This is a genomic window from Helicobacter macacae MIT 99-5501 (assembly GCF_000507845.1).
GTDB classification, from domain to species: domain Bacteria; phylum Campylobacterota; class Campylobacteria; order Campylobacterales; family Helicobacteraceae; genus Helicobacter_B; species Helicobacter_B macacae.
Map to the genome: position 1 here is coordinate 892,313 of NZ_KI669454.1, position 57,671 is coordinate 949,983.

Sequence of the window (57,671 nt, forward strand, 5' to 3'; positions counted from 1 at the left end):
GATTTTGACTCACGCACGCGAGTATATGGAAAAATCGCTAGAATCTTTGCGCAGAGATTTTGCTACTTTGCGAAGTGGCAGGGTGTCTGTAAGTATCCTAGATAATATCCGTATAGACTACTATGACACCCCTACCCCGCTAAATCAAGTCGGCTCTGTCATCGCCCAAGATGCTACTACCATAGTGATAACCCCTTGGGAAAAAGGGCTACTAAAAGATATAGAAAAAGCTATCCAAGAAGCAAATATCGGGGTAAATCCAAATAGTGATAGCGATAGCGTGAAGCTGTTTTTCCCCCCTATGACACAAGAGCAGCGCAAAGGCATAGCCAAAGAAGCAAAGGCTATGGGAGAGAAAGCAAAAGTCGCCATTCGCAATATCCGTCAAGACAGCAACAACCACATAAAAAAGCTTGAAAAAGATAAGCAAATCACAGAAGATGAGAGCAAAAAAGCTCAAGATAGCATACAAAAAATCACCGATGAAATGGCAAAAAAAGTCGATGAAATGGTTTCTCACAAGGAAGAAGAAGTGATGAAAGTCTAGCCTCACAGCTAGCAAAAAGAGCAAAATCTCAAAAAGAGTAAAATCTAAGGATAAATCTATGTCGCTTAATGTCGCTCAAATCTACAAAGACGCAAAAGCCTTGCTAGAGGGGCATTTCCTCCTTAGCAGTGGCAATCACTCCACACACTACTTACAATCCGCCCGCGTGCTAGAAAATCCACAGCAAGCCCAAGTGCTAGCACGCGCACTTGCCACACAGATACAAGAAGCAAATATCATCGTTGATAGTGTGTGCTCTCCTGCACTTGGTGGGATTTTGGCTGGCTATGAGCTAGCACGCGCACTTGGCGTGCGATTTATTTTCACCGAACGAGTAGATGGCGAAATGCAGCTTCGCAGAGGATTTGAAGTGGGGGCAGGCGAGAGATTTCTTATCTGTGAGGATATTATTACCACAGGGGGTTCTGCACTAGAGTCTGCGCGGTGTATTGAGTTTTTGGGTGGCAAAGTAGTGGCGTATGCGGGGCTAGCAAATCGTGGATATTGCACTCGTGTAGGCTCAAATCTATCCAAAAAGCCCGAGTGTCGCCTGCCTGATAATATCCCTCTTTTCGCGCTAGAGGATTTTGTGTTTGATATGTATGAGCCAAGTTCTTGCCCAATGTGCGTGCAAAATCTAAGCAAAGCTATCAAGCCGGGTTCGCGTGGCAACTAATCAAGCAAAAATAAGCAAAATCTAAAAATGCTAACTCGCCCAAATCGCGCAAAAAAATCCACAAAAAAACTTGCAAGCAAATCCCAAATAGAATCCAAAAACTCCACAAGCCCTACAAGCACTCCCAAAATCTCCACTCAAAAAAAGCTAGCCAAAAATCGCCATTCAAGCCCACTATCTAGGCTCACTTCAAAATCTAGCCAAGCAAAAATGCAAAGCAAAATAGATTTTAGCAGTGAAGCAAAATCTAACACAGATTCTTTTTACTCGTTGTCATTGATTGCTTCTCATCTTTTTCTTGCCCGCAGGCTAAAAGCCTTTATCACTGATATATTTATGCTTTATACACCGATATTATACATAGCCACTTATGTCGTGCTAGGTAGCGCGCAGGAGTTTAGGCAAAATCAGCTTGTGATTTTTATCTGCTTTGCCATTTATGCGTGCATTTATTCGCTTTTTATCGCCATTAGCGGGCAAACTCCCGGTCTTAAATATGCCAATCTAAAACTCATCTACATTCCAAAATCTACTTCAAAAACTATCGCAAAATCCACCTTAGACAACTTCAAAGACTTCACAAAAGATTCTCAAAAAGTCGGCTTTTTTCGTGCATTTGTGCGGATTGTTTTGTGGGCATTTGGCGTGGCATTTGTTTTTGGGATTTTTACTCCGCTTTTTTCGCGCAAAAAGGAGTTTTTTTATGACACGCTTACAAGTGTGTATATCATAGATTCTGCCAAAATCCAAAGCAAATCCCTAGCCACTTAACGATTCTCTAAGTTAGATTATCGTATTATGTGTGCCTTGCTTTGTTAGATTTTGTGGCTAGATTTTGCAAGTTTAAGCTACCCAAAATACATAAATTATCATAAGGAGAATGCGATGCGTCCAGCCTTTTCACAAATCGGCTTTATTCTAGCTGCGCTTGGTAGCTCTATCGGGCTGGGACATATTTGGCGATTTCCGTATATGGCAGGGGAGAATGGTGGTGGCGCATTTGTATTACTATTTTTGGTGCTAGCTTTGTGTGTGGGGGTTAGCCTACTTATCGCTGAAATGCTTATAGGCAATCGTGGAAAAGGCGATATGCCCGAGTGCTTTGCCACTCTTAGTAAAAATCCAAAAACCTTGTGGCGATATACAGGGATTGCCCTGCTTGGTGGGGTGTTGATTTTGTCATTTTATTGTGTGATTTTGGGGTGGATTTTGTATTATCTTATTTTTGTGAGTTTTAGCCTGCCTAGCAGTATGCAAGCCTCGCAAGGAATCTTTTCCACTCTTATGAGCGAGGGTGTGGAAGCACAGATTTTGTGCTTTTTTGCGACACTTTTTTGCACGGCTTTTATTGTCTCTTTTGGGATAAAAAAGGGTATTGAGCGATTAAATGTCATTTTGATGCCTTTGCTATTTATCATTTTTATTGCTTTGCTTGTTTATGCAAGTTTTCAGCCGAGTTTTTTGCGTGCTGTGCATTTTTTATTTGATTTTAAGTATGAGGATATTACTCCTAGCGTGCTTATTAGCGCATTAGCTCAAATGTTTTTCTCTCTCTCACTTGGGGTTGGGACGATTATGACTTATTCAGCGATGAGTGAGGATAAGCAAAATCTCCTAAAAAGCGCGGTTTGGGTGGTTATCCCGGGGCTTATTATTTCGCTTATCGCGGGGCTTATGATATTTACTTTTTACTTTGGCTATGATGGCGAGCTAGGGCAGGGTTCTGGCGAGAGTGTAAATCTAGTATTTATCTCACTGCCACTTATTTTTTCAGAATTTGGCAATGTAGGCGTGATTTTGAGTGTGGCGTTTTTGAGCGCGTTATTATTTGCTGGTATCACTTCTACTGTGTCATTGCTAGAGCCTAGCGTATATTTTCTCATAAATCGTTTTAAAGTCCATAGAATAATCGCTACTTTTGGGATTAGCGCGGTGGTGTTTTGCATAGGGCTTGTGGCGTTGTATTCGATGAGTGCGCGTGGAGAACATCTCATTTTTGGTGGGAAAAGTGTATTTTTGTGGTTAGATTTTGTAAGCTCTAGCGTGATAATGCCTATTAGCGTGCTTTTTGCTACTTTTTTTGTGGGATTTGTGCTAGCCAAAGCTAAGGTGGATAAAGGAGCTAAGAGGGTAAAAGGAGGACAGCTTAGAGAATACACACGCGATTTTTTAAGCGATAGAGCATTTGGGCTATGGCTTTTTGCACTGCGCTATATCGCTCCTGTGATTATTGTGGGGATTTTGGCTTACAAAGTCATCACAGAATTATAGGAGTGTGAAATGGAGAATTTTGAAGAGAAAATCCAAAAGACAAAAGAGATTTTAAGCAAGCTAAACGCAGAGGACTTGAGCTTAAAAGAAAGCCTAGAGCTATACAAAGTTGGTATGCAAGAGCTAAAGCTAGCCCAAGAAATGCTAGAAAAAGCGCAAATGGAATATGAGGAGATAAAGCAAAATGAGCAAGACAAACAAGAGAAATGATATGGGCAAAACAAGCAAAATAAGTAATACAAGTAAGGCATAAAGTTTGGAGCATTTAAGTGGAGATGATTTTAAGCAAAAGTATTTTTAGCAACGATGCGCCATAGACACACATCATATAATGCGACATAATACAGCACAATATCACACAGCACATAATAGGGGTAAATTATGAAAATTACAATTTTTCAGCAAGACACGCTTGGGCTAAATGATTCTCGCTTCGCGCTTTTTTGCTACAAGCTAGAAAAAGACACACTCGTGCTACTGCCCGAATACACGCTAAATCCGTTTTTTATGGAGCTAAAATCTAAGACAAAAAAACAAATCCACTCTCACACAAACTCTCAAATATGCTTCCTATCCTACCTAGCCGAGCGACACAATATCAACTTCGTAGCACCTATCGTGCGCCATATAAACAAAAAACTATACAAAGAAATCATCTACATTAGCACCCAAAACGCGCAAAAATTTAACCAAGACATACAAAAAACACAAAATATACAAAAAGTGATTGACACGACAAAAAAAGCACAAAAACAGCAAAAAAATATCAATGAAAGCGCGACAAATAGAGCAAAATCTAAGGTGGACTCTAGCACAAGAGGAGATAAACCCCCACACAATGATTCTAGCACGAAAAGTCCTAGCACGCAGGATTCTAGCCTCATACAAAACGCGCAAGGCATAAAAAAATTTATATTTGATTTTTGCATTAGCGATACAGATACTCTCACACATATCGACAAATGCGCGACAATCTACTCATTTTATCGACAGCAGCGACTTATAGAGTATCATCATTGGAATGAAGCGAGGTTTTTTGACAATCACAAGCACAAAATCCTAAAAAAACCCCTTATTTTTACGCATAATGGCTTTAATATCGCAGCGTTGTTTGGCTTTGAAGTGCATTTTGATGAGTTTTGGCTAAGTATGAAAAAAGAGGGCGTGGATATAGTGCTACTACCCTGTGCCAATACCTTTCAGTCAAATGCTAGGTGGCGTGAGCTATGCAAGGTGCGGGCTTTTCTAAATGGCTGTGTGGTGATTCGGGCTAATCGTGTAGGCACAAGTGTGATAAATGACAATGAATGGGTGTTTTATGGCGATAGCCTAATCGCTATGCCAAATGGCGAAATCATTGACAACTTGCGCGATAAAGAAGCAATGTTTTCCTTAGAAATCTATAAAAACAAAATTTTGGAAATGGCGCACGAATGGGGATTTCGCAAGAATTTTTAGGCAATATAAATTATCTATCAAAACTTTGTTGTATTTGGCAATAAAATCTTTGAGAATCTCACAAAATATAAATCTTACAAAATCTAATCCTCACAAAACCTAAAAACCTGCAACTAGGACAAGATAGTGCAATATCGCTAGAGGCTTTGCTATTTTTGCAAAGCAATTAAAATCAAATCCTACTCCACAGTTACAGATTTTGCAAGATTTCGTGGCATATCTACATCATTTCCTAGTCGAATTGCCACCTCAATAGATAGCAACTGAATTGCCACCATCATAGAGAAAAACTCCTCCATATAGCTATCCAAACGCGGGATTTGTATGCAGTCATCAGCAAGGGAAAAATCCTCTTGGCAAATCGCACAAATCGTAGCATCTCTTGCGCTTAGCTCCTCGACATTTGAGCAGATTTTGTCATAGAGTAGGTGTTTTGGCATTAGCGCGATAGTGAAAAGATTGGCATCTACTAGCGCGATAGGTCCGTGCTTCATCTCGCCACTTGCATATCCCTCTGCGTGCAAGTAGCTGATTTCTTTTAGTTTTAGCGCACCCTCTAAGGCAAGTGGATAAAAAATATCCCTCCCGATAAAGAAAAATCCGTGTCCGTGCAAATATCGCTTCGATAATCGCTTGATTTTTTCGTGCAAAGAGGGAGTTACTTTGGTGGCTTGCACGGCTTTTAGCATTGTATTTGCTTCTTTTTTTGCTTCGTTAGAATTTATCACACCCTTTTTTTTGCCTAGATATACGCTTAGTATCCATAGCACCATTACTTGTGTGGCAAATGCTTTTGTGCTTGCTACGCCTTTTTCTATGCCTGCGCGTGTTAGGATACTAGCTTTGCTTTCACGCACGATTGAGCTATTATCCACATTGCAGATAGATAGCGTCTCTAGTCCGTTGCTTTTGGCTAGCTTTAGGGCTTCAAGTGTGTCCGCTGTCTCGCCACTTTGGGAGATTACCACAAAAAGTTCATCTGCGCTCAAAATCGGCTCTGCGTAGCGAAACTCACTTGCAAGCACGACATTTGTGCGGATTTTTGCTTTGCGCTCTAGGAGATATTTGCCTACAAGTGCGGCGTGGTAGCTAGTCCCACACGCACAGATTGTGATTTGAGAAAATCTTAGCGTGGATTTTGTGCTGCTATCTTTGCTTTGCAAGCCAAGTGATTGCAGCTCTTCTAAGCAGACATATCCATCTACTTCGCCTCCTACGCGCCCCATCATCGTTTCTAGCAGGACTTTTTCTTGCTCATAGATTTCTTTTTCCATAAAGTAGCGAAATCCCTCTTTTTGCGCGTAAGATTTACTTATACTTAGTGGTTTTTTGGGACTAAGCGAGTCAAAATCTAGCGAGCTACCATAGCAATCATCATCTATATACACCACTTCATCGACAAGTCCTATAAGCGGTGCGTCCGAAGAAGCGAAGTATATCTCGCCATTTTTTTTATCTTGTGCGATGATGAGTGGAGCACCATTTTTGGCATAAAAGATTTCATTTGGAGCGACTTTTGTGATTAGCAAAATCGCATACGCGCCCTTTAGCCTGCTAGCTGTTTTTGCAAAAGCCTCTTTTGGATTTTTGCTAGATTTTAGGTTTTCCTCAAATAGATGAACAATGACTTCAGTATCTGTCTGGCTTAAAAAGCTATGATTTTGTGATTCTAGCTCTTGTTTGATTTCTTTGTAGTTTTCGATTATGCCATTATGCACCACATAGCTAAACTCACCCGTGTGGGGGTGGGCATTGATTTCAGTGGGCTTGCCGTGTGTCGCCCATCTAGTATGTGCGATACCTAGTCCAAAGCCTTTGGAGCTAAAATCTTTTGTTTTAGATTCTAGGTTTGCTAGCTTGCCTACGGCTTTAAATGCGTGTAGGTTTAGGCTTTTGCTATGTTGTGTGTTTTTTGGTGTTTGTTGGTTGTTTTCTAGCACGGCAAATCCCGCAGAATCATACCCGCGATATTCTAGCTCTTTTAGTCCATTTAGCAGAATCTGCCTTTTTTCTCCGCTTCCTACATAGCCTATTATTCCGCACATTTTGGTGTCCTTTGCTTGCGTTTTTAAGTGTTTGGTTTCTATGCTTTTAGTGTAATTTCTAAGCTACACGCTTTTTATGCCTTAAATTTTACACTATTTTTGCCAAAATAAGCACACTCCGCCATAGTGTCTTTGCTTTATAAAAAGAGTAAAAAGGCTAGGTTATTTGCAATGCACAGAATCTATGTATTTGCCATCAAAGCAGGCTTGGCAGTATGTGGTTTTGCCTTTTGTATCATTTGTTATGTTGTTATTTGCTTCCTTTTTGCTGCTATCGCTTACATTATTTTCATCATCATTGATACTTTTTGCTAAGCCCTCCAGTGATAAAAACCCCAAATAATCCGCACCGATAAAATCCCTCACTTCCTCTATGGAGTGATTTGCACAGATAAGCTGGTCTTTTTGTGGTGTATCTACACCATAGTAGCAGGGGCTTATGGTGGGTGGAGAGGAGATTAGTAGGTAGATTTTGCGTGCGCCACTTTGTCGCAAAATCTGCACGATTTGCTTGCTAGTCGTCCCTCGCACGATAGAATCATCAATTACAATAATATCTTTGCCTTTGATTAGGCTTGCATTTGGGTTTAGCTTTAGCTTGACTTTTAGCTCTCGCGCACTTTGTGTAGGCTCAATAAAAGTGCGTCCTACATAGTGATTGCGGATAATCCCTAACTCAAAGTCTATGCCACTTTGCTTAGCATAGCCAAGTGCTGCTGCCACGCCAGAATCAGGCACGGGGATAACCATATCCGCACTTAAAATATGCTCTTTTGCTAGCTCTATGCCAAGCCGTTTGCGCACGGCATAAACATTTCGTCCAAACACATTGCTATCAGGGCGGGCGAAATATATGTATTCAAAAACGCAGGGCGCACTTTTTGGCGTGGCAAATTGGTAGGATTTGTAAGTGGGGGTTAGGCTAGAATCTACACCACAATTCATAGCAAAATCTAAATCCTCGTTAGATTTTGCGCTAGATTTTGTGTCAGGTTTTTTGCTAGATTCCGCGCTTCCTTGACTTCCTCGCTCAAAGACTAGCATTTCTCCTGCTTCTATGTCGCGGATAAATTCTGCCCCCACTAAGTCAAACGCACTGCTTTCGCTTGCGACAATGTAGCTTAGAGTTCCATCAGTGTTTTTGATACTGCCTAGACTTAGCGGGCGTAAGCCATAAGGGTCGCGTATGGCAAACATTTTGGTGCGAGAGAGAATCACAAGCGCATACGCGCCATCGATTTGGCGTATTGATTCTATGATTCGCTCATAAAGAGTGGATTTGCTAGATTTGGCGATGAGGTGGATAAGCACTTCGGTGTCAAGATGACTTTGAAATATTGCACCCTCTTTGGTTAGATTTTCGCGTATGGAGTGGGCGTTTGTGAGGTTGCCATTGTGCGCTATGGCGATAGCACCTAGCGAGTAGCGAGCATAGATAGGCTGACACTCATTTATGCTGTCTTCCCCTGCGGTGGAGTAGCGATTATGCCCGATAGCATTGCAGCCTTTGAGTGTGGAGAGAATCTGTGGTGTAAAAACGCGCGTAACAAGTCCGTTTTGTTTATGTAGGGAGATTTTTGAGTTATCACTTACGGCTATGCCACTTGCTTCTTGTCCTCTATGCTGCAGGGCAAAAAGACTATAATACGCCAAAATCGGTGCATTTGGTGCACCAAAAACTCCCACTACTGCGCATTTTTCTTGGAATTTTGAGGATTCTTGTGTGGCTAAAAGATTTTGTGGTTTTTGGAGGTTTTGCGCTTTTGTAGAGTTTGAAAAATCTTTTATTTTTTGTGTTTTTTGGTTGATTTTGCTTAAATGGCTTGTTTGGTTAGATTTTTTGGTAGTTGTTGAGTGTAGCGTTTTTTGAGATATTTTGCTTGGCATTACTATTCCTTAATGGAGTTTTTTTGCATAGAGTTTTCTTTTTGGGCAGATTTTTGTGTTTTTGGTTTTTGGGATTTTTTGGTGGCGTCTTTAGCCATATCAGCTATATCTGTGTCGCCGTTTTGATTTGCCGTGCTAGATTCTGCGGAATTTGTGTGGTTTGCGTGATTTGTAGGTAGATTGCAAAAGCTCTCCACAATGCAGTTGTGAATGACAAAATAGTTTGTCTTTGTGCCCTCGCTATCCTCATCGTGGCGATATGAGATAGTGAAGTTTTGGGCATCAAGTGTGTTTTTGATGATATACATTCCTAGCCCAAATCCTTGTGAGTTCGGCTTGGCAGAATCTTTAAAATATGGCTTGAAGTATTCTTCAAACTCCATTTTTAGGGCATTGCCGTGATTTGATATGATGATGTCGCGTCCGTTGGATTGTATATCTACTTTTCCATCAAAGCTGTATTTGATTCCGTTGTCGATGAGGTTTTTGACACTTAGGCAAAAAAGCTCAAAATCTGCTTTGATGATTTCATTTGGTGCGTGATTTTGGATGGGGTTGTTTTCGCTTGTGTCGATTAGTAGCATTTTTTGGATATTTTCTATCAAATCATAGAGAAAAAACTCGGTTTTTTTGAGATTGTAGTTTTTTGAGGATAGTTGCTCAATTTTGGCAAACTCATCAATAAGCGCATTTAGTCGCTCAAATACCGAAGTTAAGCGGAGTTTTTGAGTTTTGTTGCGCACCATTTCAGCAGTGATTCTGCCCTTTGTGATTGGTGTTTTTAGCTCGTGCATTATCGAGCGCAAAAACAGGGTGCGCGAGCTATTTAGCGCACTAATGCGTTTGATTGCTTTGTCAAACTCGCTCGCAAGCTCACCTATCTCATCTTTTTGTGGGATTTCGCACTCCACGCTAGTGTCGCCTTTGGCAAAGCGGCGAATCTGCCTGCGTAGATAAATCATCGGTAGCAGGCTTTTTATCACAAGCACAAAAAGAAAAATCAGCACCATTGAACCAAAAAGAATGATAAGGTAATAATTTACATAAAAATTACGCAAAGAATCTTTGTAGAGAAAAACTTCATTTTCGCTTGTGAGTAGGATATACATATCGTTGTTTAGCTCAATAGATTTTAGGTAGATTCCTTGTGTGTCATAGAGGATTTTGGTAGTGTCTAGGAGATTTTTTTTGAGGTTGTTGTCATTTACTTGGATAAAGCCCATTTCTTTTAAGTAGATTTGTATAGCATCTAAATTGGTTTCTTTGGAGATTATGTGATTAAAAATAATGCTTACGCGCTCATATCGCTGCCGCTCATTGTCAATAGCATATCGCTCGGCTTGAAATCGCAGGAAATAAAACGAGAATGCAAAAAAGCTCCCTAGCGCAAACAAAAACAAAATCGTAATTTTAAAAAATATCGAATGCTTCATCACGCTATGCTCCGCATTTGTGAGAATTTCGCGCTGTGCCACACTATGATTTTGAGTATTTTGACTATGCTTTCGCAGTGCTTCTCATAGCAAATCTCAAAGCAAGATAAGCACAAAAAGCGACAAAGACTAAAGCACAATCCAAAACAAAATCTAAAGATTTTATGCACTTGGAGCATTTGCATTTGCTTATAAGTAAGATAGGCTAAAACTCTAGCTTGTAGCCTACGCCACGCACAGAAATAATATGTCTTGGCTTTTTGGGGTCATCTTCGATTTTGGCACGAAGTCGCCCTATGATGACATCAATGCTTTTATTGGAGCTTTCTGGGTTTATCGACTCAGACTCAATAGCAATCGCCTCACGCGAAAAGACATTGCCTTTTTTGCTAATTAACAGCGTCAAAATCTCATATTCTGCACGAGTTAGCTCTAGCTTTTTGTCGTGGTAGTAGATTTCACGGCTATTTTTTTCTATGCGGAATATCGGATTTGGTTCTTTTGCGCCCTCTTGGTTTGCATTTGTTTTGTATCTGCGTAGGAGAGATTGGATTCTAGCTAGCAGTTCTTTTGGGTCATAAGGCTTTGGCAGGTAGTCATCTGCGCCGTTTTCTAGGGCTTTGACTTTGTCATCGACATCGCTTCTTGCCGAAGAGATGATGATTGGCATATTTTTTTGCTTCGCCACACGCTTGCAGACTTCAAGTCCGTCAAGATTTGGCAGTGTCAAGTCAAGCAAAAGCAAGTCAAATTGCTTAGCATTTATCGCACTCATTCCCGTGTATGGCTCATCATAGCTTGTTACTTTGATATTGTGTGATTTTAGGTATTCGCTTAGGATTTCAGCAAGCTCTACATCATCTTCTATCATAAGCACTTCAAGCGTCCTATCTGGGTAGGTAAGGATTTCCGTGTTTTCTTCAGTATTCATTTTAACTACCTTTGGAGTAATTTTTTGCAAATCGTAGCAAAATCTAGCTTAAATAATAGCTAGCTTTGCGATGAAAAAACAAAAAATAATGGCAAAATGCGCAAAATCAACAAAAAAGCGGAAATATGACAGAAAAACAAAGAGAATAAAAAGTTCTAATAAAGAATAAAAAAGAAAGTTTTAAAAAGTTTTCCCTCACTCATAAAAACATTTGTAGAAAAAGCTACAAAAGTGAGGGAAAATCTTTCAAGGAGTTTTATGAAAAAAATCATTTCAAAGCGCGTTCTTAAAGAGTATCTTTGGAAACCAAAATATTTTGCAAAAAATCAAAATGTCTTGGAAAATCTCTTTGGAGAGCTAAGAAAAGGCACTTGCTGGAGGGGGAGCAAGTGCCGAAGTAACGGCTGGCGTGGAGGGGGGTTAAGCCAACCGCTACTGCCTATAAAGGCAAGGGGAATTTTATCTAAAAATTAGTAAATATTTCTTAATAAAATATAAAAAAGCTATTTTTTATTGTCTTTTAGAAAATCATCAAGCAAGCACAGCTCGTATTGCAAAAAATTTACAACCAAGTCTAGCTTCTCTTTAGAATCACGCATTTGAGGCATCTTTAGCCCCTCAAATAGCACAAGCAGTTTTTCGCGTAGCATTTCTAAAAATTCAATATTTGATGGGCTAAACACTGCTTCTTGCGCGGGGATAACCTTGCCTGAAGTTGTCTTGCTTGATTGTATGGTTAGCCTTAGAGAATCTTTATTCAGAGAATTTTGGCTAAGCAGGCTTTTGGTAGCATTTGCCGTGTTTGCTGTGTTATCTATCGCTTCAAACGCGCTAGATTCGCTATTTAGATTGTCTTTGAGTGCGTTTAGATTCTCATTTAGACGAGCGTTTAGGCTGATTTCATTCTCATTTGTTTGAGTGACTTGCATAGAATCCTTTTTTTGTAGATTCTCGCTAGCGTTTTGCCCTCCGCCAATTTGTGCTTCTTTTTCTACATTATCTAAGGCTTGCAAGACTAAATCTTTTAGTTCTGATTCCATTTTTAGCTCCCTTTTTAGCTCCATTGTAATAGCCATTTCTCAAGTTTTTGATAATCGCTTGCCGTCCTTGCATTGACAAATAACTCAAGTTTGTCGCGATTTATCCCACTAAAGTTGTGTTTTTGTGTTTTTAGTCGCACTAGTGCGGCACTTGCTTCCATATTTTTGGGGTCTTTTGCCAAAACCTCCTCATATATCATCATCGCTTCTTCTTTATAGCCCTGTATCTCATAGATACTTGCTAGAGTGTTTGTTTTAAACGCCATTAAAACTCCTTAAATCCATTTGCGCTAGATTTTGCAAACTTACATAAGATATTTGCTTGAAGCCCTACATTTAATAAAATCTAGCAAATCATTTCAGCGATTTTATCGCCCATCTCCTGTGTGCTACACACTTTTTTTGCGCCAAATTGTGCTATGTCTTTGGTGCGGTAGCCCTCTTTTAGCACTTTTTGTATCGCTTCTTTAATCGCTTTGGCTGGCTTATCTAGCCCTAGTGAAATCTCTAACATCATCGCCGCACTCAAAATCGTAGCGATAGGATTTGCGATATTTTGCCCCGCTATATCTGGTGCAGAGCCGTGTATAGGCTCATATAGCCCGATAGATTCTCCTATGCTAGCACTTGGTAGAAGTCCTATTGAGCCTGTGATTTGGCTAGCTTCATCGCTCAAAATATCGCCAAAAAGATTGCTTGTGAGGATAACATCAAACTGCTTTGGTTCTCGCACGAGCTGCATACTTGCGTTATCGACATATTGGTGGGTTAGCTCTACACTCGGGTAGGATTTTGCCACTTCATTTACCACTTCGCGCCACAGCTCACTTACCTCTAGCACATTTGCTTTATCCACCGAGCAGAGTTTTTTGCTTCTAGTGTCTGCTAGCTTAAACGCCCTATGCGCTATGCGCTCTATCTCACTGCGAGTATAAACCATAGTATTATAGGCTTTGTTGGCTTCTTTTGCGCACGGCTCGCCAAAGTAGATTCCGCTTATCAGCTCTCGCACGATTAGCAAATCCACCCCCTCTATGATTTCGCGCTTTAGCGGGGAGCTATCTACTAGCTCGCTAAACACCATTGCAGGGCGCAGATTTGCAAACACGCTTAGTGCTTTTCGCAATGTTAAAAGTCCTGCTTCTGGGCGTTTGGGCTTGGGTAGGGATTCCCATTTTGAGCCACCCACCGCACCGAAAAGCACCGCACTAGAATCCAAACAGCCCTTGATAGTCGCCTCTGGCAGTGGCTCTCCACACTCATCATAAGCCACACCACCCATTAGATATTCGCTAAATTCTAGCTTGAAGTCATATTTGCTTTGAGCTACTTCTAGGACTTTGATTGCTTGGGTAATGATTTCATCACCTATGCCATCACCTCGTATGACGGCGATTTTATGCGTTTTGGGTTGTGTGCTCATTTTTGGATTCCTTTGCTTTTTATTAGCGTTATTTTATTTGGCATTTTCTTGTAGCCATTTTTTGGCAAATGCCATAAGCCCACCACTTTGCAAAAGCGAGTGCATAAAATCTGGGATTTTTTGGTAGGCAAATGATTGATTTGTGCTTAGATTTTCTATTATGCCTTTTTCCAAATCTATGCGGACTTTGTCGCCCTCGCTTATTTTATCCACTTCTTTTGATTCTAGGATTAAAAGCCCCATATTAAAGGCATTTCGATAAAAGATTCTAGCAAAGCTTGGTGCAATCACGCAAGCTATCCCTGCGGCTTTTAGTGCGATAGGTGCGTGCTCTCTGCTACTACCACAGCCAAAATTCTCTCCCGCCACGATAATATCCCCTTGTGAGATTTCGCTAAAAAAATCTGGGCGAGCATCTTCCATAATATGCTTAGCTAGGATATTTTCATCGCTAGTGTTTAAGTAGCGAGCAGCGATTATGACATCAGTGTCGATATTATCGCCAAATTTCCACACATTGCCTTGAATTATGCCTTGTTCTTTTGCTTTTTGTGATTCTTGGGTTTTATCTTGGGAATGATTTTGCGTGGTGCTAGACATTTACTTCCTTTTTTTGTTTGTTGTGGTTTGTTTTGGATTTGACTATGAGGGTTTGTGATTTTGGCAAAACCTTTGAAATTATATCACTTTGTGGCAGATATTGGCTAGATTCTAGCTCTTTTTGGCAAAAGCGGTGCGCAAGATTTTGGATTTTGGTGCTTTTGCTAGATTGAAGTCAAAATCAAACACAGGCTCTTTTTTGATAGGAAGTTTGTTGTCTTTGAAAACTTTGCCATAGCCTAGAGATACGCCTACAAAGAGGTTTGTCCCTGCTTGTGCTATATACCTGCCTTTTAGCAGATATAGACTCAAAAACGGCGAGATAGTGAGGTTTCTAAATATCACGGTATCAAGGCGCAAATTTAGCTCCACTTCAAAGCTAGGGTCGCGCTCTCTTGGGTAGTTGCTAAGCAAATATTGGCGATAATACAGCCCACCTGCAAAATCCACGCCATCTCTTAAGCTGTGTTTTAGCTGGATTCCGCTCTCAAGCCCCATACTTTGGATTTGATGATTTATATCGCTAAAATCATCTTCGCCAAAAAGATTTAGGTGTAGATTTTGGATATATTTACTATCAAAAAGCCGCGCTCCTACGGATAGTCGCAGGTATTTTTTTCGGTAGGGGAGATTGGGCGAGGGGGTAAATTCACTTTGCAAACTAAGGCTTACAAATGGTCCTATCTCGCCACCTAGTTTTTCGCCACCGCGTATATTTTCTAGCTTCCAAATACGATGTGTATAGCCAGTGGAGAGTAAAATCCTATCGATAGTTTTGTTACTAACCCTAGGGCTATCGCTTGTGGCAAAGATGATTGTTTGTCCATATTCTGTAAGCAAGGAGTTAAAAAATACAAATCTACTTGAGTAGTAGTCTGCTAGCAGTTTGCCATAAGCTTGGATAACAAGCTGTGAGCTACCGCTTAAACGACTATTTGCAAAACTCTCATATCGTTCTTCATTGTCGATTTGGGTGGTGTTGAAATTTATTGAGATTCTGCTTAGCTCTACCCTCCAGCCCGCTCTATCCATATCGACATCTAGATTTTCATAGTCTTTTTTGCTAAGCTCTGCACTCGCACAATCCCCCAAATCCACCAGCGCGAAAAACGCAAAAATCACCACAAAAAGTAGCTTTGACACACAAAATATATATAAAAAAAGTGCGTGGTATAGTTTATGAAGTTGTTTGTGAGGGAAACGCAAGCAAAAGCCTATACTCTAATGTATTCTACGCGTTGTAATTTTTAGTTTGCATACTTCTGTATACTCTACTGCATATCTTTGCTTTATCGCACATTTTGGGGTATGCAGGGCTTTTTAGCGACTATTTTTTGTCTTGAGGGACGGGGATATGGGCTAAGAGATTGTCCATATCAAAGCTCACGCCTTGCTGATTTGCTTCTTTTGCTAGGGCTATGGCTTCGTTTATGTTGTATTCATTTCCCCCCTCATAAGGCTCAAATATACGATTTGCTATGGCTAGAGCATAGGCACTTTTTTGGATATTTCGCGTGGCAGAATGCGGACTTGTCGCATATAGCACAGTCTGTATCATATCATCATCAAATTTCCACAAATCAAAGCAATACGCCAAAAACGAAATATGGTCAGTGCCGAAAAACTCCTGCTCGACAAGGGCGACATTCATAAACCCATTTTCCTCAAGCATTTTACGGAAGTCTTTGTCTTGGCGAGTTTTGATAAGTGCGATAGAAAACAAAATCATACCAAGTCGCAAAAGCATAGCGCAAGGCACAAGCATTTGGGATAGCTTTTTGTCCTCATTTGCTAGCCAAGTAGAGATGAAATTGACTTCTTTGGAGCAATTCCCCATAAAAATATCCGTATCAAGCCCATAAGGAGAGACATTTACTTTGAGTTGAGAGCGGACAGAATCCGTCATCACAAGATTTTTGATATTATCAATTCCAAGCAGTGCTACGACTTGATTTATCGTAGAAATCTTGCTAGAAAATCCATAGTAGGCAGAATTTGCGATTTTTAGCAAGTTTGTCGTTACCATAGGGTCTTTTGAGAGAATATCCACAACCTTGCTGATTTCTACACTTTCGCCAGCTTCTGCGATATAATCGCGCAGTTTTACGACCGTATCGGATAATGGAGGGAGTTTTTCCTCAATAATGTTGAGAAGAGACTCATTCATTTTAGACTTCCTTACTATTATGTTTGTTCCTCATAGAAGCATTTTATTGCCACTTATGAGATTTGGTTTGTGGATTTTCTATATTTTGGCAACCATATAAATAAACTCTAGCGTTATGCTACTGCTACTTTAGTGCTATATTGCACCATTTTATCGCTATTTTACTTGCATTTTTAGACTGCCAAAAATTCATTTAAAACTTCGCAATGCAAGATTTTACCTTAAAATCCTTAAACTTGAAGTGAAAATTTATATATTTTTAGCAAAATAATCCCACACATAGCATTGATTGATATGAAAATATAGATTTTGTGTGGGGAATTTATCAGGTTTTTGGTGGCGAGGCATTTGATTTTATTTATTTTTGTGGCGATTTTTGGCGTGTTTTTGGTGGATTTGGTAGATTTTGGCTTGGAGGAGAGTTTTTGGATTGCATTAAATATTCTAAGTTATTTTTACAAAAGATAGATAATTTATAATAGCGTGCCTACCAACATTCTAAGATTTTTTGTAGAATTCATTTTTGTGTATTTTTTGACAAAATTCTTGTATAATTCGGTAAAAAATTACTAAACCTTAGGAAGTGTTTATGGAGGTGTTTATTTATGAAAAATCAGTCTAAAACAACAAAACGCGATATGGCAAAACATATTGATGTTGATGTTAGCACTCTATATAATTGGAGACGATTTAAGCCAGATTTATTTCGTATTGTAATGCTTGGATTTAAATTTGATGAACTTATCAATGCTTCAAAATCGCACTATGACGAGTTGCGTGAGTTTGATTCTGTTATCCAAGACGAAATCAAACGATACAAGTTACCTAGAAAGCGTGGCATTTCCACCCCCCCCCCCCCCCCCCCCCCCCCCTGTTAAATAGCGAACCAGATAAAAAAAGCGACAAAAGCTAAAAAACGCGAAAATATAAAAAATGGCGTTTTTTGTTTTTTGCGCAAGCATTGCGCAAAATTTGTGAGCCGTTGCTTTTTTGTTGTCTTAAAACTTCAGTTTATGATTAGATTTGTGGCATATTCAAATGCTTTTTTTTTGAATAATTGCAAGTTTTTGTAAGAATTTTTGTAGGCAAAATCAGCAGTGTTTTTGCGTTTGCTAAAAATTATATGTAAAAAGAGTTTATATAAGTGTGGATAAGAAAGAGATAAAAGCAAGCGCAAAATGCTTTTTAGATTCTGCTTAAGGTTTTACACTTGCTTAGAATTTTAATCTACTTAATCAGTGCGCTAATTTCCTTAAAACATTCGTTTTTAGATTCTGGCATCGCGCCAAAAAGTAGCGATTCCACACAAGAGATATGCGCCCCCTTGCTTCGCATTAGCTCTATGGCGTTTAGATGATTTTCCTGCGTGCGCGAGCTTAGCCCATCTTGTGCCACCCACACAGCTAGCCCCAAATTGAGCGCGTGCAAGACGCTTTGAAGCACGCAGATATGGCTTTCAATCCCACAGATTATGAGATTTTTCGCCCCACTTCGCACGATGAAGTCCGTAATTTGCGTATTCCCAAAAATACTAAAACTTGTCTTTTCTAGCACAGCGACATTGTCTTTGTCAAACTCCACGCGATTATCGGTGCTGCCAAGCCCTTTTGGGTATTGCTCGGTTATGAGTGTGCGCACCCCCAAAATCCCCGCACCTTTTAGCAAGGTGTTGGCATTTTTGATGAGATTTCGCTCGCTAAACATTAGCGGGGCTAGCCTTTCTTGAATGTCTATCACAACCAAAAGTGCCTCGCTAGGCTTATAGAGCCCATATTCAAAGGTTTTCATTTTACCCCCTTTGTTTTATAAATCTTACGGATTTTGTGATTTTGCGCTTAGGGCTTGCAAATGCTAAGATTGACAAACGCTAAATAAACACTAAATAAGGCTTACGCCAAAATCTTTTTAATCCCCTTTAAATTCTAGAATCTTCTATGGTTTCCAAGCGCAACCGCGCAAAGCAACCGCGCGTAAAAGCTTTTAGAGTTTTGCTACGATTGCCTTTGTGTCTCGCGCGATGACAAGCTCCTCATTTGTAGGGATTACGCAGACTTTGACTTTAGAGTCTTTCGTAGAGATAATCGCCTCTTTTCCGCAGACATTATTTGCTTCCTCATCGAGCTTCACGCCCAAAAACTCCAAATGCTCCACAATCATACCGCGTATGAATTTCGCATTTTCGCCCACGCCCGCGCAAAATGCAATCGCATCAACGCCAATCATCACCGCGCAATAGCTTCCAATATATTTCAGCACACGATAAGCAAACGCCGCTCGCGCGAGTTTGGCTCGCTCATCGCCCTTTAGCTCGGCATCTAGCAAGTCCCTAAAATCGCTTGACACGCCAGAGATTCCGAGCACGCCAGATTTTTTATTAAGCACATTTACGATGGCTTTGGTGTTTAGCCCCTCTCTATCTGCGATATAGTCCAATATCGCAGGGTCTAAATCCCCGCTTCTAGTTCCCATTATAAGCCCCTCTAGTGGCGTTAGCCCCATACTTGTATCCACACATTTGCCGTTTTTTACCGCAGAGATAGACGCACCATTGCCCAAGTGGCAGACAATGATTTTAGAATTTTTGTAATCAAGCCCCAAAAACTCCGCAGTGCGCTGCGATACATACTTATGGCTTGTCCCGTGAAAGCCGTATCTACGGACTTTGTGCTTCTCATACCACTCATAAGGCACGCCATACATATACGCACGCGCTTCCATACTTTGATGAAACGCCGTGTCAAACACCGCTACCATTGGCGTTTTTGGCATTTGCTCAGAGCAGGCTTTGATTCCCATTAGGTGTGCGGGATTGTGCAGTGGCGCGAGCGCGGAGCAATCCTCGATATGCTTTATCACCACTTCATCTATAAGCACCGATTCTTTGAAATACTCGCCTCCGTGCACCACGCGATGCCCGATAGCAGCGATTTCGCTTAGAGATTTGATTGCGCCGACTTTTTTGTCTGTGAGGATTTCTAGCACCGCAGAAATCGCTTTTGAGTGGTTCGTCAAAGAGAGTGTTTGGCTTACTTTTTCCTCGCCTTTTTTGTAGTTCAGCACGCTTCCTTCAAGCCCGATTCTATCGCAAATCCCAGAGGCTAGGACTTTTTCACTATCGACATTGATGAGTTGGAATTTGAGCGATGAGCTCCCGCAATTTACTACTAATACATTCATCTTTTCTCCTTTAGTTGTATGATGAGTATGATAAGTTTGCAAACAAATTAAACGCAATTTCAAAGTTGCAAATTTGATTCGCGCAAATTTGATTCGCGTAAGATATGTTAAAAAAATCTGCTTAACAATGCAAACATTTTGTAGTTTTTCTTAAGCAATATTTTACAAAATGTGTAGAATCTACGCGTTTTGTAAAAAAATTACTTGTCTTTTTGGTAGTTTTGCTTGATTTTTGTAGGGATTTTACAAAATCTATTATGTTTTATCCCAAAAAAGATTTTTGCAAATTTTTGGCACAGGTTTTGCTTCGTAGGTGGATAACTTTTCACAAAGGACATTCCAATGACAAGCAAGACACAAAAGTTTAGGACAATATCTGCTAGCCTTGTAGCAGCACTAGCGATGGTAGCGTGCACACCAGCGCAAAATCAAGTAGGGCTCACGCCTCCGAGCGTGGATTTTCAGCCTGTGGGACTAGATAGACCAAGTTTTGGTAATTCTTCTGTTTTAGGCAATCCTCCTATGCAAACGCCTATGCCTCCAAACGCACTTTTGCAAAGTAGCCTTATGAGCAACGATGATGACGATGATGTGCTAGGAGCAAATGGCGCACCACTTCCAAAGGGTGCAGAGCCTATTATCCAAAACAATCCAAACCTAACACCTAGCAACCTAATTGAGTTGCAAGTTGTCGGCACGGGTGTCGCTCCACAAAATGCGATTTCGCCTGCACAATCCACTGCACTTGCCAAACGAGCAGCAATGATTGATGCGTATAAACTTTTGGGCGAAAAAATGTATGGTATCAAGCTAAACGGACAAGACACAGTGGAAAATATGGCCGTAACAAGCTCTAGCGTAAAGGCAAAAGTCCAAGCCCTTGTGCGTGGTGCAGATGTGGTAAATGTGGATTGCAAAGCTGGAATGTGCCAAGTAACAATGGAGCTAAAACTTGATGGACGCGTATGGTATCGCGCTTTGGGTGGTAGATAATCTAACAAAAGCGTGAAAATCCAAAGCATAAATCCAAGTAGCGCAAAAGTAGCAAAAATAGCAGAAGTGGCACAAATATCACAAATGTGCTAAGTAGCCGTTGTTTGCGTGATATGCTTCAGAGGTAAATTTTGCTAGCAGATTTTGTTTTAGCTAGACTTGATTTGAAAATTTAACTAGCCAAATTTTGGTTAGTTTGCTTAAGGCTAAGAGAATCTGCTTTATTGCTTCCTGCTTGTTTCTTTTCTTGGAGGTGGGAAATTGAGGGAGAGATTGAGGGGGGAATCCAAAATCCCTAGAATTTTTTATGTTTTTTTTGGGATTTTACACAAATTAGCATCAAGGCAAAAAGGTAATGAATCTAAAGGGTAAATGGCAATTTCTGCAGTGTGTTTTTTCGCAGAAATTTTTGAGTGTCTTAGGCATTGTCGCACTAGCCTTTTTCCTCACAGGTTGTGCTAGTGGAGCGTTGCAAGACTTTTTTAGCAATCGCCCTATAAGCAAGGAGGGCAAAGCAAAGCAGGCAAAAATAGAGGAGCAAAACTCCCCCAAAGATACTTCCAAAAAACTTCTATATATCAACTCAAAAAATTTCCGCTACTATGACTACGCAACTGTGGGTGTGAATGCCAAAAACGAAATCATAATTGAGCTTTTTGCTGCTGGCAAGACGATTGGCAATATCGAGATAGGAAAGCGCAAAATCTGCATTTTGGGCGATTGTGTGCGAAAGATTCCCGCTGCAAAGAGATTTTTTGGCAAGGTAAGCTATGGGGATTTGTTTGATGATATTTTGCTAGGGCGAGATATTTTTCGCGCAGAGGGCTTAGTCATAGAATCCAACACCAACTCTCACACCGCCATAGTGCAGAGATTCCAAAAAAATGGCGAGATGATTTTTTATCGCCGCACAAAAGAGGGAGTAATCTTTAAAAACACCACCACAGGCGTAACTCTCTCACTTTTTAGCTATGAGCCGCAAAAAGTCATAGACTTTGAAGAGGACGAGGAAGAAGAGCGAGAGAGGCGAATGAATAAATAAAGACACAAAATCCACAAAGGCTTTAGTTTAGCGACTTTAGAGAATCTAAAATCTGTTTTTGCAAAAAAAATCAAAATCCACAAATTTTCTAGCAAAATCACAAAAAGCATTTGAGATAAAAGGAGCTATATAAATGATAGAGATTATCGGGCTTGTAGGGTTTGTCGTTCTATGTGCGGTATTTTTTTATAAGATTTATTTAATGTTTCGCTAGCAGCGACTACAATTTAACCGCTTAGGCAAAATTTAGGCAAAATCTTTGCAAAATCAAAAATCCACCACAAAAATCACAAAAAGTGCAAAAACCATATTTACAAAAACTATGTCTACAAAAACCGCATTTACAAAAACCACGCACTCACAAAACGCCTTGATTTTGGCATATAAGCCTGCTTTTATCACAAGCAATGCTTTTTTGGGCAAAATAAAGCGCAAATATGGCTTAGCCAAAGCTGGCTTTAGCGGGACACTCGACCCTTTTGCACAAGGCTCTTTGCTAATAGCAAGTGGGGCTTATACAAAACTTTTGCCATTTATAAACACCGAGCCGAAGCGATATGAAGCGGTGCTATGGCTTGGAGCAAAATCAAAAAGCCTTGATATAGAAAATTTTTTGGGTGTGGAGAGTGTGTCAAAATTTAGCCAAAACCAAATAACCAAAGTTTTGCAAAATCTGTGTGGGAATATCACTTACACACCTCCTAGTTTTAGTGCCAAAAAAATATCTGGCAAGAGGGCTTATGCACTCGCTCGCTCTGGGGAGGAGGTAAATCTAGCGCAAAGCACGATGAGTGTGTATTCTTTGGAGATTTTGGGATATAACCACCCATTTTTACACTTCTCAAGCGAAGTTTCTAAAGGAAGCTATGTGCGCTCTTTGGGTGAGCTAATCGCACAAAATCTAGGCGTAAGTGGGGTTTTAAGCGCACTAAAGCGCACAAAAGAGGGGGATTTGTGCGCAAAAAAGGGTGTAGAGATTTTTCTAAATCCGCTAGAAGTTTTGCCTTTTGAGCGATTGGAGTTGGATTCTCATTATGAGGATTTGATAAAAAATGGTGCAAAAATTTGCATAAAAAACACCAAAAGTGGTATTTTCGTAGTTCAATTTAGCGAATTTTTCTCTATAATAGAGATTCTAAAAGATGGCAACATCAAGTATCTATGTAATAGGATTTTGTATGCTGATACTCTCTAGGAAGCAAGATGAAAGCATTGTCATTGGCGATAGCGTGATGATAAAAGTCGTCTCTATTGATAGAGGAAGCGTAAAGCTCGGCTTTGAAGCACCACCCAAAATGCTTATACTTCGTGCCGAGCTAAAAGATGCTGTCATAAAAGAAAACAAAAAAGCTGTAAAAACCGCTAGCGATGAGGTTTTGACAGATTTTTCTAAACATATCAAACGCTAAATTACGCTAATGATTCTAAAAGCTTACCCAAAAATCAATATCTACCTAAAAATCATCGATTTTGATGGCAACTATCACTTGCTAGAGTCCCGCTTCGCTCGTATAAAAGGCAAACTCTATGATGAAATAGAAATCACAGAATCTAACAACGGCAAAGACATTATTGAGGGGGATTTTGGCTGTGATGCAAAAGATTCTAGCGTAGCGTGCGCATTGCGACTTCTTAGAGAGAAATACCCCAAACAATTTCCACCTGTGCATATAAAAGTAGCAAAGCATATCCCAAAAGGTGCTGGGCTAGGTGGAGGAAGCTCCAATGCTGGGTGCGTGCTAAATGGGATAGATTCTATGTTTTGCCTTGAGCTATCAAACGAGGAGCTAAACGCTATGGCAAAGCGCGTTGGTGCAGATGTGGCGTTTTTTGTAAGTGGTGTGGATTTTGCAGAAGTGGGGGGAGTGGGTGAGAAAATCACACCGCACAAAATCCCAAGCGATGATATTAGTGAGTTTGAAATCTACACACCTGATATTTTTTGCGATACGCGCGCAGTGTATAGGCAATATCGCTCTATGATAGAAAAGCAAATCCTAAAACTTAGCCCCAAAGATATGTTTGCAGATTTTAGCAATCAAAAAGTGCTAGACTTTGGAGAAGTGCAAGGTTTAGCACAAGATGGGCAAGCTATGCAGCGCAATTCTTATGCTTGTGAAAGGTTTGCTTCTCTTGCCACACTTAATGATTTGTTTGCCCCTGCGTGTGCGCTATATCCACAACTGCTAGAAGTCGCCCAAGAGCTAGGAGAGGGGTGGTTTTTCTCTGGTAGTGGAAGCAGCTTTTTTCGCGCACTTGGTGTAGCAAAAAACGCCACAGATTCCACAAAAGAAGCAAAATCCACAAAAGCAGATTCTAGTAATGTGGCAGATTTTGACAAGGCACAATTAGACAAAACACGACTAAATGAAACGCAACTAGATGAAGCACAATCAAGCAAAGCACAGACTCAATCAAAAGAAACAAAAGACATTGATTCTCAAAAAATAGATTCCAATCAGGGTAGCACACGGGGTTTAGCGCAAGATTTTGCCAAAGAATCTAAGCAAGATTCTAATGAGTCCACTAAGAAAGAATCTAAAAAGCCTTTAGATTCCCCCTCACTTTTTGAGTAATGATTTTACTAAAAAAAGCACAATAAAAATCCAAAAGCCACAAAAATGATAGCCCAAAACAAAAAAGCTCTTTTTGATTATGAGATTTTAGAAAAGCTAGAAGCAGGCGTAGTCCTACTTGGCTCGGAGGTAAAATCACTTCGCAAATCCCGCTGCAACCTCAAAGATAGCTTTGTGCGCTTTGTAAAGGGAGAGGCTTTTATCTTTGGTATGCACATTTCATTTCTCTCAAGTGTAAATCCACACTTCCGTCCCGATGAGAAACGTGCTAGAAAGCTACTACTCCACCAAAAAGAAATCAACAAATGGCTTGGCAAAGTATCACAAGAGGGGCTTACTATCGTGCCTTTGATGATTTATTTCAACAAAAAAGGCAAAGTAAAACTTCAAATCGCCCTAGCAAAGGGCAAAAATCTGCACGATAAGCGCGAAGCCCTAAAGAAAAAAATCCTTGATAGAGAGGCGAGAGCGAATTTTAAAGATTTTGGCAAAAAACTCTAAAAAATGCCAAAGAGAGTGTTATAGATTCCATTGCATTTGTGCTATAATCCGTAATTACTTTGAATTTTGAGAGAAGGAATTTTCCGTGAAAGAAATGGTAGATTACGGTGTGCTAGGGTTTTTGGGAATGCTATCTGTGGTGGTTGTGGCTATCGCTATTGAGCGGTTGTGGTTTTTTGCCACAGTGCGTGTTGATGACTACAACGATAGGCGATTTTTAGAGCTTGATTTGCACAAACGACTTACGCTATTGGCGACTATCGGTTCAAATGCTCCATATATAGGGCTTTTGGGGACTGTGGCTGGGATTATGATAACATTCGTAGAAATCGGCGCAGATTCAAATGTAGACACAGGCGCGATAATGACGGGGCTTTCTCTCGCGCTAAAAGCCACAGCTGCTGGGCTAATCGTGGCAATACCAAGTATCGTAACATATAACCTGCTAACAAGAAAAGCAGATGTCGTGCTAACGCTATGGGATATTCATCATAAGCCCTACACAGATCCACCTAGAGTGGCAACGACTCGACCGATGAGTAGCGCGCAAGTAGCCCAAGCTCAACAAGTGTCCACGCAACAATCTCAAATATCTCAAATGCAAAGACAAGCCCAAATGCAAGCTCAAATGCAAGGACAGGTAGGACGAACCACCCAAAATCCACAGCCAACCACTACCCAGCAATCCACCCAAAACTTAAGGCCACAGGGTAGCACACTAGGTGCAGGCTCTACAACCAATCCACCGCGCGTTTGATGAGAAAAAAATATACAAAAGAATTTCATAAGGTGTAAGAAATGGCAATGAAAAAAATGGATTCTATGAATCTTGTGCCTTTTATTGATATTATGCTTGTGCTTCTAGTCATCGTGCTGACTACCGCGTCATTTATCAACACTTCGCGCATACAAGTCAATGTCCCAAAGGTAAGCGATGGTGAGCACTCAAATGAAGCCGCACCCAAAAAACCTGTGAATATAACTATTGATAGCGAGGGAAAATACTATATCGAAAACGACAATGTATCGCTAGAGGAGCTACGCAAAGCACTTCGTAGCTACGAAAAAGACACGCCTATTATCCTAAATGGCGATTCTAAAAGCAATCTTGATAGTTTCGTGCAAGTAATGGATACGCTTCAAGCGCAAGGACTAAAAGAGCTCTACATTGTCGTAGAAGAAGAGAAGTAGCGTGGTAATAGCGTAGAGATAAAACAATAACGCACAAAAGCCACAGAACCAGCCTTTTTGCAAATTACCAAAATATTCCTAAAAATCTCACAGACTTTACTCACATACCAAAAGTTTTGCAAAATCTACTTTTTCTCCTTTTTTTATTACGCCTTTTTGTCCTAGCCGATATAGCGCGAAGTCATACCTTATCGGGTCATCTTTGTCAAATCGCGCTAGATTTTCACTCACTTCAAGCACCGCTTTGAAGTCATAGCTTTTGCGATTTAGCAATCCTAAAGCGCGACATACGCCAAATGTATGCGTATCAAGTGGCAAAAGTAGCTCGCTTGGGCAAATATACTCCCTCCACAATCCTAAATCTACATTATCTTCCCTTACCATCCAGCGCAAAAACATATTCCACCGCTTCAGTGGCGAGCTAGGTAGCACGGAGGTATTTGGTAGTGACGTGCCTACCAAAAACGCAAATCCATTAGGCTTTGAAGTGTGGCTTTCTAGCGTGTAGTTTAGCTTTATGGCATATTTTTTTGCGACTTGCCAAATCATTTCTATACACTCATTGATAAGCAGATAAATAGGCTTTGGATGCGATTTATGCAAATGTAAAATAGATTCTAACGCACGATTTTGCTTCATCTCACAAAGTGCCAAAAAAAATAACTTGACTTCTACTGCTTTTTGGAAGCGATAGTATGGAAAATCGCTCGCCACAATCTCTTCGCTAGAATCTAGCAATCCAAAATCTAAAGAATCCAAAAACTTCAAAATCGCTCTAACATTCCCATAAGCAAAAAGAGCGCAAACAAGCGCGATATAAGCAATCTCATCTAGGTTTTTTGTGCTCTTTTTATTGTTTATATATTCTTTGACTTTTAGTAGAGGGTCTAGATTTTGCCTATTTATCGCTTCTTGTGAGTTGTAGGACTCGTAGTGGAAATCTAGTATGCGTTTTAGGATTTTATTAGTTTGTGTAGAATATTGCGGATTTTTTTGTTGTTTTTTTGCTTTCATTGGTTGTCTTTTTTAAGGTGTGAAAAATGCTTTGGCATTATAGCCAAAATTTGTATAGTCAAAATCTGCTATCACAAAAATTGCCATTTCAGGCAAAGCCAAAATCAAATTTCACACTATTTCACGCTAAATACTCTAAGTTTCTGCAAAATCTACACTATGTTTGCTAAATCTATCTTTATAAAATCTATCTATCCTCTCACACTCCTCTTTGCTAAAGCCACTCTCTAGCCTTGCTTGAACATTTAGGATTTTCCCTGCTAGAACAAATCCGCTAAACTTCTTACAAATCTCTATGAAATCCCCACAGCTTTTTCTGCTTAAATCATTTTTATCCCCACTTTCTTTTATCTTGTCTTGTTTTTGGGCGAACTCCCACCATTTACTTCCTTTGCTTACGTGAGCTATCTCATCGTGCAGTATAATCCCAAACACCCGCTCCACCTCACTCATAAATCCACAAAATCTATCTCCCCCAAAATCACTTTGTCGCAATTTTTTTAGCACAAAAGGATTGGCATCAAGTCCTTTTGCCTCTAGCCCGCGATGAACCACTCCCATACGATAAATGAGATTTTCTCCTGTCGCACTCATCGCTTCATATAGCCCAAAATGCGATGTAAAATCCCCATAATCAAACCCAATCTCTCCTAGCAAATCACGCAGTAAGAAAAAATGTCCAAACTCCTCATTTGCCACACCAAGCCAATCCCCATAATAGCTTCTTGGCAAGTGCCTAAAACGATATGCAGAATCTAGCGCAAGGCTTATAGCGCAAAATTCAATGTGCGCGATAGAATGCAGTGTTTTGCCAAGACTTTCTTTTGACTTTATGCTTTTGCTTCGGTGGATTTTAGTGGGTTCTGTAAGTTTGCAGGGCGAAAACGAGACAAAATCTTTGTTTATGATTTGGCTGTGATTTAGTGTGGTTTTTTGAGAGAGAAAATCCTCATACAAATCCCTAAACAACGCATAACGAGAATCTATATCTTTGCAAAAAAGCACAGATTCTAGTGCTAAGAAAAAATCCATTTATTATCCTTTTTTGTTTTTACACATTTTTGCAGCGCACTTCAAAAACAATCAAAATTAAAAACACTAAAAAACAAAATCTACCACATTTGAAATTTATCGCAAAAAGTCGCACAAAAATTTATTGCCAATTTATCGCCACAATTTTGCTAGATTCCAAATAGTTCGCACTCCTCTCTAGTTATATCAATCTGCCCACTCAAAGCAAAATATTTTCGTAACACAAGTAGATTGCACGCTTCCTCTATGCGAGGATTTTGAAATTTCGCGCAGTAATTTTGTGCGTTTTTTATGATTTCTTGCGCTTGGTTTTCGTGGCTTAGGTAGTGCTCTATCACAGATTCTATATCGCTATATTCATCATTTATCTCTGCATAATGCACGCCAGAAACTAGCTTTGATTCCATAAACCAGCTCTCATACTTTGGCTTTGGCATTATGCAAAGTGAGTTTGAGTTCATCACCCACTTTAGATTGCTAGCGACATCATTTCCCTCCAAACTTAAGACAAATTTATATTCTAAATGTGCTTCTTTTGAGATTTTTGGCTTTGCAAATTCCACATTGTGCGTGCTACCACTTGTGTCGCCTATGTCGCATTTTGGGTGGTGGAAAAACTCTCGCAAAAATTTGTTTCTATGCTCTTGGAAGCACGCCCCACGAAAGACTAATGCGTCTTTTTTGTCTGCATAAGGGATTTTGTCTTTGAAAAAACAAAAATGCCTATTTTTTTCTAATTGCAATAAAATGCTATTTTGGTTTGATTCCCCCTCCCCCTCTGCGATAGATTCTCCACCAAAATCCTTGCTAGATTCTTTCACAGAGTCTGCCTTAGATTTTGCTTTAGATTCTATCGGTCGTGTTTTTGTTATCGCAGGAGTGTCTAAGTAATAATTCACATCGCCAAATTCATAAGCCCACAAAAGATTATCTCTAAAATACCTACTCCACTCATAAGAGTCATAATAATACACAGTCGAGTATAGACTTGATGGGCTATTATCCCCCACAAATCCTACACTTGGGGTTTGCAGACTTAGGCGAGGTTTTTTCCACTGCTCGCCTTTAGAAGTGTGTGAAGCGAGCAAGTTTGGCATTGGTAGGCTAAAGGAGGAGTTGATTTTGTGATAGTGATTTACGCGCTTAGCGATACTCTCTAAAGTAGCTTCATCAAAGTCTTTAAAAATCCGCGCGATTTTGCTAGATAGACTTGCTTGAAAAAAGGCGCGAGGCATAAACGCTCTAGCGATACCCTTGAAATTATAGATAAATTTTGACATTGTATTTTCCTTTGTTTTTAGCTGTGTTTTTTAGCGTGTATTGGCTTTAAGCGATTTTAGTTGATTGCCCACACCTAATCCGCCTTTTTATTTAGCCTTGCATAATACGCTATTGCTACACTAGCTAGTATAGCAATAGGCACAGGCACGGCGATTTCAGGGTAGATAATGTCTGTAATCGCAAATTGACTTAGTGCGAAAAACAGCCCCCACACAAGTAGTGCAAAAATGATAAAGCAAAATCCAAGCAAGTAGAGGTTTGTATACCTAGCAAGAGAGGGAGTATAATACCCGATGATAATCGCCACAAATGGCACAAAAAGTGGGACTAAAATGAGTGAATACAAAATCGAGCGGGCTTTATCGGTGGAGATTTTTTGCGAGCGTAAGAGGGAGAGAGAATCTAGCGCGTCAACAATCGAAATCGATGGATTTGCTTGCGCAAAAGAATCTAGCACTTTTGGATTAAATTTCTCCAAAATCGGCAATCTATCTTTGGTGCTACTTGCAATGCCAGCATTGCCTAGATTCCAGCTTCTTGGCAAAACCTGCGTCTTTGCTTCTTGCAGCACCCAAACATCATTTTCAAAATATGCCTTTTTTGCTTGGATAAAAGACTCAAGTTTTTTTTCATCTTTATTGACTTCAAACACACGCACATTGTTTGCTTGGGCTAGGGAATTTATCGTGCCAAAAAATACATAGCTTTGATTATATTTGACAAACAAATCTTTTGTAGGTGTGCTAGAAGAGTCTTTGAAAAATGTCGCTACCTTTTCTCTAGCATAAGCAAATGGCGTGGCATTTAGCCCGATATAAAGACAAGTAAGCGCAAGGCTAAGCAAAAGCACAGGGCGCAAAAGCCTACGCCTAGAATACCCAAGTGCGAGCAATGCGGTGTATTGACTAGATTTGATAAGTGTGAGGTAGCAAATCGCCATAGCCAAAAGTAGCGAGATAGGAAGTGTGAAATTTACCGCATACATAAAATCATAGGCAAAAAATAGCACGACAAGGTTGGCTGATTCTGCGAAATTATCGGCGTATTGGAGGCTATCAATACCGACAAAAAACAGCTCCAAAGCGATAAAAATCACCAAAAAATAGCGCATATAATATCGCCCGATAAAAAAAAACAACCTAAGTCGTGGCATACTTGTCCTTTTTGTTTTTGTCTTGCTTGCTAGATTTTGCGCTTGATTTTGCTTATCTGTTATTTTATGCCAAAATCAACAATCTTAGCAAAATCTAGCACAAAATATCTCAAATGAGATTTTGGAGAGAATCTACACTTGATTTTACTCCCTTATTTTTCACTTTACTTTTTTACCTCACTAATTTTGCCTCTTTTGCTTCCATCCTTTTTGTTGCACTTTGTTACGCTTTGTTGCACTTATTTTTGCTTCGTGGAATTTAGCGTAAACAGATTTTGCGTTTTTGTAAAGTCGCGTGTGATGATGAAGTATAGCACGCTAAGCGCACTATGCAGCACCAAGTCATCAAGCCTTTTTTGCTGCTCCTCACTAAAATCCCCAAGCACATAAGAGATGACTTGATGATTTTTTAGCGATTTGTCTATTTGCGTGCTTTGCGCGTGTGATTTATCGCAAGATTGTGTAGATAGTGATTGTTCACTAGAGCTTATCGCCACTTCTTTTTCTCGCCCTATGCCAAACCTTACTCGCATATACTTGCTATGCACTTCATTATCGATAGATTTTAGTCCATTGTGCCCGCCACTACTTCCGCCTACTTTGTAGCGAATAGAGCCAAAATCTATGTCTAGCTCATCGTGCAGGACGATAAAATCTTTGATTTTATAAAATCTTAGCGCGTTTTTTAGCGGCTCGCCAGATAGATTCATAAAAGATTGTGGCTTTAGCAAATGAATATTTGTGTTTGTCATAAAAGGGTGTTTTAGCGTAGCGATTTGGGCTTGAAATTTTGTTGCACTCTCCCACTCTAGCCTCAAAATCTGCGCGATTTTATCGACAATCATAAAGCCGACATTGTGGCGATTATTGGTGTATTTGGGGGTTGGGTTGCCAAGCCCTACGATTATGAGGGGATTTTGTAGATTTTGGGTAAGATGCTCGCTATCATCTTGGCGAGATTCTTTTAGCAGGGCAAAAAAATCATTATAAAAACTTGGGGAATCTATGGGGTTTGCTGTGTTTATAAGCGGTATCGTGGCGTCTTTGGGAGGATTTATAGTGCTTGTAGAATCTGTTGATTTTGTGTTTGATTTTGTGCCTTGCGAGGTATTTTTGGAGGTTTTTGAAGTGTTTGCTTGAAGTGGAGATGAGCAAAGAGAAGCTACTTTTTTTAGTAGCATTTCTCTTTGACTCATTTTTATGGATTGCAACTATTTATAGAGCTTATTTTGCTTTGACTACGCTTACTACGGCATTGGCAGGATTTTCGGTAATCTGCACACCTTCATTTTGTGGCAAATCCCGCACCAAAATGCTATGCCCCACATCAAGCGCAGATACATCTAGCTCATAAGCATTTGGTAGATTTTCTGCTTTAGCTTTGACGCTTATGCGTTTTTTTGCTAGCAAAAGCACGCCTTTGTTTTTTAGCCCCACAGGCGTGCCTTTGGTTTTCACAGGGATTTTGTATTTTGCTAGCACGCCTTTTTGGGCTATCATCAAGTCGATATGCAAAATCGTCCCATACACAGGGTCTTTTTGATACTCTTGGATAACCACATCTAGCGTTTTGCCCCCGACTTTGACGGGAAAAACAAGCGTGGTTTTTGATTTAATGGTTCTAATAAAGTCATTTATCTTAAAGGCGCAATGGATATTTTCCACGCCTTTTGCATAGATATTGGCAATTAGATAACCATCATTCCTTAGGGCTTTTGCATTCGCCTTTGAAATACTCTCTCTAATCTTTCCTTCTAGCATAAGCTATCCTTTCGCGTAAAATAAAAGCGCAGATTTTAGCAATGTTTTGCTTTAAAAAACATAAACTTTTTGCCAAAACCTAGCAAATTCTGCGTTTTATTGCATTTTGCGCTTGTTATTCACTTGTTATTCATTCGCTATTTGGGATTTGACATTGCTGCCAAAATCTACACAAAACAAATCTAGCAAAATCTGCCAAAATCCAAAAATGCGACAAAAAGTAACGCTCCCACAAAAATTTCCACAAAAATTACCCACTTTAAAAATCAAATTTACACATTGTGTGTATAATGCAAGTTTATCTCAAAATGTAAGGAGTGCCTATGAGAATGGCAAAACTTGTGATGACAGGCTTAGTAAGCGTGTCTTTGGCGTCTGTTGGCTATGCGGCTGATTATAGCAAAAATAGTGATGATGAGCTTATCAAGCTCAATAATGGCAAGCTAAAAGCAGCTGATGCAGCAGATTTGAAGCTAGAGGTTATCAAGCGAGCGAACAAGCTTGAGGGCGAAGCAAAAAAGGCTTTCTTAGACAAGGTAAAAGCCGCTTATGACAAAGCGACTGAAAACTTCAAAGTCAAAGATTTTCGTGCTTATGAAGAGTCCGTAAGGAAAGAGTTCAAAGCAAAGATTGACGCGCTAAGCGAAGAAGCAAAAAAAGAGTTTGGTATCACAGGCGGTGGTTGTCCTCATCACGGTGGTGGCGAGCACAAGCCTGAAGAAAAAGCTGGCGAGCACAAGCACTAGGCTTTTGGTGGCTTCATTTAGCCACCCTTTATCAAGCCTTTTGTATCAAACCTTTGTCAAATCCCCAAAATCGCGTTTTAGAAAGATTTTACTAAAGATTTTGTTTTAGTTTTTCAGTGAAATCGTTAGTATAAATCATCTAAAGTGCAAAATCATTTTGGGGATTTTTTATTTTTCTTAAATCTTTACCCCTCATAATAAAATCCAAAATCTTCCCAAACTATCTGCTATATACTTTCTCCACAAAAAAATCTGCTTCTAAGATACCTAAACACCAAACTTATTTTTTACTCAAAAAAAAAAAGAAATTTTTGAAAAATTTTGCCGTTTTTTTTTTTTTTGTTTTTTAAGCCCTGCTTAATATATTTTTGTTTATTATTTGTTTGCTTTTTTGCAAGTTTATGCTAAGAAAGTCTATAAAACAGCTAGATTACACAGCTACAAGCTACTATTATCAAAGGAGTCAAAATGAAGCAGGGCATTAGGCGAGTTTCTATCATCAATAGCACGATAACCAAACGAGAGAGAGAGAGAGAGAGTAGTTCACGACTAGATTGTCATACTGAGCAAGGCGAAGTATCTAAAAAACAAAATAGAGATATTTCGCTTGCGCTCAATATGACAACGAAAAATGGTTGGCACAACAACGCAAACAACCCAAAATCCCCACGCAAACTAGCACTATCCCTTATCACAAGCGTAGCATTTACAGGAGTAGCCCTAGACATACTAGCCGCTGCTTGCTCAAGCACAGGGCAGGCAAACTATTGGACGATAAGCTGCTCGGGCAATATGAATGCAAGCGATTTATACAATCCTCCTGCTATCTCATCAGGCATAGTTACCATAAATCTAAACAACCTCACCACAAATGGTGGAAGCAAACTTTTCGCGTTTCAGCGATATGGAGGTAGCTGGGCTACAAATGGCACAAGGGTGGTGAATTTTAACAATGTAAATTCTGCTAGCACGACTTTTAGCATAGGATTTAATGTAGGGAATTGGAATAGCGTATCTGTGAGTGCGTCTAGGATAGGCACACTAACTGTGAGTGGCAACTCCACACACACCATAAGCGTAAGCAATGGCTCAAACATAGGCAATCTACAAGTAAATCAAAGCAACTCCAACACCACCATAAACGGCTCTAGCGTAACTAGTCTAAGTGGGAATTGGATAGGTATACTAAATGTAAGCAATGGCTCAAGTGTCGGCACTATCTCAAATGCTGGCATAGGCACACTAAATGCCAACAACAGCACAATAAACACTATTGATAATACTTCCTCTCTAGGCACACTAAACCTAAATAGCAACTCAAGGCTGGGGAATCTAACAAATCGTGCCAACAAAACCATAAACACCATAACCCTAAATAGTAGCTCCATAAGCGGGACACTTCTAAATAATGGAACGATAAATACGCTCACTCTAAACACAAACTCTTCTATAAACACCATTTCAAATAATTCTAGCGTAGGCACACTCACGCTAAATGGTGGCTCTATCAATACTCTTACTCAAAACGGCACACTCACTACGCTAAACCTAAGTAACAACGCAAGAATAGAAAATCTAACCAACCAAGCAACTAAAACTATCTCTACTTTGACTCTAGATAATAGCTCTATAAATGGCGTGCTAACAAATGCTGGCACGATAGGGACTCTATCTCTAAGCAATTCTTCAAGGGTAGGTAGCATAAATAGCTCTGGGAATATCACAAGCCTAACTATCAGGGGCGATGGCTCTTATGTGGGTAGCATATCAGGTGGAGGCACTATCGGCACGCTCTCTATCGGCAATCGCTGGGTGTTTCAGCCAAATCTAGGAAGCAACGACATAGACGCAGCAGTAAATACACTTCTACTATACAGTGCAAGTATCGAGATAGACTCTGAAGGTGGTGCAGGCAAAGGGTGGAATGACCTTACAAAAGCTAATCCAAAAGAGCATATAAAATTTAAAAGCATAACAACTGCTGGTATAGGCAACTACTCCATATATGTAGGTATCGGGCAGAATGCACCTACACCAAAAAGTGATGAAGACTACTATGAGACAAAAAATCTTGTGGTAAGTGGCACTACTAACGCTACGGATTTAAGATTTAAGCACATAAGCCCACAGCCCGGTGTCAAACTTATCCCCCTAGATGCTACCAATAATTCACTAGAGGGGGCAAATGAATATATCCAAGCAGAAGCGACTAAATTTCGCCTAGAAGCAGATGTCGCTACAAGCTATGGTGCGAGTATGTATCGCGCACTTGCCCTAAGCTATATGCGCAGAAACGCGATGACGCAAAATATCCTAGATACGATGACGACAAAGACATTTCATAGTGATAAATACTATACCCACGAGGTAGAGTTGCGCCTTTTGCAATACGATATGGCAAGGCTAACAAATCGTAGCACGAAGTTTTCAAAACTTCAGCGCAAAAACACTTCCAATCTCGATAAAGTGCGTCAAAAAATCGCTAAGGTAACCTTAGAGCAAAGCAAAGGGCAGGATTTGGACAAAGGCTATAATAATTTTGAGCTTATCGACCAACTAGATGCAATCTTTATCCCTTACAGCGGACGCAAAGATTGGAGGCTTTTTGCACTACCTTATGGGGCAAATAGTATCGTAGGACTTGGTGCTTCATCTGCTCTAGAGTGGGCTGGGGGTGCGATTTTTGGGATTCAGCGAAATCTGCGAAAGGGTGGGGGAATCTTTGGTGGCTATGTGGGCTATGAGTTTGTAAATACTGACACGCAACTTGTAGGAGCACCCACACGCGTGCAGACAAACTCACTTCAAGCAGGACTAAACTATTTTAAAACCTTTGCTTTCACTTCAAAAGTATGGGAGGGATTTATCAAGGCTAGCATTCGCGGTGGGGTGGATTTGCCACGATTTACATTCCAAGCAAGCGGGCAAGACAACACCATACAATCAAATACCAAAGCCTCATCTATCCCGCTTCTATGGAGCGCAGGAGCAGAGGTGCACGGCGGGATTACCTTTTATCAGTTTAAGCGCAATAGCTATGTAGCACCAGAGATTGGCATAAGCTATGATATTTTATCCACGCTTGATATGAAGTTTTTGAAGCCATTTGGTGCGAGTGAATTTTATGATAGGATTTATTGGCATTTGCCACAAGTGGGTTTAAGCCTGCGCTATTATAAAATATTTGGCAATACATTTCGTCTAAATACCAAAATAGGCATAAAGTATAATATCCTAAACAATCAAGAAGCCACTTTCACTATTGGGCAATTTAGCAACAAAGGCACTATCAGCCTCCCTGCAGTGTATGGAAATCTAAGCCTTGATTTTATCTGGATGGTGAGGAAAAATCACGAGCTAAGTTTGGGCTATGATGGACTTTTCTATGCAAATAAATTTGTCAAAGACAAGCAAAGTAAGGAATACAATCAGCAGTTTAATGGCGTAACTACGACACTCAACCTCAAATACGCGTATTGGTTTGGTGGCACTGACTATGTCAAAGACAAAGAGGGCAATGTCATCTCTACCAAATCAACAAAAAAACCCAAAAAATCTAAGCCCAAGAAGCAAAAGAAATCTAATAAAAAAGTCTACTATATCGATGGGTAATATATTGATGAGTAAGTGGGCTTGTAAAATGGCATAAGGACTTTTTGGTAGGCAACATCACAAATCCCCTATCCCCTAGCACGAGTGGTGGCAACACAATCAGTCCCCCCTCCCTTAGCACGAGGGGGCTATGGGGTGGGTTCTTTCCCGTCATTGCGAGCGAGCAAAGCGAGCGTGGCAAAACAAGCGAAGCGAAGTTTCTTTAGAAAATAAGCGAAGCCGAGTTTTTTTTAGTAATCCAAAATCAAACACGATTGACGCAGAAAATGGATTGCCGAGACTTGACTTTGTCAAGTCTCGCAATGACGGCGTTGTAGATTGCCACGCAAGTCTTGCGACTTGCTCGCAATGACGGCGTGGTGGAGTTTCTTTGGTAATGACGAATTTTTCCGAGTTTTGCTAAGCCAAAAAAACCCACCCCCTAACCCCCTCCGCAAGGGAGGGGGAACTCGCAAAATTACCACTTGCAAAGGGAGGGGGAATATTTGGGGCTTCGCCCTTAAATATGACAAATAGACATACTTCGACATAATAAAAACAGCTGAAATGCTTTCTTTCTCGCTTGGCAAATCGCCAAAAAACCCGAGTAACGCGAAGTAGCAGTGCGAGCGCGGGTTTTTGGCGAGCATTTGCCCTTTTGCGAAGCGCAAGGCTTAGTCCTAGCGCGAAGTAAAATACGCAAGGCACTCCCCCAAGCCAAACAAGAAACAGCGGAAGCGTTTTCTTTTTTGGGCGGCGGCGGGGGGGAGCTTAGGAGTGGTTGCCTTTTTTCTTTTTGCGATTTTTTAGAGATATTTCACTTTTTTGCAAAATCTCAATATGATAAATAAACTTAAAAAACAACAAAAATAGCTTAAACTATTTTTGCCACACTGCTTTTTACATTTTTTTGCGCAGGTGTGATTCTAGTGCGCCAAATATGATTGAGAGTGGCAAAAGCACCACCAGATACGCACCTATCAGCAAGCACAACGCCTCATAAGTCTTGCCATAAATATCAATCATATCCTTTGCATTATACAGCACATCAGCAAGGGCTAAAATCCCAACCACCGAAGTTTCTTTGATGAGAAAAATCACATTTGCACTCAAAGCGGGCATAGCTATCACAAGTGCCTGTGGTAGCAATATATAGCGGACAATCTGCGCTCGGCTAAGTCCTAGAGAGAGGCTAGAGTGGATTTGGGAAGTGCTGATACTTGTAAGCCCAGCGCGAAACGCCTCGCACATATATCCACCACCCAAAAACGCAAGCCCAATCACCGCACAGCTAAACGCTTCTAGCTTTATGCCCACCTTTGGCAAGGCAAAGTAGAGGAAAAATAGTTGAATCAGCAGTGGCGTATTTCGCGCTATTTCGACATAGATTTTGATAAAAATCTCCAAACATTTTAGTAGATATGAAGTTTTGGACTTTTGTGTGTTTAGTGCTTTTTCTCTCTGTGCTTCGCTTAAGCCTATCGCACAAAATAGCCCGATAATGAGTGAGAGCAAAATCCCCAACGCAGATATTTCTAGCGTGAGGATAAGCCCCTTTTGGACTAGGCTTATGTGTGAAATCATAAAGTCAAAATCTAGCATTCTACTTTGTCCTTAATACTTGCATTTTAAGCTATTGTGCCAAAAGCTATTGTGTCAAAAAACTTTGCCTAAACTTTTTGCGCGATAATCGTGCCAAAATTTACCCACTTAAATAGCACTTCAATATCATTTATGTAAAATCCAGCTTCGCACAAAAGCGCGATATTTTCTTGCAAACTATAAGGCACAAGCACATTTTCTAGTGCTTCGCGTTTCGCGCTTATTTCGGTTTTTGTATAGCCATTTTTTGCTTTGTAGCGATGATAATGCTCTATCATTTGCGCATCAAGCATTGCATTTGGGCTTGTCATTTTTTCACTTAGTATCAAAACCCCGCCAGATTCTAGCGCGTCATAGATTTTCTTAAGAAAAGCCACTCTTTTAAGCGGGCGGATAAATTGCAAAGTATAGTTTGCGATAAAGCAACGCGCTTTTTTATACTCCACCTCATTGCAATCAGCACACACAAAGCAAATATCCGCCCCATAAGCCTTAGCCTTTAGTGTTGCATTTTCTATCATCGCGCTAGAGTTATCGATACCGATTAGCTTAGCCTTTACCCCGCTTGCTTTTAGCCTGCTTTCTAGCTCTAAGAGCGTGTTTCCCGTAGAGCAGCCTATATCATAGATTCTAGCGTTTGTTTGATTTTTGGCTTGCAAGTGCTTTTGCGATAGTTTTTGTGAAGTGTTTTTAAGCGGTTTTTGCGCTAGATTTTTCGTGGTATATTGTGTAATGTGCTGCGTGATAAAATCCACACAAAGCGCAAGATTGTCTTTGTAGTAGGGAATCGAGCGCTCAAGCATATCATCAAACACGCTTGCCACCCTCTCATCAAAGCAAAATTTTGCTTTTTTGCTTATCTTTTTGTGGCTAAAGAGATTGTCTTTTTTTTGTGTGATTTTGGTGCGTGAAGTATTTTTTAGCATTTTTTCTCTTTGTGATTTTTGCGCTTTGGCTATTTTAAGGATTTTGGCATTATAGCGAGATTTGACAATATTCAAAAAGTATTTAGGTATAATCATCGTTTTGATACAAGCATTTTAGGAGTTATGCAGATGAAGTTTATGGCAAATTTTAAGTGCAATCACACACCAAGCTCGACATATCACTACTTGAGAGAATTTGAGAGATTTGATTTTGGTAAATCTAGTGAGGGTAATGCTAAATTTTGGGAGCAAAATGAAGTAGTGGTTTTTCCGCCATTTGTGGCGTTGCAAAGCGCGATTGATAGCGCAAAAAATGTAAAAATCGGCACACAAAATGCCTACCCTGCACAAAGTGGTGCATATAGTGGCGAGATAGGGGAGCAAATGCTAGAATCTATCGGCATAAAAACCGTGCTTATCGGGCATAGTGAGCGTAGGAATATTTTGGGCGAAAGCCAGGAGTTTTGCGCTAAAAAAGTGCGGTATTTTTTGGATAAAGGCTATGAGGTGGTATATTGTGTGGGGGAAAATCTAGCTACAAGGCAAGCAGGCAAGCAGGCATTAGAGGCGTTTTTGCGCTCACAATTTATAGGGCTGGATAGTGTGATAGATTCTAGTGAATTTACAGGAAAATTTTGCGTGGCGTATGAGCCGATATGGGCGATTGGCACGGGGGTTAGTGCAGGTGAGAGCGATATAGAGGGGGTGCATAGATTTTTGCGCTCTATCACAAGCGCACCACTTCTATATGGCGGTAGTGTCAATGCTTCAAACGCTAGCCAAATCGCACAAATCAACAATGTAGATGGCGTTCTTATCGGTAGCGCAGCACTTACTCCAAGTGGGCTAAGAGATATTATAAATGCCTGCATTTAATGTCGCACAAAAAAGCACACAAAATCTTGCACGCAAAAATCTGCGCACAAAAGCCAAGCAAAAACTATAAAAATCAAAATTTTAAGGAGCAAAAATGTCAAAATCTAGCCAAATCAAACCAAGTCAAATCAAATTAAGTGAAGTCAAAGAATCTATCGGCATCAAAAATCCTATCAAAAAAGATTTCACTATCCACGCGCTTACTCCGCTTGAGCACGGAGGAGAAAACGACATAAGCTATATTGACCAGCCAAAATATGTATCTGCCCTAGCGGATTCCAAAGTCGGTGCGGTGCTAGTGCGAGAAGAGATTGCTAAGCAAGTGCCTAGCCACATACAACCCCTAGTGGTGCAAAATCCCCATTTAGCTTTCGCGCTTTTATCTCATCATTTTGCACAAAGCGAGTTTGGAGAGGATTCGCTAAAATCTAGCCAAGAGCAAAACCTAAAACAATCTAGCAAAATCCATAGCACCGTGCAAATAATGCAAGGCGCGTATATCGGGCAAAATGTCAGTATCGGGCAGGGTAGTGTGATAATGAGCGGAGCAGTCATAAGCGATAATGTATCCATAGGAGAGAATTGCAAAATCTACCCAAATGTCGTCATCTACCGACAAACTCAAATCGCTGATAATGTAGCAATCCACGCAAACGCCGTCATAGGTAGCGATGGGTTTGGCTATGCACACACCGAGCTAGGCGAGCATATCAAAATCGAGCATAATGGAATCGTGCAGATAGAATCAAATGTCGAAATTGGTGCGGGAAGCACCATTGATAGAGCTGTGTTTGGCAAAACAATCATCAAAAAAGGCACAAAAATCGACAACCTAGTCCAAATCGGGCATAACTGCATAATCGGCGAGCATAGCTTGCTAGTTTCTCAAGTGGGCTTAGCAGGTAGCACCACCACAGGACGAAATGTCGTATTTGGCGGGCAAGCAGGCACAGGCGGGCATATCCACATAGGAGATTTTGTCCAAATCGCAGGGAGAGGCGCAGTAGGAAAAAATCTCCCTCCAAATACCAAGTGGGGCGGACATCCGCTAATGGAACTTGACGCGTGGATGAAGTTTTTTGTAACTTTGCGCAGACTTGTCAAAAAAAGCGAGAGGGAATAAAGCCGTATTTTTGCTTGCTTAAGATTTAGCCTACGCAAGTGTGAAAAATACCAAGTAAAATCCGCACAAAAATCATAATGATAGATTCTCTAAAAAACATTTGGCAAAAGAATTTTGCAGAATTTGCAAAAAAAGCATTTGCAGAGAGAAGCATTTGTAAAAAAAATATTTGCAGAAAAAATGTTTGTGATATACATTTGCCAAAATCTCTGCCACAATCACACGGTGATGATTTGCGTGATGATTTGCGTAGTAGCTTGCATAGTGCATTATTTATTCACTTCGCAAAAATTCTAGTTGCTATACTTTGTGCCTGCATTTTTGCAAGCACGCTTAGTGCAAAAAGTTCGCACAGCTCACTGCGATTGTTTATGGTAGGGGACGCGCTAATCCACAAATCTGTGTATGAGGACGCGCTTGTGCAAAAAGGGCAAAACTACGCAAATCAAGCACAATCTTCGCATTATGATTTTGCAAAAATGCTCGAGCTAATCGCGCCCATAAGCAAAAAGCACGATTTAGCGTTTTATAATCAAGAAAGCATTTTAGGTGGCACTCATCTTGGGCTTAGCACTTATCCTAGATTCAACTCCCCGCAAGAATTTGGGCTAAATATGCTAAGGCTTGGATTCAATCTTGTAAGTCTAGCAAACAATCACACGCTAGATAGAGGCGAAGCGGGCGTGCGCTCTATGCTAGATTTTTGGCGAAAAATGGAGGCAAGAAATAGCACGCTTTATACCACAGGGAGTTTTGAGAGCTTCAAAGCGCAGCAAAAAATCCAGCACAAAATTTTGCACAAAAATGACATAAGCTATGCGATGCTTGCCTACACTTATGGGACAAATGGAATCCCACTACCACAAGGCAAAGAATATCTTGTAAATATCTACACCAAAGAAATGCTAAAACGCGATATTGAAGCGATTAGGGCGGAGGTGGATTTGCTTATCGTGTCTATTCATTGGGGAGTAGAATACACCCACACACCCACCAAAGAGCAACGCGAAATCGCAAAGTTTTTGGCTAGCTTAGGTGTGGATATTGTTATAGGCAATCACCCTCATGCCATACAGCCTATCGAGCGCATAGGCAACACGCTAGTATTTTACGCACTTGGCAACTTCATCTCCGCACAAGTGGGCTTACAGAAGCGCGTAGGATTGATAGCTTCTGTGCGGATTGACAAAATCCAAAACGCAAGAAAAAGCACAAGCACGATAAATCACACCACAAAACCCCACCCCAAAAAAGTGCCCAAAAGAGCACAAAGAAAGTCTAAAATCAATAACCGCATATACAAAAAAATCCCCAAAAAAATAAAACTGCGAAATATTCGCGCAGATTTAGTCTATACTTACTACAAGCACGAGCAAAAAATGAGCGATTTTAAAGTCTATCCTTTTAGTTTGCTAAATGATGAGCTATTGCCAAACTACCAATCAATCTACAAAGACTACATAAAAATCATTAGCAAAGATTGGCTAATCATCGGGCTATAAAAGCGATATATAAGAAAACAAAAGACAAGCACAATGGGAAATCTAAGTCAAAAGCTTACTTCTTTGCCAAGCTCTGCAGGCGTGTATCAGTATTTTGACTCTAGTGGCAGGGTGCTATATATCGGCAAAGCAAAAAGCCTAAAAAATCGCGTAAAAAGCTACTTCGCACTATCTCAAACACTAGAGCTAGACACCCCAATCCCAAACCCAAAAGTATCCTTGCGCATAGCTTCTATGGTGCGACAAATATCAAACATAGAAATCCTGCTTGTAAATAGCGAGCAAGACGCCCTAATCCTAGAAAACTCCCTGATAAAGCAACTAAAACCAAAATATAATATTCTCTTGCGTGATGACAAAACCTACCCATATATCGCCTTTGATTTGAGTAGCGATTTCCCCACACCTAGCATAAGTCGCGCCAAAGCCAAGCAAAAAGGTGTAAGCTACTTTGGACCATTTACAAGCGGTGCTAGAGAGATAATAAACTCACTTTTGGAAATGTATCCCCTTGTCCAAAAATCCTCCTGCCTAAAAGAGAAAAAAGCCTGTCTTTTTTATCAAATCAATCGGTGCAGTGCGCCCTGTGAGGGTAAAATAGACAAGCACTCCTATGCCAAAATCCTAAATGAAGCGATTTCACTACTAAAATCCCCGCACAAACTCCTAGCAAAGCTCAAAGAAAAAATGCTTACCCTAGCAGAATCTAGGCGATATGAAGAGGCTACAATCTATCGCGATAGAATCAAAAAACTCCAAAACTTGCAAAGTTTTTCAGCACTTGATTTGGCAAAAGATATAAGCGCAGATGTGTTTTATTTTTATGTAGATGAGGCTGCCAAAGAATCCAAAAGCTCCGCAAATTTGGCAGAATCTACAAGCCTTGCAAATTCTACAAATTCTACAAGATTCGCAAGCCACGCAAATTCTGCAAACGCTACGATTCCCACAAAGCCTGCCAAAAAATCACAAAAAGGAATCTTGCTATCTCTTTTTGTCCGCTCTGGCAAAATCATCTCCATACAGCACGAGATTATCCCACTCCCTGAAAACGCCCAAGACACCACCGAAATCCACGCTGAAATCTATACCCAAGCCATTCTTAGTCAATACGCAAGCAAGCTGCCAATACTTCCTAGCGAGATTTTATTGCCAAGTATTGATGGGCTACCTTGCGAGCTACTAAGCGATTTTCTCCACTCCGCACAAGGACGCAAAGTCCTCTTAAGCGCACCACAAATCGGCACAAAAGCAAAAATCCTAGCCCTTGCCAAACAAAACGCAAAAGAACTACTAGCACGACATAGCCAAAATCTATCAAGCGAAAACGCCTTGTTAGAGCGCGTAGCTGAGCTAGCAAACCTAGAATCTATCCCAAGCAGAATCGAAGTCTTTGACACGAGCCACCACAGCGGGCGCGATTGCGTAGGGGCGATGATAGTGTATGAAAACGGCGAGTTTGTCAAGTCTGCATATCGCCGATACAAACTAGAAGCAAGCGATGAATACAACCAAATGAGAGAAATGCTTATCCGCAGGGCAAAAGACTTCGCCACCACACCACCACCAAATATGTGGCTAATCGATGGGGGCAAAGCCCAAATCACGCTTGCAAAAGAAGTGCTACAATCCTGTGGCTTAGGTGGTGGCGGAATTGACACGATAGGCATAGCCAAAGAAAAAAGAGAATCTAGCCTATCAGCACAAAATCTATCAATGCAAAATCTCACAGCGCAAACTCTTGCAAACCAAAGCACACAAGAAGCTATCAATCAAAAAATGTTGCACATTTCCACAAGAAAATCTAGCAAAAGTGCAAATCGCGCAAAAGGCGCAGCAAGCGACACTATCTATACTATTGATGAAAGCATTATGCTTAGCCCTAGCGATGAGCGATTGCAGTTTTTGCAAAAGCTACGCGATGAAGCGCATAGATTTGCTATCACTTATCATAGAGAAAAAAAGCGTGCAAGCGCACTTCAAAGCACCGAGCTAGAATCGCGCAACCTTAGCCAAGCCAAAATCAAACGATTGCTATCTTTGGTGGGTAGCTTTGAAGCGATAAAAAATTTGAGCGATGAGGAGATAAAAAATCTACTTAAAAAACGACAAGCTAAATAATTTCAAGCAAAATCGCAACAAGCAAAAAATAAATTTTGGATTTTGCATAAAGATTTGCAAAATCTAGCAGGATTTACCAAAGATTTTTTTTAAATTTTACAGATTTGTAAGCAGCTTGAAAAATATACAAAATCTATAAAAAAATATCAAAAGATTTTATATTTCATTTCACGCAAAAAATACGCTACAAAAAAGCAAAATTTTTGTGCCAAAAATTTTGGCAGATTTCCCCAAAATCAAACAAAATCCGCGCAAAAAATTTTTACATTTTTGGCGTTTTTTTTTTTTTGTTATCGCAAATTAAGCAAATTTTTGTAAAAATGCCGATTTGGAATCAAATCTACAAAGGGAGAAAGCAAAATGTTGCAAAATATGAAACTTGGAACAAAAGTAGTGCTGTTTATAAACGGCATAGTGATGGTTTGTTTGGCGATTATGGCGATTGTCATATATATGCGCTCTGCAAGCATACAAACAGAGGAGAGCAACGCGCTCATAGCGGATATTTCAGAGAAATATTCTTTGTATATGAAAGGCTCTATGGGCGATATAGTAAGCTCGCTAAAAGCTACTGAAGTGGTGCTAGAATCGCTTATCCAAAGAGGTGGCGGAAGTCAATACAGCCAAGAAATGATGCAAAATGTCGTGCTTGGTGCGCTAAATAGTAATGCCGTAGCAAGCTGGACATATCTCTACATAAAAGACCCTGCATATCGAGGCGAAAATATCGCTAATTCTAAGCATAAGCTATCTAATGGGGAGTTTTTGATTCTCACAGAAGATGTCTCACTTACCCAAAAAGGCACGGTCGTTTCTGCTGATGATGTTATCTTAAGCTTCAAGGGAGTAAGAAAAGCATTTGATAGCAAGAAAATCTCTATAAGCCCGCCTGCGTTTAAGACAGTCAATGGCAAGCAAATGTATGGAATCTCTGTAAATGTCCCTGTTTTTGATTCTAGCAAAAATGTCATCGGTGTTATTGGGACACTTGTAGAGACAAATCACTTTAGAGAGCATATCATCAATGAGCTAAAAGTAGGGCATATCAAAGGTGCGTTTCCCTTTGTTATCCTAGATGATGGCACGATTTTGGTGCATAATGATTTGAATCTGCAAGGTGATAGTCTAGCAAATGTGAATAAAGACGCAACTGTTGGCAAAATGCTATCTGTGGCTAAAAACCACCAAGATAGCGTGCAAATCTATAAAACAACCGCTGGACTTTCTGGCTATGCTAGTATCACTTCATTTGAAGTGGCAGCGGGAAGTGGGACATATTGGAGTATGGTGGTGGCTGCACCTGAAGATTCTGTGATGAAGCCTGTGAGAGATTTGCGAAATGTCATCGTGCTAGGCTGTATCATCGCGCTTATCGCCATAGCACTACTTGTATCTTGGTATATCAAATCCCGCGTAGTAATGAGAATCGGCAAAGTTTCAAGCAAACTTCTAGAGTTCTTTAAATACCTAAATCACGAAACAACCACTCCTCCTGCACCGCTAAAAATCATAGTCGCAGGCGATGAAATCGGTGCTATGGGTATCGCACTCAATGAAAACACCAAGCGCACACAAGAGACACTTGAGCAAGATGCAAGCGTCATAAGAGAAGTGGTAAGTATGGTAGAGGAAGCAAAAGCTGGTAGGTTTGGTAGTAAAATCACTCAACACACAGGTAATCCTCAAGTAAATACGCTAAAAGATAGGATTAACGAAATGTCTCAAGCACTATTTAACCTTGTCGGTGGCAATCTAGAAAATCCTGCAAGAGTGTTTGCTTCCTACCAAAAAAATGACTTCACACCGCGCATAGACAATCCTCAAGGACTAGAAGTAAGCGTAAATCAGCTAGGGGATTCTATCGTGGATATGCTAAAGGTATCTGCAAACTTCGCAAAAGAGCTAAAAATCCAAGCTGAAGAGCTAAGCAAGTCTATGCAGATTCTCACAGAGGGCTCACAAACTCAAGCTAGCTCTGTGGAGCAGACAGCCGCAGCAGTGGAGCAAATCAACTCCTCTATGCAAAATGTCGCAAGCAAGACAGGCGAAGCCACACAACAAGCCGAAGACATAAAAAATATTGTAAGTGTCATCAAAGACATAGCCGAGCAGACAAACCTACTTGCGCTTAACGCTGCTATCGAAGCCGCTAGAGCAGGTGAGCACGGACGAGGATTTGCCGTTGTCGCTGATGAAGTGCGAAAGCTAGCAGAGCGAACTACTCGCTCACTTAGCGAAATCGAAGCAAATGTAAATATCCTAGTGCAATCTGTAAATGAGATGAGCGAATCTATCAACGAGCAAACAGAGGGCTTAGGACAAATCAATGAAGCGATAGAGCAGTTTGAGAGCGTTACGCAGCAAAATCTCCAAGTGGCAAATAGCACAAATGAGGTTACTAAGCGCGTAAATGGTATCGCCATAGAAATCGCAAACGACACAGACAAAAAGAAATTCTAAGTCTTTTTGATTTTGTCTTTTTGCACTTGTGTTGCCTCGCTTCTTTGAGCGTGGGCTTTTGCGGGGGATTTTAAAAAACTTTTAGAAAATCTTTTTTTGAGATTTTTGGAGGGGGTTTTGGGTGCAAAAGGTTGCAAAACTTTTTGCACCATTTTTGCTAATCTATTTTTAACTGCCTTTTTATTTTTGCACTTTTTTACCTCCTTATTTTATACGCTTTTTTTTACACACTTTTTTACGCTTGCACAAATCCCAAAATCCTAGCAAAACCACAAAAACACCGACAATATCGGCACAAGATTCTTACCCAAACTTTTGCAAAACAAAATCTAAATCCACACAAATTCCCCAAAAAAATGGTATAATCGCGCAACTTCTCGTTAGGAGCGATAATGACTCAAGAAGAATTAGACGCGCTAGTAAGTGCAGGTGCTGATAGCACTAGCACAGATAGCGCAGAAAATACAGAGCTAGATTCTGCTTCATCAAAAGAGCAGTCTAACTTCAGCGATGATAATTTCCGCGTGGAAGCTTCTAAAGAGTGGCCCCCACCTCCACCAAACAAAGACCACAAAGTCGTTCATCAGCTTGATGATGTTACGCGTGATACGGAGGCAAAAGCAGGTGAGGTGTTTGACCAGCTAGACATTATCGGTGCAAATGCCGATGATGTCGCCAAAGCCGCAAAATCTCTCAAAGAATACCTAGCAAAGCAAGAAGAAATGTTTGTCAAACTCACGGCAAAATTCCCAAATGTCAAAGCGTTTGCAGAGTCTTGCGAGCAAACAAAAACAGCCAAAGAAAGTGTGGCTAAAATCATAGACGGCGCAAATGCTTGCTCTGATGCTATGCTACAAGCAATGGATATAATGCAGTTCCAAGACATAAATCGCCAGCGAATCGAGCGCGTAATCAATGTAATGCGTGCTTTGGCACAATATATGAACTCACTATTTGAAAGCAAAATCGATGATAGCAAGCGCGTATCAAGTGCGGTGTATATACAAGGCGATGATAATGCCGATGTAGCAAACGCTGAAGAAATCGAAAGCCTTATCGCTTCATTTGGCGCAAAAAGCTAGTCCAAAATCAATAATATCAGCTAAGATTGTATACTTCACTAAGCATAAAATACACAAATGCAAAATTCTAGTAGCTCCCACAAAATAAAATCTAGCGACACAACAAAGCCAAAATCTAGCACCACCAAGTCAAAAATCCCACAGCTACTATCCCCCGCAGGAAATCTACACAAACTAAAAGTCGCCCTAGCTTATGGTGCGGACGCAGTGTATGGCAGTCCTAGTCAGTTTTCTTTGCGCTCTCGTGCTGGGCAAGCATTTGTGCTAAAGGATTTTGCAAATGGCATAGATTATGCACACAAAAGAGGCAAAAAAGTCTTTGTAACCATAAATGGATTCCCTTTTAACTCCCAACTAGAATCGCTAAAATCTCATATCTGCAAAATGGCAGAACTAAAGCCCGATGCTTTTATCGTAGCAGCCCCCGGCATAGTGAGACTATGCAAAAGCCTAGCCCCACAAATCCCTATCCACCTATCCACACAAGCAAATGTGCTAAATGTCCTTGATGCGCAGGTGTTTTATGATATGGGTGTGAAGCGCATAGTCGCTGCTCGCGAGCTAAGCCTAAAAGACGCACTCATCATCAAAAAAGAGATTCCAAACTTGGAGCTAGAGATTTTCATACACGGAAGTATGTGCTTTGCTTTTTCTGGTCGTTGCCTTATCTCATCACTGCAAAATGGGCGAATGCCAAATCGCGGAAGCTGTGCAAATGACTGCCGATTTGACTATCAGTATTTTGTGCGCTCAAAAGATAGTGGCGAGCTAGTGGAATTTGATGAGAGGGAATTTTATGCTAAAAACCCTGATAATGGCGTGCTTTTGCGCTTACAAGAGGAAGAGGGATTTGGCACACATATTTTTAACTCAAAAGATTTAAACCTCGCTAGCCACATAAAAGAAATCATTGATAGCGATTGCATATCCGCGCTAAAAATCGAGGGGCGCACCAAAAGCACTTATTATGCAGGTATCACTGCTCGCACTTATGCTATGGCTTTGCGCGACTATGAGTGCGGAATCTTTCGCCCGCAAGTCTACCAAGATGAGCTACACACGCTTAAAAATCGTGGATTTACAGATGGATTTTTGGTGCGAAAACCATTTGAGAGACTAGATACACAAAACCACTTCACAGCTATAAGCGAGGGTAGCTATCAAGTAAATGCCGAAGTGAGTGAGTGTGGCGAGCTAGCATTGTGCAGGCATACTATCCGCGCAGGCGAAGCAAAAGAAATAGTCGCCCCACTAGATTCTAAGCTAGTTGAGCAAAAAGGCTCTTTTGGCGAAATCTACAAAGAGGGCGAAAAATACTATATGCGATTTGAAAAAATCCTGCTAGAAAATGGCAAAGAGCTAGATTCTATCCATAGTGGCAACACAAATGCTATCGCACTTCCCCTGCCGCTCCCACCTTTTAGCTTTTTGCGTGAGAATATTAGCGACAAAATCTCACTACGCTAAAACACAAGGACAATCCATAAATGGCATTTGATTTTCACATTACCACTCTTTTATTACTCGCTCTTGTCGCGCTTGTAGCGGGGTTTGTCGATAGTATCGCAGGAGGTGGGGGAATGATAACAATCCCAGCACTCTATATGGCGGGAATCCCCCCGCACGAGGCACTAGGGACAAACAAATTCCAAGCGGTTTTTGGGAGCTTTAGTGCGGCACTGCACTTCTACAAAAAGGGGCATTTGCACTTGCCTAAGTGCGCGCTTTTTGTGCTTTTTGCCTTTGTGTTTTCGCTGTGCGGCACACTGCTCGTGCAGGCAATCAATGCAGATTTTTTGCGCAAGGCAATCCCCTTTTTGCTTATCTTTTTCGCGCTGTATTTTCTTTTTTCCCCAAAAATCAAGCAATCTAGCCAAGAGCAAGGCGCGATAAGCACTCTAGATTCTAGAATTTCACGCAAGGCTATCCTTGCGCTTAGCATCGGCGGCATAGGATTTTATGATGGATTTTTTGGTCCGGGCACGGGCTCTTTTTTGATGCTAGCCCTCATCTCGCTAGGCAATTTTGGCATAAAAGACGCGCTAGCCCAAGCCAAGCTGTATAACTTCGCTACCAATCTCGCCTCCGTGCTTGTGTTTATGGCGTTTGGGCATATTTTGTTTGCGGTTGGGATTGCTATGGCTTTGGGGCAGTTTGTGGGCGCAAATATCGGCGCAAAGCTCGCCCTGCGCTATGGAATCACAATCATTAAGCCCCTCGTGGTTATCGTGTGTTTGGCGATGTGTGCTAAACTGCTCCTCTTTGGGTAGAAAATACAATCATAAGCCACCAATGCCAAAACCCACAGCAAACTCACAACTTAAGGATTTTTAACAATGTCAAAACAAACCACAAATAATCGCCACACTTGGTCAAACACCTTTATATATGTCCTAACCGTCGCAGGAGCGACTATCGGATTTGGAGCGACTTGGAGATTCCCCTATCTTGTGGGAGAAAATGGAGGTGGTGCGTATGTGCTTGTGTTTATCATCGCAATGCTTGTCATCGGCATACCGATGATTTTGGTAGAAAATGTCATCGGCAGGAGAGCACATACAAATTCTTTGGATGCTTTTAGTCCCTCTGTGCAACGCAAAGATTTTTCACGCGTTTGGAAAGTCGCAGGAATTATGGGGCTTATTGGTTGCTTTGGGATTATTGCGTATTATATGGTGCTTGGTGGTTGGGTCTTGACTTATTTGTGGAATCTAATAAGTGGTGGGCTAAATGTCGCCTCCCCTCTTAGTGCGGAGAGCACGCGTGAGTTTTACCTAAAATCCATTGAGTATAGTCCGCTTATGGTGGCGATTTATACGCTTGTGTTTGTGTGGCTAAACTATATTGTGCTAAGCAAGGGAATCTCAAATGGCATAGAAAAAGCAATGAAAGTGCTTATGCCATTGCTTTTTATTTTTCTCATCGGTATAGCAGCAAAAAATCTCACAATGCCCGGTGCGCTAGAGGGTGTGAAGTTTTATCTTATGCCTGATTTTAGCAAGATTTCTCCCAAACTTTTTATCGCTGTTTTGGGGCAGGTATTTTTTGCTCTATCGCTTGGATTTGGTGTGATGATTACGCTTTCTTCATACCTTGATAAAAGCGAAAATCTACTAAAAACCGCGCTTAGCACAGGGATTTTAAACACCATTATCGCGCTTTTGGCAGGATTTATGATTTTTCCATCTCTTTTTAGCTTTGGATTAGAGCCTGATTCTGGTCCCAAGCTTGTCTTTGAGGTGTTGCCTGTGGTGTTTTCTCATATCTCATTTGGCGCATTTGTAGGGGCTGTGTTTTTTGCTTTACTTCTTATCGCAGCTTTTACTACTTCTATCACGCTATATGAAGTGCTTATCACCGCTGCGCAAGAAAAGCTACGACTTAGTCGCAAACTTGCTACGATTGTTGTCCTTAGTGCGACTTTTGTATGCGGGAATCTCCCTTGTGTGCTATCTTATGGAGCGTGGAGGGAAGTTAGCATTTTTGGCAGAAATATTTTTGATACTTTTGATTTTGTCAGTGGCAATATTTTCTTTGTCCTTACCGCACTTTTGGCAAGTATATTTGTCGGCTGGGTGCTAGGAGAAGATGCAAAAGATGAGCTAAAAAAGGGTTGCGATAGTCCCAAAATCGTTAGGCTGTGGTTTGCCTATGTCAAATATGTGATTCCGCTTGTGATTTTGGTGGTGTTTGTAAGCGGGATTGTATAGTGGCTAAATTTTTGGATTCTAACGCAAAAATGTGAGAATCTAGAGAGGGGAAGTTTAGGCATTATTTTTTTTAAGATTCTCATTTTTTTGCGCATTTTAGGTGGCGTTTTATCGCTATTTTTGGGAATCAAACTCGCTTTTTGACTACTCATATCACTTTTTGTAACAAAGCACAAAAATTTCACATAATTTTTTGCCTTAATTATAAAATCGTTTATTATTAGAGAGTTATATTACCTTACTAGGTTTTGGAGAATCTTGCCAAAAAGCAAGACAATCTGCCTAGAATATTACCCCAAAAAGGAGGCTCAAAATGAGCAAATACAAAACCATTGCAAATGTCTTTGACAAGCAATATGAGAACTATATCGGTGGCAAATGGGTCGCCCCTGTGGATGGACAATATGTAGAGAACAAAACCCCAATCACGGGCGAAGTGCTATGTAAAGTGCCTCTCTCAAGCGATAAAGATATACAAAACGCGCTTGATGCAGCACACAAAGCAAAGGACAAATGGGCAAACACAAGCCCACAAGAGCGAGCAAGAATCCTGCTAAAAATTGCTGATAGAATCGAGGATAATCTCGAGCTAATTGCGCACGCAGAGACTTGGGATAATGGCAAGCCAATCCGTGAAACGCTAAATGCGGATATTCCTTTGGCGGCTGACCATTTTCGCTATTTCGCAGGTGCGCTAAGGGCGCAAGAGGGCGCGATAAGCGAGATAGATTCTGACACGATTGCCTATCACTTCCACGAGCCACTAGGCGTTGTTGGGCAGATAATCCCTTGGAATTTCCCACTGCTAATGGCAGCGTGGAAGCTAGCCCCCGCACTTGCCGCAGGGAACTGCATAGTGATAAAGCCTGCTAGCCCTACGCCTGCAAGTATTTTGGTGCTATTTAAAATCATCGGCGACTTGCTCCCTGATGGCGTGGTAAATATCATCAACGGAAGCGGTGGCAAAATCGGCAAGACGCTCGCCACAAGCCCCAAAATCTCCAAAATCGCTTTCACAGGCTCTACAAGTGTGGGACGCCAGATTATGCAGTTTGCCACAGAAAATATTATCCCCTCGACTTTGGAGCTAGGAGGCAAATCGCCAAATATTTTCTTTGAGGATATTGCGGATTTTGAAGATGAGTATTTTGACAAAGCAATCGAAGGGCTTGTGCTCTTTGCTTTCAATCAAGGCGAAGTTTGCACCTGCCCATCTCGCGCACTTGTGAGTGAGAAAATCTATGATAAATTCATAGAAAGAGTGCTAAAGCGCGTGCAAGCTATCAAGCTAGGCAATCCACTAGACCCAGAAACAATGATGGGCGCGCAAGTCGATGAAAATCAAATCAAAACAATCCTAAACTACATAGACATAGGCAAAAAAGAGGGTGCGGAGTGCCTTATCGGTGGCGAGAGAGACAATCGCGGTGGTGAGCTATCAGGCGGTTGCTATATCAAGCCCACCATTTTCAAAGGGCATAACAAAATGAGAATCTTCCAAGAAGAAATCTTTGGTCCCGTGCTCGCACTCACTACTTTCAAAGATGACAAAGAAGCCCTAGAAATCGCAAATGACACGATTTATGGGCTTGGCAGTGGTGTGTGGACTCGCGATATAAACCGCGCATATCGCTTCGGGCGAGGCATAAAAGCAGGGCGCGTATGGACAAACTGCTACCACGCATACCCAGCGCACGCGGCATTTGGTGGCTACAAGCAAAGCGGTATCGGGCGCGAAACACACAAAATGGTGCTTGAGCACTATCAGCAAACCAAAAATCTGCTCGTAAGCTATGGTATAAACAAACTAGGATTTTTCTAGGAGGTTTTTGTGTGCTTAAAGTCATCTATGGATTTTAAGAATTTTAAGCACATTTTTGGATTTTGACTAGGCTAGCACGACTGCAAAAGTTGTGCTAGCAAGTTTGTGGTAAAATCAAACTTGCTAGCCATTAGTTTTTACTTTTTTTTTACTTCATATCGCTTCATATCGCTTCATATTGCTTGGGAATTTATATAGATTCTAGCAAATCTTGCAAAGCTATTTTTTAGTAAATCTATTTTTTGTTTTTTACTTCACTTTATTGTGGCTAGATATAAGCTATATTTCGTAACCATTGCGCGTTTTTCAAGTATTTTTGCCTATGTTATTTCATAAATATTTTGTTTTTTGTGGCAATATGTTGCGTTATTTTCTACTATTTAAGGAGCTAATATGACAAGAATATCTAAAATCTTTTTTTTATGCGGTGTTTTTGCACTTCCGCTTAGTGCAGGAGTGAAAGAAGACACCATAAAAGTGCTTGAGGGACAGACAGGAGCGAAGTTTGAGGTTATTTCTTTTGAGCCACTTAAAGGCTCTAAGCAGTTTTTGCTAGTGGTAAAAGACACCAAAAACGGCTACCAAAGCGTAATCATAACCGATGAGAAGCAAAAATCTATGATTGCACCTATGGCGTTTTTTGGCGACAAAGAAGATGCCAAGTTTGTCGCCACACAGCTAGAAAAAGCCAACGCTTATAATTTCAAACTTCAAAACGCAGCGACACTTGATAAACTTTTTGCTTCGATTCCGCAGGATTATGCTATTCGTTTGCAAGGTGCTAGCAACAAAATCACTTACATTGTCTCTGACCCTATGTGCGTGCATTGTCAGCAAGAGCTAGCACAGATAGAATCAAAGCTAGCAAAAGGCACAGTAGTAATGGTGCTAGTAAGTTTTCTAGGGCAGGATTCTTTGCAAAAGTCTGCCGAGATTATCTCCAAAATCAAATCAGCCAAAACCCCAAAAGAGCAAATATCGTTGCTAAGAAGTGTCTATGCCACTACACACAAAGCGAGCCCACAAAAGCAAGAATACACTTCGCAAGTATCTGCCATAACCAAAAAGCTAGGGGATTCAAATCTAATAGAAGCTGTGCCTTTTATCTATGAGCCGATAAAATAAAAAGCTGATTATAGCTTTGGCACTCTAATTTTTGGTAGTTTAATTTTTAAGGAGAAAAAATGAGCAAAAAATATATGGCTAACAAAAAATATTTGCGCAAGATTTCAGATTTTGCGATGATAGGTGGCGTGAGTGCGCTTGTGGTAGGAGTGTTTGCAGGCTGTGATATAAACAACCCAAGCGAGCAAAATCCACAAGCAAGCCAAGCAATCAAGCAAGGTGCTTTTGTCTTGCTAGAGCAGCAAGCAGACGGTAGCTACAAAGTGCTAGAGGAATATCCAAGTGGCAAAACCCACATTGTCGTGCGCGACACTTCGGGCAATGAGCGTGTGCTAAGCGATGAGGAAATCCAAAAACTACTAAAAGAAGAAGAGCAAAAAATAGACAACGGCACAAGTGCGCTCACGGCTAATCCAAGCGGTGGAGAAAGCGGCGGGCTAGGACTAGGAGGGGCAATCCTAGCAAGCGCAGCAGGCGCAATGCTAGGGAGCTATATCGGCAACAAGCTGTTTAACAACCCAAACTACCAGCAAAACAAACAGCGCACATACAAATCCCCTCAAGCCTATGAACGAAGTGCAAATAGCTTTGGTAAGTCAAATTCTGCGGGCGGGGCAAGAGGAGGCACACCAAGCAATGCAAAGGGAGGATTTTTTGGTAGCTCTCAAGGTGGCACAAAGGGTGGCACACCAAGCAAAAGCAGTGGGTTTGGTGGCTAGTATATTGTTTCAAAGCAAAATCAAGTTGGAAGCAAAGTCAAGCTAAAGTGGGCGGGGCAGGTTTAGCTTGATAAAGCAAAACAAGTCAAGTAAAAAGTAAGTCAAAATAAATTAGGGCGGGGTATGGCGCAGAGCAAGAATAAAGCAAAATAAATAAAAGCAGAATAAAAGCAAAGCAGATTAAAAGTAAGCAATCTTTCAATCGCTACCATTGCTACAAATGCGATTCTAGTCTAAAAACTAGAATCGTAGCAACCCTTAAATCTCTCAAATCTATCGTTGGTATGCTTTTAGATAGATTCCCCTCGACTTAAAAAAATCTTTTTTGCAATATTTTGTATTGTTTCTAAAAACTTCTTTATATAATTTGCCCAAAACCCACAAAATACACCAAAACCCCCTCCATAAAAAACCAAAAATCTAAGCTATCAAAAACTCTACTTAAAACGCATAGCGCAAATCCAAAAACACTTCTTGCCCTTTTGCGTAGAGGTAGCTATTGCCGATTGTTGGGTCGCTAGCATCAGAGTTGTAGTATGAGAAATATACCGTATCAAACACATTTCGCACACCAAAAGTCGCGCTAAAATCCCCAAATCGCATATCAAGCCCCAAATCTGTCAAACTATATGATTTGATTGTCCCTCCTGCTATGTCTTTTTGCGCCCCGATAAATGAATTTTGTGTCCAGATTCCAAAGTGTCGTGAAAAGTCATAGTTTATGCCGATTGTGGCTTTGTAGTTGGAAGTGTATGGGATTCTCTCTCCATTCATTGAGCGAGAGGCGTTATCAGTAGCAAATGTGCCTTTTAGGATTCTCGCATCGACATAAGTAAAACTCTCACTAAATCTCAATGATTGTCCAAAAAACTCTTGCTTTGAGAAAATCTCCACACCCGCTCTTTGTGTCAAGTCGTAGTTGCGATAGCCAAAGCCACTTAAGCCAGAGTGCGCACTTCCGTAGTTGTATAGCTCATCTTGGGTAAGGGTATAAAAAGCCGAGCCAGAGAGAAAAACATATTTGCCGATTTGAGATTTGCTACCCACTTCAAATGTGTGATATTGCTCGCTTTTGACATTGGAGTCTACATATCGTCCGCCTGCCACTCCTGTGAGGGTATCAGGGTTTGGCGAGCGAAATCCTTTTTCATACTTGGCATAGACATTGCCTGCGCCAAAGTTGTAGTTTGGCACTAGCTCTAAGGCGTAGTTTGAGATATTATCGTTTATGGCTTTATCAGGACGCGTGGTATTATAGCTTGGGGTAGGGCTTGCGGGGTATGTGTTTGTCATAGACATTCCCATATTGCTAGAATATCGTCTTTTTCCTGTGTAGTTGGCGTTTTCATACCTTGCACCAAGTGTGAGAGAAAACCGCTTCGTAAAGTCAAATTTTTCAATCGCATAGAGAGAATTTGTCCATTTGTTTGCTAGGATTGGTGTGTAGAGATAGTGATTCATTCGCATATTGGGATTTGTAGGCATCAAAGGCACATCATAATACAGCGACAAAAATCGCTCCCCTATATTATAAACAGAATCAAGCCCAACAATAAGCAATCCTTTATAATGCTTCCAATCGTAGCGTAGATTTAGCCCGATTTTTTCATCGACAAAGTATGAACCACTTTGAGAAAAGTCCTGCACCCACATACTTGTATTGCCTCGTGCATACCAAATATCTTGCAGATTTGTATCGTATTTGTTTTTTAGATAGTGAAAAAATGCTTTTGCTTGGAATTTATGATTTTCACCAAATTTTGCATCATAAGTAAGTGCGGTATCGATTCTATCTTGTTTGGTTTTTATGCTACCTTGTCCGCTATCATATCGCTTGGATTTATCAGGTGAATTATCTGTGCTACTAGATTGTCCATTTGCGCTTCCTAAGCGAAATAGCAGATTTGGCGTAGTGGTAATATATCCTTGAAAGTAGCTCGCCTCTAAGCCAAGTGAATGGTTTTGCGTAATGTCCCACATAAGATTCCCACCGACATTGTAGGCATCGCTTTTATCGCCTATGCGGCTACCCCTTTTGTGTAGAAATCTCCCGCTAACTCCATAATA

Annotated in this window: 52 protein-coding genes and 3 pseudogenes (1 of these 55 cut by a window edge); 32 read left to right on the forward strand and 23 right to left on the reverse strand. The window is 40.7% G+C overall.

What is annotated here, in order from left to right:
- The 6 genes from frr to HMPREF2086_RS10715 all read left to right on the forward strand — a co-directional run.
- On the forward strand, positions 1 to 547 hold the 3' portion of the coding sequence (gene frr / locus HMPREF2086_RS03915) for a ribosome recycling factor (protein ID WP_023927468.1). Its footprint begins 11 nt before the window's first position; the window shows 547 of its 558 coding nt (coding positions 12-558); its start codon lies beyond the left edge, outside the window; it ends in the stop codon at positions 545 to 547.
- Positions 548 to 605: 58 nt separating this feature from the next.
- Positions 606 to 1,223 carry an orotate phosphoribosyltransferase gene (gene pyrE, locus HMPREF2086_RS03920; protein WP_023927469.1) on the forward strand — a complete coding sequence of 206 codons (618 nt, stop codon included), beginning with the start codon at positions 606 to 608 and terminating at the stop codon, positions 1,221 to 1,223.
- Positions 1,224 to 1,250: 27 nt separating this feature from the next.
- On the forward strand, positions 1,251 to 1,994 hold the full coding sequence (locus tag HMPREF2086_RS03925; RefSeq protein ID WP_023927470.1) for an RDD family protein: 744 nt from the start codon (positions 1,251 to 1,253) through the stop codon (positions 1,992 to 1,994).
- Between the two features lie 114 nt (positions 1,995 to 2,108).
- Positions 2,109 to 3,494, forward strand: coding sequence for a sodium-dependent transporter (locus HMPREF2086_RS03930; RefSeq protein ID WP_023927471.1), 1,386 nt, complete (start codon positions 2,109 to 2,111; stop codon positions 3,492 to 3,494).
- Positions 3,495 to 3,503: 9 nt separating this feature from the next.
- Positions 3,504 to 3,704 (forward strand): exodeoxyribonuclease VII small subunit, encoded by a 201-nt coding sequence (gene xseB / locus HMPREF2086_RS03935; protein ID WP_023927472.1) that lies wholly within the window; start codon positions 3,504 to 3,506, stop codon positions 3,702 to 3,704.
- Positions 3,705 to 3,875: 171 nt separating this feature from the next.
- Positions 3,876 to 4,952, forward strand: a complete 1,077-nt coding sequence (locus HMPREF2086_RS10715; protein WP_023927473.1) for a carbon-nitrogen hydrolase family protein — start codon at positions 3,876 to 3,878, stop codon at positions 4,950 to 4,952.
- Between the two features lie 179 nt (positions 4,953 to 5,131).
- Here HMPREF2086_RS10715 and glmS read toward each other — a convergent pair whose 3' ends face one another.
- From glmS to arsR, 5 genes are all read right to left on the reverse strand, one after another.
- A complete protein-coding gene (gene glmS / locus HMPREF2086_RS03945; protein WP_023927474.1) occupies positions 5,132 to 6,997 on the reverse strand; it encodes a glutamine--fructose-6-phosphate transaminase (isomerizing) in 1,866 nt (621 codons plus the stop codon).
- Between the two features lie 162 nt (positions 6,998 to 7,159).
- Entirely contained in the window at positions 7,160 to 8,884 is a 1,725-nt protein-coding gene (locus HMPREF2086_RS03950) for an amidophosphoribosyltransferase (RefSeq protein ID WP_023927475.1), read from the reverse strand.
- Between the two features lie 2 nt (positions 8,885 to 8,886).
- A complete protein-coding gene (locus HMPREF2086_RS03955) occupies positions 8,887 to 10,359 on the reverse strand; it encodes an ArsS family sensor histidine kinase (RefSeq protein ID WP_232219084.1) in 1,473 nt (490 codons plus the stop codon).
- Positions 10,317 to 10,496, reverse strand: a complete 180-nt coding sequence (locus tag HMPREF2086_RS11895) for a hypothetical protein (RefSeq protein WP_034560331.1) — start codon at positions 10,494 to 10,496, stop codon at positions 10,317 to 10,319. The genes HMPREF2086_RS03955 and HMPREF2086_RS11895 overlap by 43 nt, the downstream gene beginning before the upstream one ends.
- Positions 10,497 to 10,522: 26 nt before the next feature.
- Positions 10,523 to 11,248 (reverse strand): acid response regulator transcription factor ArsR, encoded by a 726-nt coding sequence (gene arsR / locus HMPREF2086_RS03965; protein ID WP_023927477.1) that lies wholly within the window; start codon positions 11,246 to 11,248, stop codon positions 10,523 to 10,525.
- Between the two features lie 258 nt (positions 11,249 to 11,506).
- Here arsR and HMPREF2086_RS03970 point away from each other — a divergent pair, with 258 nt between their 5' ends.
- On the forward strand, positions 11,507 to 11,722 hold the full coding sequence (locus HMPREF2086_RS03970; RefSeq protein ID WP_023927478.1) for a hypothetical protein: 216 nt from the start codon (positions 11,507 to 11,509) through the stop codon (positions 11,720 to 11,722).
- A gap of 29 nt (positions 11,723 to 11,751) precedes the next feature.
- Here HMPREF2086_RS03970 and HMPREF2086_RS03975 read toward each other — a convergent pair whose 3' ends face one another.
- The 6 genes from HMPREF2086_RS03975 to HMPREF2086_RS04000 all read right to left on the reverse strand — a co-directional run bounded on the left by HMPREF2086_RS03975 (position 11,752) and on the right by HMPREF2086_RS04000 (position 16,478).
- Complete coding sequence (locus tag HMPREF2086_RS03975) at positions 11,752 to 12,288, reverse strand: CiaD-like domain-containing protein (RefSeq protein ID WP_023927479.1); 537 nt, start codon at positions 12,286 to 12,288, stop codon at positions 11,752 to 11,754.
- Between the two features lie 14 nt (positions 12,289 to 12,302).
- Complete coding sequence (locus HMPREF2086_RS03980; RefSeq protein WP_023927480.1) at positions 12,303 to 12,554, reverse strand: tetratricopeptide repeat protein; 252 nt, start codon at positions 12,552 to 12,554, stop codon at positions 12,303 to 12,305.
- An 80-nt stretch (positions 12,555 to 12,634) separates the two neighbouring features.
- Positions 12,635 to 13,711: a 3-isopropylmalate dehydrogenase gene (leuB, locus tag HMPREF2086_RS03985; RefSeq protein ID WP_023927481.1), complete on the reverse strand. Its 1,077-nt coding sequence runs from the start codon at positions 13,709 to 13,711 to the stop codon at positions 12,635 to 12,637.
- Positions 13,712 to 13,744: 33 nt separating this feature from the next.
- Positions 13,745 to 14,311 (reverse strand): 3-isopropylmalate dehydratase small subunit, encoded by a 567-nt coding sequence (locus HMPREF2086_RS03990; protein WP_023927482.1) that lies wholly within the window; start codon positions 14,309 to 14,311, stop codon positions 13,745 to 13,747.
- A 111-nt stretch (positions 14,312 to 14,422) separates the two neighbouring features.
- Positions 14,423 to 15,517, reverse strand: a complete 1,095-nt coding sequence (locus tag HMPREF2086_RS03995; RefSeq protein WP_023927483.1) for a hypothetical protein — start codon at positions 15,515 to 15,517, stop codon at positions 14,423 to 14,425.
- 121 nt (positions 15,518 to 15,638) lie between these two features.
- Complete coding sequence (locus tag HMPREF2086_RS04000) at positions 15,639 to 16,478, reverse strand: cheVAW transcriptional regulator CheP (protein ID WP_023927484.1); 840 nt, start codon at positions 16,476 to 16,478, stop codon at positions 15,639 to 15,641.
- Between the two features lie 605 nt (positions 16,479 to 17,083).
- Between HMPREF2086_RS04000 and HMPREF2086_RS11165 the strand changes: the two genes are divergently transcribed.
- Positions 17,084 to 17,356 (forward strand): hypothetical protein, encoded by a 273-nt coding sequence (locus tag HMPREF2086_RS11165; RefSeq protein WP_023927485.1) that lies wholly within the window; start codon positions 17,084 to 17,086, stop codon positions 17,354 to 17,356.
- A 349-nt stretch (positions 17,357 to 17,705) separates the two neighbouring features.
- Here the strand turns inward: HMPREF2086_RS11165 and HMPREF2086_RS04005 are convergent, their stop codons facing one another.
- Together HMPREF2086_RS04005 and HMPREF2086_RS04010 are read right to left on the reverse strand one after the other, a co-directional pair.
- Positions 17,706 to 18,266, reverse strand: a complete 561-nt coding sequence (locus HMPREF2086_RS04005; RefSeq protein ID WP_023927486.1) for an isochorismatase family protein — start codon at positions 18,264 to 18,266, stop codon at positions 17,706 to 17,708.
- A 192-nt stretch (positions 18,267 to 18,458) separates the two neighbouring features.
- A complete protein-coding gene (locus HMPREF2086_RS04010) occupies positions 18,459 to 19,655 on the reverse strand; it encodes an acetate kinase (RefSeq protein ID WP_023927487.1) in 1,197 nt (398 codons plus the stop codon).
- Positions 19,656 to 19,997: 342 nt separating this feature from the next.
- Here HMPREF2086_RS04010 and HMPREF2086_RS04015 point away from each other — a divergent pair, with 342 nt between their 5' ends.
- The 8 genes and pseudogenes from HMPREF2086_RS04015 (at position 19,998) to HMPREF2086_RS04050 (ending at position 25,958) form a co-directional block, all read left to right on the forward strand.
- A complete protein-coding gene (locus HMPREF2086_RS04015) occupies positions 19,998 to 20,648 on the forward strand; it encodes an LPP20 family lipoprotein (RefSeq protein WP_023927488.1) in 651 nt (216 codons plus the stop codon).
- Between the two features lie 355 nt (positions 20,649 to 21,003).
- The gene (locus tag HMPREF2086_RS04020) at positions 21,004 to 21,690 is read left to right on the forward strand and encodes an HP0838 family lipoprotein (protein WP_023927489.1); all 687 of its coding nucleotides are present in this window, start codon (positions 21,004 to 21,006) and stop codon (positions 21,688 to 21,690) included.
- Between the two features lie 259 nt (positions 21,691 to 21,949).
- Positions 21,950 to 22,885 (forward strand): tRNA pseudouridine(55) synthase TruB, encoded by a 936-nt coding sequence (gene truB, locus HMPREF2086_RS04025; RefSeq protein ID WP_325063599.1) that lies wholly within the window; start codon positions 21,950 to 21,952, stop codon positions 22,883 to 22,885.
- Positions 22,869 to 23,099: a carbon storage regulator gene (locus HMPREF2086_RS04030; RefSeq protein WP_023927491.1), complete on the forward strand. Its 231-nt coding sequence runs from the start codon at positions 22,869 to 22,871 to the stop codon at positions 23,097 to 23,099. The genes truB and HMPREF2086_RS04030 overlap by 17 nt, the downstream gene beginning before the upstream one ends.
- A gap of 9 nt (positions 23,100 to 23,108) precedes the next feature.
- Positions 23,109 to 24,266, forward strand: a complete 1,158-nt coding sequence (locus HMPREF2086_RS04035) for a 4-(cytidine 5'-diphospho)-2-C-methyl-D-erythritol kinase (RefSeq protein ID WP_023927492.1) — start codon at positions 23,109 to 23,111, stop codon at positions 24,264 to 24,266.
- Positions 24,267 to 24,296: 30 nt separating this feature from the next.
- A pseudogene (gene smpB, locus HMPREF2086_RS04040) lies at positions 24,297 to 24,767 on the forward strand (SsrA-binding protein SmpB); the annotation flags it as partial.
- 85 nt (positions 24,768 to 24,852) lie between these two features.
- Positions 24,853 to 25,266: pseudogene (exbB, locus tag HMPREF2086_RS12080) on the forward strand (TonB-system energizer ExbB); the annotation flags it as partial.
- A gap of 305 nt (positions 25,267 to 25,571) precedes the next feature.
- Positions 25,572 to 25,958 carry an ExbD/TolR family protein gene (locus HMPREF2086_RS04050; RefSeq protein ID WP_034560982.1) on the forward strand — a complete coding sequence of 129 codons (387 nt, stop codon included), beginning with the start codon at positions 25,572 to 25,574 and terminating at the stop codon, positions 25,956 to 25,958.
- Positions 25,959 to 26,054: 96 nt separating this feature from the next.
- Here HMPREF2086_RS04050 and HMPREF2086_RS04055 read toward each other — a convergent pair whose 3' ends face one another.
- The 6 genes from HMPREF2086_RS04055 to HMPREF2086_RS04080 all read right to left on the reverse strand — a co-directional run bounded on the left by HMPREF2086_RS04055 (position 26,055) and on the right by HMPREF2086_RS04080 (position 32,199).
- On the reverse strand, positions 26,055 to 26,972 hold the full coding sequence (locus HMPREF2086_RS04055) for a TIGR02757 family protein (RefSeq protein ID WP_023927496.1): 918 nt from the start codon (positions 26,970 to 26,972) through the stop codon (positions 26,055 to 26,057).
- 135 nt (positions 26,973 to 27,107) lie between these two features.
- Positions 27,108 to 28,004, reverse strand: coding sequence for a ferritin-like domain-containing protein (locus tag HMPREF2086_RS04060; RefSeq protein WP_023927497.1), 897 nt, complete (start codon positions 28,002 to 28,004; stop codon positions 27,108 to 27,110).
- A 149-nt stretch (positions 28,005 to 28,153) separates the two neighbouring features.
- Positions 28,154 to 29,284, reverse strand: coding sequence for a glycosyl transferase family 90 (locus tag HMPREF2086_RS04065; protein ID WP_023927498.1), 1,131 nt, complete (start codon positions 29,282 to 29,284; stop codon positions 28,154 to 28,156).
- Positions 29,285 to 29,358: 74 nt separating this feature from the next.
- Entirely contained in the window at positions 29,359 to 30,438 is a 1,080-nt protein-coding gene (locus HMPREF2086_RS04070; protein ID WP_023927499.1) for an LptF/LptG family permease, read from the reverse strand.
- Between the two features lie 239 nt (positions 30,439 to 30,677).
- A complete protein-coding gene (gene pth / locus HMPREF2086_RS10725) occupies positions 30,678 to 31,619 on the reverse strand; it encodes an aminoacyl-tRNA hydrolase (protein ID WP_023927500.1) in 942 nt (313 codons plus the stop codon).
- Between the two features lie 43 nt (positions 31,620 to 31,662).
- The gene (locus HMPREF2086_RS04080) at positions 31,663 to 32,199 is read right to left on the reverse strand and encodes a 50S ribosomal protein L25/general stress protein Ctc (protein ID WP_023927501.1); all 537 of its coding nucleotides are present in this window, start codon (positions 32,197 to 32,199) and stop codon (positions 31,663 to 31,665) included.
- 323 nt (positions 32,200 to 32,522) lie between these two features.
- Between HMPREF2086_RS04080 and HMPREF2086_RS04085 the strand changes: the two genes are divergently transcribed.
- The 3 genes from HMPREF2086_RS04085 to HMPREF2086_RS11480 all read left to right on the forward strand — a co-directional run bounded on the left by HMPREF2086_RS04085 (position 32,523) and on the right by HMPREF2086_RS11480 (position 36,909).
- Complete coding sequence (locus HMPREF2086_RS04085; RefSeq protein ID WP_023927502.1) at positions 32,523 to 32,945, forward strand: DUF1104 domain-containing protein; 423 nt, start codon at positions 32,523 to 32,525, stop codon at positions 32,943 to 32,945.
- A 468-nt stretch (positions 32,946 to 33,413) separates the two neighbouring features.
- Positions 33,414 to 36,557 carry an autotransporter outer membrane beta-barrel domain-containing protein gene (locus HMPREF2086_RS04090; protein ID WP_023927503.1) on the forward strand — a complete coding sequence of 1,048 codons (3,144 nt, stop codon included), beginning with the start codon at positions 33,414 to 33,416 and terminating at the stop codon, positions 36,555 to 36,557.
- A 130-nt stretch (positions 36,558 to 36,687) separates the two neighbouring features.
- Entirely contained in the window at positions 36,688 to 36,909 is a 222-nt protein-coding gene (locus HMPREF2086_RS11480; RefSeq protein WP_023927504.1) for a hypothetical protein, read from the forward strand.
- 47 nt (positions 36,910 to 36,956) lie between these two features.
- Here the strand turns inward: HMPREF2086_RS11480 and HMPREF2086_RS11485 are convergent, their stop codons facing one another.
- From HMPREF2086_RS11485 to cmoA, 3 genes are all read right to left on the reverse strand, one after another.
- Positions 36,957 to 37,244 (reverse strand): hypothetical protein, encoded by a 288-nt coding sequence (locus tag HMPREF2086_RS11485; protein WP_148374468.1) that lies wholly within the window; start codon positions 37,242 to 37,244, stop codon positions 36,957 to 36,959.
- A gap of 192 nt (positions 37,245 to 37,436) precedes the next feature.
- Complete coding sequence (locus HMPREF2086_RS04100; RefSeq protein WP_023927505.1) at positions 37,437 to 38,138, reverse strand: amino acid ABC transporter permease; 702 nt, start codon at positions 38,136 to 38,138, stop codon at positions 37,437 to 37,439.
- A 68-nt stretch (positions 38,139 to 38,206) separates the two neighbouring features.
- Positions 38,207 to 39,064, reverse strand: a complete 858-nt coding sequence (gene cmoA, locus HMPREF2086_RS04105) for a carboxy-S-adenosyl-L-methionine synthase CmoA (RefSeq protein ID WP_023927506.1) — start codon at positions 39,062 to 39,064, stop codon at positions 38,207 to 38,209.
- 129 nt (positions 39,065 to 39,193) lie between these two features.
- On the opposite strand from cmoA, the gene HMPREF2086_RS04110 reads away from it, so the two are divergent.
- The 13 genes and pseudogenes from HMPREF2086_RS04110 to HMPREF2086_RS04165 all read left to right on the forward strand — a co-directional run bounded on the left by HMPREF2086_RS04110 (position 39,194) and on the right by HMPREF2086_RS04165 (position 55,604).
- Positions 39,194 to 39,940, forward strand: coding sequence for a triose-phosphate isomerase (locus HMPREF2086_RS04110; RefSeq protein WP_023927507.1), 747 nt, complete (start codon positions 39,194 to 39,196; stop codon positions 39,938 to 39,940).
- A gap of 127 nt (positions 39,941 to 40,067) precedes the next feature.
- Positions 40,068 to 41,063, forward strand: coding sequence for a UDP-3-O-(3-hydroxymyristoyl)glucosamine N-acyltransferase (gene lpxD / locus HMPREF2086_RS04115; protein ID WP_034560995.1), 996 nt, complete (start codon positions 40,068 to 40,070; stop codon positions 41,061 to 41,063).
- A gap of 77 nt (positions 41,064 to 41,140) precedes the next feature.
- Positions 41,141 to 42,565: a CapA family protein gene (locus HMPREF2086_RS04120; protein WP_023927510.1), complete on the forward strand. Its 1,425-nt coding sequence runs from the start codon at positions 41,141 to 41,143 to the stop codon at positions 42,563 to 42,565.
- Between the two features lie 33 nt (positions 42,566 to 42,598).
- Positions 42,599 to 44,686, forward strand: coding sequence for an excinuclease ABC subunit UvrC (locus HMPREF2086_RS04125; RefSeq protein WP_023927511.1), 2,088 nt, complete (start codon positions 42,599 to 42,601; stop codon positions 44,684 to 44,686).
- A 633-nt stretch (positions 44,687 to 45,319) separates the two neighbouring features.
- Positions 45,320 to 45,676: pseudogene (locus HMPREF2086_RS12505) on the forward strand (PDC sensor domain-containing protein); the annotation flags it as partial.
- 1,029 nt (positions 45,677 to 46,705) lie between these two features.
- A complete protein-coding gene (locus tag HMPREF2086_RS12510; protein WP_408605732.1) occupies positions 46,706 to 47,146 on the forward strand; it encodes a methyl-accepting chemotaxis protein in 441 nt (146 codons plus the stop codon).
- Positions 47,147 to 47,538: 392 nt separating this feature from the next.
- Positions 47,539 to 48,228: a hypothetical protein gene (locus tag HMPREF2086_RS04135; protein ID WP_023927513.1), complete on the forward strand. Its 690-nt coding sequence runs from the start codon at positions 47,539 to 47,541 to the stop codon at positions 48,226 to 48,228.
- A gap of 57 nt (positions 48,229 to 48,285) precedes the next feature.
- The gene (locus HMPREF2086_RS04140) at positions 48,286 to 49,695 is read left to right on the forward strand and encodes a peptidase U32 family protein (RefSeq protein WP_023927514.1); all 1,410 of its coding nucleotides are present in this window, start codon (positions 48,286 to 48,288) and stop codon (positions 49,693 to 49,695) included.
- Between the two features lie 20 nt (positions 49,696 to 49,715).
- Positions 49,716 to 50,498: a TSUP family transporter gene (locus HMPREF2086_RS04145; protein ID WP_023927515.1), complete on the forward strand. Its 783-nt coding sequence runs from the start codon at positions 49,716 to 49,718 to the stop codon at positions 50,496 to 50,498.
- 66 nt (positions 50,499 to 50,564) lie between these two features.
- Positions 50,565 to 51,938: a sodium-dependent transporter gene (locus tag HMPREF2086_RS04150; protein ID WP_023927516.1), complete on the forward strand. Its 1,374-nt coding sequence runs from the start codon at positions 50,565 to 50,567 to the stop codon at positions 51,936 to 51,938.
- Positions 51,939 to 52,251: 313 nt separating this feature from the next.
- Positions 52,252 to 53,760 (forward strand): acetaldehyde dehydrogenase ExaC, encoded by a 1,509-nt coding sequence (exaC, locus tag HMPREF2086_RS04155; RefSeq protein WP_023927517.1) that lies wholly within the window; start codon positions 52,252 to 52,254, stop codon positions 53,758 to 53,760.
- A 393-nt stretch (positions 53,761 to 54,153) separates the two neighbouring features.
- Positions 54,154 to 54,885, forward strand: coding sequence for a hypothetical protein (locus tag HMPREF2086_RS04160; RefSeq protein ID WP_023927518.1), 732 nt, complete (start codon positions 54,154 to 54,156; stop codon positions 54,883 to 54,885).
- Between the two features lie 59 nt (positions 54,886 to 54,944).
- Positions 54,945 to 55,604 carry a UPF0323 family lipoprotein gene (locus HMPREF2086_RS04165; RefSeq protein ID WP_023927519.1) on the forward strand — a complete coding sequence of 220 codons (660 nt, stop codon included), beginning with the start codon at positions 54,945 to 54,947 and terminating at the stop codon, positions 55,602 to 55,604.
- A gap of 441 nt (positions 55,605 to 56,045) precedes the next feature.
- Here the strand turns inward: HMPREF2086_RS04165 and HMPREF2086_RS04170 are convergent, their stop codons facing one another.
- Positions 56,046 to 57,584 (reverse strand): TonB-dependent receptor, encoded by a 1,539-nt coding sequence (locus tag HMPREF2086_RS04170; protein WP_023927520.1) that lies wholly within the window; start codon positions 57,582 to 57,584, stop codon positions 56,046 to 56,048.
- Between the last annotated feature and the right edge of the window lie 87 nt (positions 57,585 to 57,671).

Bases quoted from the DNA above. Each gene is read 5' to 3' on its own strand.
- pyrE (WP_023927469.1), top strand. From the start codon at position 606: ATGTCGCTTAATGTCGCTCAAATCTACAAAGACGCAAAAGCCTTGCTA.
- HMPREF2086_RS03925 (WP_023927470.1), top strand. From the start codon at position 1,251: ATGCTAACTCGCCCAAATCGCGCAAAAAAATCCACAAAAAAACTTGCA.
- HMPREF2086_RS03930 (WP_023927471.1), top strand. From the start codon at position 2,109: ATGCGTCCAGCCTTTTCACAAATCGGCTTTATTCTAGCTGCGCTTGGT.
- xseB (WP_023927472.1), top strand. From the start codon at position 3,504: ATGGAGAATTTTGAAGAGAAAATCCAAAAGACAAAAGAGATTTTAAGC.
- HMPREF2086_RS10715 (WP_023927473.1), top strand. From the start codon at position 3,876: ATGAAAATTACAATTTTTCAGCAAGACACGCTTGGGCTAAATGATTCT.
- glmS (WP_023927474.1), bottom strand. From the start codon at position 6,997: ATGTGCGGAATAATAGGCTATGTAGGAAGCGGAGAAAAAAGGCAGATT.
- HMPREF2086_RS03950 (WP_023927475.1), bottom strand. From the start codon at position 8,884: ATGCCAAGCAAAATATCTCAAAAAACGCTACACTCAACAACTACCAAA.
- HMPREF2086_RS11895 (WP_034560331.1), bottom strand. From the start codon at position 10,496: ATGCTCCAAGTGCATAAAATCTTTAGATTTTGTTTTGGATTGTGCTTT.
- arsR (WP_023927477.1), bottom strand. From the start codon at position 11,248: ATGAATACTGAAGAAAACACGGAAATCCTTACCTACCCAGATAGGACG.
- HMPREF2086_RS03970 (WP_023927478.1), top strand. From the start codon at position 11,507: ATGAAAAAAATCATTTCAAAGCGCGTTCTTAAAGAGTATCTTTGGAAA.
- HMPREF2086_RS03975 (WP_023927479.1), bottom strand. From the start codon at position 12,288: ATGGAATCAGAACTAAAAGATTTAGTCTTGCAAGCCTTAGATAATGTA.
- HMPREF2086_RS03980 (WP_023927480.1), bottom strand. From the start codon at position 12,554: ATGGCGTTTAAAACAAACACTCTAGCAAGTATCTATGAGATACAGGGC.
- leuB (WP_023927481.1), bottom strand. From the start codon at position 13,711: ATGAGCACACAACCCAAAACGCATAAAATCGCCGTCATACGAGGTGAT.
- HMPREF2086_RS03990 (WP_023927482.1), bottom strand. From the start codon at position 14,311: ATGTCTAGCACCACGCAAAATCATTCCCAAGATAAAACCCAAGAATCA.
- HMPREF2086_RS04000 (WP_023927484.1), bottom strand. From the start codon at position 16,478: ATGAATGAGTCTCTTCTCAACATTATTGAGGAAAAACTCCCTCCATTA.
- HMPREF2086_RS11165 (WP_023927485.1), top strand. From the start codon at position 17,084: ATGAAAAATCAGTCTAAAACAACAAAACGCGATATGGCAAAACATATT.
- HMPREF2086_RS04005 (WP_023927486.1), bottom strand. From the start codon at position 18,266: ATGAAAACCTTTGAATATGGGCTCTATAAGCCTAGCGAGGCACTTTTG.
- HMPREF2086_RS04010 (WP_023927487.1), bottom strand. From the start codon at position 19,655: ATGAATGTATTAGTAGTAAATTGCGGGAGCTCATCGCTCAAATTCCAA.
- HMPREF2086_RS04015 (WP_023927488.1), top strand. From the start codon at position 19,998: ATGACAAGCAAGACACAAAAGTTTAGGACAATATCTGCTAGCCTTGTA.
- HMPREF2086_RS04020 (WP_023927489.1), top strand. From the start codon at position 21,004: ATGAATCTAAAGGGTAAATGGCAATTTCTGCAGTGTGTTTTTTCGCAG.
- HMPREF2086_RS04030 (WP_023927491.1), top strand. From the start codon at position 22,869: ATGCTGATACTCTCTAGGAAGCAAGATGAAAGCATTGTCATTGGCGAT.
- HMPREF2086_RS04035 (WP_023927492.1), top strand. From the start codon at position 23,109: ATGATTCTAAAAGCTTACCCAAAAATCAATATCTACCTAAAAATCATC.
- HMPREF2086_RS04050 (WP_034560982.1), top strand. From the start codon at position 25,572: ATGAAAAAAATGGATTCTATGAATCTTGTGCCTTTTATTGATATTATG.
- HMPREF2086_RS04055 (WP_023927496.1), bottom strand. From the start codon at position 26,972: ATGAAAGCAAAAAAACAACAAAAAAATCCGCAATATTCTACACAAACT.
- HMPREF2086_RS04060 (WP_023927497.1), bottom strand. From the start codon at position 28,004: ATGGATTTTTTCTTAGCACTAGAATCTGTGCTTTTTTGCAAAGATATA.
- HMPREF2086_RS04065 (WP_023927498.1), bottom strand. From the start codon at position 29,284: ATGTCAAAATTTATCTATAATTTCAAGGGTATCGCTAGAGCGTTTATG.
- HMPREF2086_RS04070 (WP_023927499.1), bottom strand. From the start codon at position 30,438: ATGCCACGACTTAGGTTGTTTTTTTTTATCGGGCGATATTATATGCGC.
- pth (WP_023927500.1), bottom strand. From the start codon at position 31,619: ATGCTACTAAAAAAAGTAGCTTCTCTTTGCTCATCTCCACTTCAAGCA.
- HMPREF2086_RS04080 (WP_023927501.1), bottom strand. From the start codon at position 32,199: ATGCTAGAAGGAAAGATTAGAGAGAGTATTTCAAAGGCGAATGCAAAA.
- HMPREF2086_RS04085 (WP_023927502.1), top strand. From the start codon at position 32,523: ATGAGAATGGCAAAACTTGTGATGACAGGCTTAGTAAGCGTGTCTTTG.
- HMPREF2086_RS04090 (WP_023927503.1), top strand. From the start codon at position 33,414: ATGAAGCAGGGCATTAGGCGAGTTTCTATCATCAATAGCACGATAACC.
- HMPREF2086_RS11480 (WP_023927504.1), top strand. From the start codon at position 36,688: ATGGGGTGGGTTCTTTCCCGTCATTGCGAGCGAGCAAAGCGAGCGTGG.
- HMPREF2086_RS04100 (WP_023927505.1), bottom strand. From the start codon at position 38,138: ATGCTAGATTTTGACTTTATGATTTCACACATAAGCCTAGTCCAAAAG.
- cmoA (WP_023927506.1), bottom strand. From the start codon at position 39,064: ATGCTAAAAAATACTTCACGCACCAAAATCACACAAAAAAAAGACAAT.
- HMPREF2086_RS04110 (WP_023927507.1), top strand. From the start codon at position 39,194: ATGAAGTTTATGGCAAATTTTAAGTGCAATCACACACCAAGCTCGACA.
- HMPREF2086_RS04120 (WP_023927510.1), top strand. From the start codon at position 41,141: ATGATAGATTCTCTAAAAAACATTTGGCAAAAGAATTTTGCAGAATTT.
- HMPREF2086_RS04125 (WP_023927511.1), top strand. From the start codon at position 42,599: ATGGGAAATCTAAGTCAAAAGCTTACTTCTTTGCCAAGCTCTGCAGGC.
- HMPREF2086_RS12510 (WP_408605732.1), top strand. From the start codon at position 46,706: ATGCAAAATGTCGCAAGCAAGACAGGCGAAGCCACACAACAAGCCGAA.
- HMPREF2086_RS04135 (WP_023927513.1), top strand. From the start codon at position 47,539: ATGACTCAAGAAGAATTAGACGCGCTAGTAAGTGCAGGTGCTGATAGC.
- HMPREF2086_RS04140 (WP_023927514.1), top strand. From the start codon at position 48,286: ATGCAAAATTCTAGTAGCTCCCACAAAATAAAATCTAGCGACACAACA.
- HMPREF2086_RS04145 (WP_023927515.1), top strand. From the start codon at position 49,716: ATGGCATTTGATTTTCACATTACCACTCTTTTATTACTCGCTCTTGTC.
- HMPREF2086_RS04150 (WP_023927516.1), top strand. From the start codon at position 50,565: ATGTCAAAACAAACCACAAATAATCGCCACACTTGGTCAAACACCTTT.
- exaC (WP_023927517.1), top strand. From the start codon at position 52,252: ATGAGCAAATACAAAACCATTGCAAATGTCTTTGACAAGCAATATGAG.
- HMPREF2086_RS04160 (WP_023927518.1), top strand. From the start codon at position 54,154: ATGACAAGAATATCTAAAATCTTTTTTTTATGCGGTGTTTTTGCACTT.
- HMPREF2086_RS04165 (WP_023927519.1), top strand. From the start codon at position 54,945: ATGAGCAAAAAATATATGGCTAACAAAAAATATTTGCGCAAGATTTCA.
- HMPREF2086_RS04170 (WP_023927520.1), bottom strand. From the start codon at position 57,584: ATGTGGGACATTACGCAAAACCATTCACTTGGCTTAGAGGCGAGCTAC.